This window comes from Pseudoalteromonas sp. SG45-3 (genome assembly GCF_014164075.1).
GTDB lineage: Bacteria > Pseudomonadota > Gammaproteobacteria > Enterobacterales > Alteromonadaceae > Pseudoalteromonas > Pseudoalteromonas distincta.
This window is the reverse complement of the sequence record NZ_JACJEN010000006.1, coordinates 1-57,671: the sequence shown is the minus strand read 5'-3', so window position 1 is coordinate 57,671 and position 57,671 is coordinate 1. Positions and strand designations below refer to the sequence as shown.

51 protein-coding genes, 2 tRNA genes and 1 pseudogene (1 of these 54 running past the window's edge) are annotated in these 57,671 nt (G+C 38.2%); 22 read left to right on the top strand and 32 right to left on the bottom strand.

Features of this window, described 5'->3' with window-relative positions; all coding sequences use genetic code 11:
• The 18 genes from H5126_RS09170 to H5126_RS09085 form a co-directional block, all read right to left on the bottom strand.
• Nucleotides 1–3,245: the 5' portion of an NAD-glutamate dehydrogenase gene (locus H5126_RS09170; RefSeq protein ID WP_182719813.1), read on the bottom strand. Its footprint begins 1,597 nt before the window's first position; 3,245 of the gene's 4,842 nt are visible here — the first part of the coding sequence; it begins with the start codon at nt 3,243–3,245; its stop codon lies beyond the left edge, outside the window.
• 208 nt (nt 3,246–3,453) lie between these two features.
• Nucleotides 3,454–5,775, bottom strand: a complete 2,322-nt coding sequence (locus H5126_RS09165) for an RND family transporter (protein WP_182719812.1) — start codon at nt 5,773–5,775, stop codon at nt 3,454–3,456.
• A complete protein-coding gene (locus H5126_RS09160; RefSeq protein WP_182695649.1) occupies nt 5,775–6,770 on the bottom strand; it encodes a YCF48-related protein in 996 nt (331 codons plus the stop codon). The genes H5126_RS09165 and H5126_RS09160 overlap by 1 nt, the downstream gene beginning before the upstream one ends.
• Before the next feature lie 126 nt (nt 6,771–6,896).
• On the bottom strand, nt 6,897–8,261 hold the full coding sequence (locus H5126_RS09155) for a DUF1329 domain-containing protein (protein WP_165721954.1): 1,365 nt from the start codon (nt 8,259–8,261) through the stop codon (nt 6,897–6,899).
• A gap of 13 nt (nt 8,262–8,274) precedes the next feature.
• On the bottom strand, nt 8,275–10,374 hold the full coding sequence (locus H5126_RS09150; RefSeq protein WP_154903039.1) for a DUF1302 domain-containing protein: 2,100 nt from the start codon (nt 10,372–10,374) through the stop codon (nt 8,275–8,277).
• Nucleotides 10,375–10,626: 252 nt separating this feature from the next.
• Nucleotides 10,627–10,848: a DUF2835 family protein gene (locus H5126_RS09145; RefSeq protein ID WP_010552655.1), complete on the bottom strand. Its 222-nt coding sequence runs from the start codon at nt 10,846–10,848 to the stop codon at nt 10,627–10,629.
• Nucleotides 10,849–13,443, bottom strand: a complete 2,595-nt coding sequence (gene pepN / locus H5126_RS09140) for an aminopeptidase N (protein ID WP_182719811.1) — start codon at nt 13,441–13,443, stop codon at nt 10,849–10,851. It lies immediately after the preceding gene.
• A gap of 47 nt (nt 13,444–13,490) precedes the next feature.
• Nucleotides 13,491–14,954 carry a Na+/H+ antiporter NhaC gene (nhaC, locus tag H5126_RS09135; RefSeq protein WP_002961908.1) on the bottom strand — a complete coding sequence of 488 codons (1,464 nt, stop codon included), beginning with the start codon at nt 14,952–14,954 and terminating at the stop codon, nt 13,491–13,493.
• 181 nt (nt 14,955–15,135) lie between these two features.
• Nucleotides 15,136–17,160: a carboxy terminal-processing peptidase gene (prc, locus tag H5126_RS09130; RefSeq protein WP_165723491.1), complete on the bottom strand. Its 2,025-nt coding sequence runs from the start codon at nt 17,158–17,160 to the stop codon at nt 15,136–15,138.
• 26 nt (nt 17,161–17,186) lie between these two features.
• Nucleotides 17,187–17,837, bottom strand: a complete 651-nt coding sequence (gene proQ / locus H5126_RS09125) for an RNA chaperone ProQ (RefSeq protein ID WP_002961909.1) — start codon at nt 17,835–17,837, stop codon at nt 17,187–17,189.
• Nucleotides 17,838–17,852: 15 nt separating this feature from the next.
• A complete protein-coding gene (locus H5126_RS09120; protein ID WP_002961910.1) occupies nt 17,853–18,131 on the bottom strand; it encodes a hypothetical protein in 279 nt (92 codons plus the stop codon).
• The gene (locus tag H5126_RS09115; RefSeq protein WP_002961911.1) at nt 18,131–18,589 is read right to left on the bottom strand and encodes a GAF domain-containing protein; all 459 of its coding nucleotides are present in this window, start codon (nt 18,587–18,589) and stop codon (nt 18,131–18,133) included. Before H5126_RS09115 ends, H5126_RS09120 begins: the two co-directional genes overlap by 1 nt.
• Nucleotides 18,590–18,717: 128 nt before the next feature.
• Nucleotides 18,718–19,098: a hypothetical protein gene (locus tag H5126_RS09110; protein WP_002961912.1), complete on the bottom strand. Its 381-nt coding sequence runs from the start codon at nt 19,096–19,098 to the stop codon at nt 18,718–18,720.
• Nucleotides 19,099–19,271: 173 nt separating this feature from the next.
• Nucleotides 19,272–19,520 (bottom strand): hypothetical protein, encoded by a 249-nt coding sequence (locus H5126_RS09105; RefSeq protein WP_182719810.1) that lies wholly within the window; start codon nt 19,518–19,520, stop codon nt 19,272–19,274.
• A gap of 13 nt (nt 19,521–19,533) precedes the next feature.
• A complete protein-coding gene (locus tag H5126_RS09100) occupies nt 19,534–20,346 on the bottom strand; it encodes a CPBP family intramembrane glutamic endopeptidase (RefSeq protein WP_154903035.1) in 813 nt (270 codons plus the stop codon).
• A gap of 119 nt (nt 20,347–20,465) precedes the next feature.
• Nucleotides 20,466–21,362 carry a LytTR family DNA-binding domain-containing protein gene (locus tag H5126_RS09095; protein WP_259395140.1) on the bottom strand — a complete coding sequence of 299 codons (897 nt, stop codon included), beginning with the start codon at nt 21,360–21,362 and terminating at the stop codon, nt 20,466–20,468.
• 378 nt (nt 21,363–21,740) lie between these two features.
• A tRNA-Ser gene (locus H5126_RS09090) sits at nt 21,741–21,831 on the bottom strand.
• A gap of 83 nt (nt 21,832–21,914) precedes the next feature.
• A tRNA-Ser gene (locus H5126_RS09085) sits at nt 21,915–22,005 on the bottom strand.
• A 251-nt stretch (nt 22,006–22,256) separates the two neighbouring features.
• Between H5126_RS09085 and H5126_RS09080 the strand changes: the two genes are divergently transcribed.
• The 7 genes from H5126_RS09080 to H5126_RS09050 are packed head-to-tail and all read left to right on the top strand — an operon-like array spanning nt 22,257 to nt 25,396.
• Nucleotides 22,257–22,922, top strand: a complete 666-nt coding sequence (locus H5126_RS09080) for a Bax inhibitor-1/YccA family protein (protein ID WP_008133668.1) — start codon at nt 22,257–22,259, stop codon at nt 22,920–22,922.
• A 55-nt stretch (nt 22,923–22,977) separates the two neighbouring features.
• Complete coding sequence (tusD, locus tag H5126_RS09075) at nt 22,978–23,331, top strand: sulfurtransferase complex subunit TusD (protein WP_024596911.1); 354 nt, start codon at nt 22,978–22,980, stop codon at nt 23,329–23,331.
• Nucleotides 23,328–23,684 (top strand): sulfurtransferase complex subunit TusC, encoded by a 357-nt coding sequence (tusC, locus tag H5126_RS09070; RefSeq protein WP_182696472.1) that lies wholly within the window; start codon nt 23,328–23,330, stop codon nt 23,682–23,684. Before tusD ends, tusC begins: the two co-directional genes overlap by 4 nt.
• Complete coding sequence (locus tag H5126_RS09065; RefSeq protein ID WP_008133664.1) at nt 23,681–23,947, top strand: DsrH/TusB family sulfur metabolism protein; 267 nt, start codon at nt 23,681–23,683, stop codon at nt 23,945–23,947. The genes tusC and H5126_RS09065 overlap by 4 nt, the downstream gene beginning before the upstream one ends.
• 3 nt (nt 23,948–23,950) lie before the next feature.
• A complete protein-coding gene (locus H5126_RS09060; protein ID WP_007375712.1) occupies nt 23,951–24,280 on the top strand; it encodes a TusE/DsrC/DsvC family sulfur relay protein in 330 nt (109 codons plus the stop codon).
• Entirely contained in the window at nt 24,280–24,966 is a 687-nt protein-coding gene (locus H5126_RS09055; RefSeq protein ID WP_182719809.1) for a pseudouridine synthase, read from the top strand. The genes H5126_RS09060 and H5126_RS09055 overlap by 1 nt, the downstream gene beginning before the upstream one ends.
• Nucleotides 24,959–25,396 carry an NUDIX hydrolase gene (locus tag H5126_RS09050; protein ID WP_182719808.1) on the top strand — a complete coding sequence of 146 codons (438 nt, stop codon included), beginning with the start codon at nt 24,959–24,961 and terminating at the stop codon, nt 25,394–25,396. Before H5126_RS09055 ends, H5126_RS09050 begins: the two co-directional genes overlap by 8 nt.
• Nucleotide 25,397: 1 nt before the next feature.
• On the opposite strand, the gene H5126_RS09045 is transcribed toward H5126_RS09050, so the two are convergent.
• Nucleotides 25,398–26,669: a sensor domain-containing diguanylate cyclase gene (locus tag H5126_RS09045; RefSeq protein ID WP_182719807.1), complete on the bottom strand. Its 1,272-nt coding sequence runs from the start codon at nt 26,667–26,669 to the stop codon at nt 25,398–25,400.
• A 361-nt stretch (nt 26,670–27,030) separates the two neighbouring features.
• Here H5126_RS09045 and mnmA point away from each other — a divergent pair, with 361 nt between their 5' ends.
• The 5 genes from mnmA (at nt 27,031) to H5126_RS09020 (ending at nt 31,994) form a co-directional block, all read left to right on the top strand.
• Nucleotides 27,031–28,131 carry a tRNA 2-thiouridine(34) synthase MnmA gene (mnmA, locus tag H5126_RS09040; protein WP_002962705.1) on the top strand — a complete coding sequence of 367 codons (1,101 nt, stop codon included), beginning with the start codon at nt 27,031–27,033 and terminating at the stop codon, nt 28,129–28,131.
• Nucleotides 28,131–28,733, top strand: coding sequence for a high frequency lysogenization protein HflD (gene hflD, locus H5126_RS09035; RefSeq protein WP_007375707.1), 603 nt, complete (start codon nt 28,131–28,133; stop codon nt 28,731–28,733). Before mnmA ends, hflD begins: the two co-directional genes overlap by 1 nt.
• A 31-nt stretch (nt 28,734–28,764) precedes the next feature.
• Nucleotides 28,765–30,135 carry an adenylosuccinate lyase gene (gene purB / locus H5126_RS09030; protein ID WP_182719806.1) on the top strand — a complete coding sequence of 457 codons (1,371 nt, stop codon included), beginning with the start codon at nt 28,765–28,767 and terminating at the stop codon, nt 30,133–30,135.
• A gap of 88 nt (nt 30,136–30,223) precedes the next feature.
• The gene (locus H5126_RS09025) at nt 30,224–31,381 is read left to right on the top strand and encodes a cupin domain-containing protein (RefSeq protein ID WP_182719805.1); all 1,158 of its coding nucleotides are present in this window, start codon (nt 30,224–30,226) and stop codon (nt 31,379–31,381) included.
• A 154-nt stretch (nt 31,382–31,535) separates the two neighbouring features.
• Nucleotides 31,536–31,994 (top strand): GNAT family N-acetyltransferase, encoded by a 459-nt coding sequence (locus H5126_RS09020; RefSeq protein ID WP_182719804.1) that lies wholly within the window; start codon nt 31,536–31,538, stop codon nt 31,992–31,994.
• A gap of 62 nt (nt 31,995–32,056) precedes the next feature.
• Here the strand turns inward: H5126_RS09020 and H5126_RS09015 are convergent, their stop codons facing one another.
• The 3 genes from H5126_RS09015 to H5126_RS09005 all read right to left on the bottom strand — a co-directional run bounded on the left by H5126_RS09015 (nt 32,057) and on the right by H5126_RS09005 (nt 34,612).
• The gene (locus H5126_RS09015) at nt 32,057–32,503 is read right to left on the bottom strand and encodes a DUF4826 family protein (protein ID WP_024594685.1); all 447 of its coding nucleotides are present in this window, start codon (nt 32,501–32,503) and stop codon (nt 32,057–32,059) included.
• 114 nt (nt 32,504–32,617) lie between these two features.
• Nucleotides 32,618–34,024: a M28 family peptidase gene (locus H5126_RS09010; RefSeq protein WP_182719803.1), complete on the bottom strand. Its 1,407-nt coding sequence runs from the start codon at nt 34,022–34,024 to the stop codon at nt 32,618–32,620.
• A 174-nt stretch (nt 34,025–34,198) separates the two neighbouring features.
• The gene (locus tag H5126_RS09005; protein WP_002962719.1) at nt 34,199–34,612 is read right to left on the bottom strand and encodes a hypothetical protein; all 414 of its coding nucleotides are present in this window, start codon (nt 34,610–34,612) and stop codon (nt 34,199–34,201) included.
• Between the two features lie 149 nt (nt 34,613–34,761).
• Here H5126_RS09005 and H5126_RS09000 point away from each other — a divergent pair, with 149 nt between their 5' ends.
• Nucleotides 34,762–35,559, top strand: a complete 798-nt coding sequence (locus H5126_RS09000) for a hypothetical protein (protein WP_182719802.1) — start codon at nt 34,762–34,764, stop codon at nt 35,557–35,559.
• Nucleotides 35,560–35,565: 6 nt separating this feature from the next.
• Here the strand turns inward: H5126_RS09000 and H5126_RS08995 are convergent, their stop codons facing one another.
• Entirely contained in the window at nt 35,566–35,970 is a 405-nt protein-coding gene (locus H5126_RS08995; protein ID WP_182719801.1) for a GFA family protein, read from the bottom strand.
• Nucleotides 35,971–36,195: 225 nt separating this feature from the next.
• Between H5126_RS08995 and H5126_RS08990 the strand changes: the two genes are divergently transcribed.
• Together H5126_RS08990 and H5126_RS08985 are read left to right on the top strand one after the other, a co-directional pair.
• Nucleotides 36,196–37,038 carry a hypothetical protein gene (locus H5126_RS08990; RefSeq protein ID WP_182719800.1) on the top strand — a complete coding sequence of 281 codons (843 nt, stop codon included), beginning with the start codon at nt 36,196–36,198 and terminating at the stop codon, nt 37,036–37,038.
• Nucleotides 37,039–37,135: 97 nt separating this feature from the next.
• Nucleotides 37,136–38,983: an ABC transporter ATP-binding protein gene (locus H5126_RS08985; RefSeq protein ID WP_182719799.1), complete on the top strand. Its 1,848-nt coding sequence runs from the start codon at nt 37,136–37,138 to the stop codon at nt 38,981–38,983.
• Between the two features lie 126 nt (nt 38,984–39,109).
• Here H5126_RS08985 and H5126_RS08980 read toward each other — a convergent pair whose 3' ends face one another.
• The 4 genes from H5126_RS08980 to H5126_RS08970 all read right to left on the bottom strand — a co-directional run bounded on the left by H5126_RS08980 (nt 39,110) and on the right by H5126_RS08970 (nt 43,385).
• Nucleotides 39,110–39,529 carry an MAPEG family protein gene (locus tag H5126_RS08980; RefSeq protein ID WP_182719798.1) on the bottom strand — a complete coding sequence of 140 codons (420 nt, stop codon included), beginning with the start codon at nt 39,527–39,529 and terminating at the stop codon, nt 39,110–39,112.
• Between the two features lie 189 nt (nt 39,530–39,718).
• Nucleotides 39,719–41,356, bottom strand: coding sequence for a tetratricopeptide repeat-containing diguanylate cyclase (locus H5126_RS21710; protein ID WP_259412717.1), 1,638 nt, complete (start codon nt 41,354–41,356; stop codon nt 39,719–39,721).
• A 379-nt stretch (nt 41,357–41,735) separates the two neighbouring features.
• The gene (locus tag H5126_RS21495; protein WP_259412715.1) at nt 41,736–42,104 is read right to left on the bottom strand and encodes a hypothetical protein; all 369 of its coding nucleotides are present in this window, start codon (nt 42,102–42,104) and stop codon (nt 41,736–41,738) included.
• 177 nt (nt 42,105–42,281) lie between these two features.
• Nucleotides 42,282–43,385: an endonuclease/exonuclease/phosphatase family protein gene (locus H5126_RS08970; protein ID WP_182719864.1), complete on the bottom strand. Its 1,104-nt coding sequence runs from the start codon at nt 43,383–43,385 to the stop codon at nt 42,282–42,284.
• Between the two features lie 505 nt (nt 43,386–43,890).
• Here H5126_RS08970 and H5126_RS08965 point away from each other — a divergent pair.
• The 4 genes from H5126_RS08965 to H5126_RS08950 all read left to right on the top strand — a co-directional run bounded on the left by H5126_RS08965 (nt 43,891) and on the right by H5126_RS08950 (nt 50,016).
• A complete protein-coding gene (locus H5126_RS08965) occupies nt 43,891–46,182 on the top strand; it encodes a peptidase U32 family protein (RefSeq protein WP_182719797.1) in 2,292 nt (763 codons plus the stop codon).
• A gap of 11 nt (nt 46,183–46,193) precedes the next feature.
• Nucleotides 46,194–46,853 carry a glutathione S-transferase gene (locus tag H5126_RS08960; protein WP_182719796.1) on the top strand — a complete coding sequence of 220 codons (660 nt, stop codon included), beginning with the start codon at nt 46,194–46,196 and terminating at the stop codon, nt 46,851–46,853.
• A gap of 136 nt (nt 46,854–46,989) precedes the next feature.
• Nucleotides 46,990–48,252: a valine--pyruvate transaminase gene (locus H5126_RS08955; protein ID WP_182719795.1), complete on the top strand. Its 1,263-nt coding sequence runs from the start codon at nt 46,990–46,992 to the stop codon at nt 48,250–48,252.
• A 564-nt stretch (nt 48,253–48,816) separates the two neighbouring features.
• On the top strand, nt 48,817–50,016 hold the full coding sequence (locus H5126_RS08950; RefSeq protein WP_182719794.1) for an Nramp family divalent metal transporter: 1,200 nt from the start codon (nt 48,817–48,819) through the stop codon (nt 50,014–50,016).
• Nucleotides 50,017–50,119: 103 nt separating this feature from the next.
• Here the strand turns inward: H5126_RS08950 and H5126_RS08945 are convergent, their stop codons facing one another.
• On the bottom strand, nt 50,120–50,572 hold the full coding sequence (locus tag H5126_RS08945; RefSeq protein WP_182711184.1) for a hypothetical protein: 453 nt from the start codon (nt 50,570–50,572) through the stop codon (nt 50,120–50,122).
• Between H5126_RS08945 and H5126_RS08940 the strand changes: the two genes are divergently transcribed.
• Entirely contained in the window at nt 50,557–51,747 is a 1,191-nt protein-coding gene (locus tag H5126_RS08940) for a PQQ-dependent sugar dehydrogenase (RefSeq protein ID WP_182719793.1), read from the top strand. The genes H5126_RS08945 and H5126_RS08940 overlap by 16 nt on opposite strands.
• 375 nt (nt 51,748–52,122) lie before the next feature.
• Nucleotides 52,123–53,175, top strand: coding sequence for a hypothetical protein (locus H5126_RS08935; RefSeq protein ID WP_182719792.1), 1,053 nt, complete (start codon nt 52,123–52,125; stop codon nt 53,173–53,175).
• A gap of 131 nt (nt 53,176–53,306) precedes the next feature.
• Here the strand turns inward: H5126_RS08935 and H5126_RS08930 are convergent.
• Nucleotides 53,307–53,444: pseudogene (locus H5126_RS08930) on the bottom strand (serine--tRNA ligase); the annotation flags it as partial.
• 294 nt (nt 53,445–53,738) lie between these two features.
• Nucleotides 53,739–54,713, bottom strand: a complete 975-nt coding sequence (locus H5126_RS08925; RefSeq protein ID WP_182719791.1) for a transposase — start codon at nt 54,711–54,713, stop codon at nt 53,739–53,741.
• A gap of 68 nt (nt 54,714–54,781) precedes the next feature.
• On the opposite strand from H5126_RS08925, the gene H5126_RS08920 reads away from it, so the two are divergent.
• On the top strand, nt 54,782–55,897 hold the full coding sequence (locus H5126_RS08920; RefSeq protein ID WP_259412710.1) for a PQQ-dependent sugar dehydrogenase: 1,116 nt from the start codon (nt 54,782–54,784) through the stop codon (nt 55,895–55,897).
• Between the two features lie 405 nt (nt 55,898–56,302).
• On the opposite strand, the gene H5126_RS08915 is transcribed toward H5126_RS08920, so the two are convergent.
• Nucleotides 56,303–56,695 carry a hypothetical protein gene (locus H5126_RS08915; RefSeq protein ID WP_154903017.1) on the bottom strand — a complete coding sequence of 131 codons (393 nt, stop codon included), beginning with the start codon at nt 56,693–56,695 and terminating at the stop codon, nt 56,303–56,305.
• 150 nt (nt 56,696–56,845) lie between these two features.
• Complete coding sequence (locus H5126_RS08910; protein ID WP_182719790.1) at nt 56,846–57,553, bottom strand: hypothetical protein; 708 nt, start codon at nt 57,551–57,553, stop codon at nt 56,846–56,848.
• Nucleotides 57,554–57,671 lie beyond the last annotated feature (118 nt).

Genomic DNA, 57,671 nt, shown 5'->3' with positions numbered 1-57,671 from the left:
GCTTTCATTAACTCATTTGGTGTCATACTAGCTTTTTTAGTGCCCAACATTTTTTTCATTTCTGGGCTAAGCGTAATTGATTTAGCTGCACGAGAGAACACACCGCCACCGGCAGAAATTAGCTCTTTATTGTAATCTTCCCAAGAAGAACGCGGCATATTAAATAAACGTTCGCGCTCAGGGTAAGATGTAGCAGCATCTGGATTAGGGTCAACAAAAATGTGCATATGGTTAAAGGCAACTTGTAGACGAATATGCTTAGATAACAGCATACCATTACCAAATACATCGCCTGCCATATCGCCAATTGCTACTACTGTAAAGTCGGTAGTTTGACAATCAATATCCATTTCACGGAAATGTCGTTTAACTGACTCCCATGCGCCTTTTGCTGTGATACCCATTTTCTTATGGTCATAACCAACCGAGCCACCAGATGCAAATGCATCACCTAGCCAGAAATTGTATTCGTTAGCAATGCCATTTGCGATATCAGAGAAAGTAGCAGTTCCTTTATCCGCTGCAACTACTAGGTAAGCATCATCTTCATCGTGACGAACAACATCGCGCGCTGGTACTATTTCACCACGCTCAATATTATCAGTAATATCTAAAAGACCACGGATAAAGATTTTATAACACTCTTGGCCTTCTTTAATAAACGCTTCACGCTCAGTCGGTAGTTGTTTACATACAAAGCCACCTTTAGAACCTACAGGTACGATTACAGTATTTTTAACTTGTTGTGCTTTAACTAAGCCAAGTACTTCAGTACGGAAGTCTTCACGACGATCTGACCAACGCAGACCACCACGTGCTACTTTGCCGTAACGTAAATGCACACCTTCTACGCGCGGAGAATAAACAAAAATTTCAAACGCAGGTAAAGGAAGTGGTACATCAGGAATTAAGCTAGGTTGTATTTTAAACGACACATAAGACTTAAACTGTCCGGCATCGTCTTTTTGGAAATAGTTAGTACGCAGCGTCGCAACAATCATATCAACGTATAAACGTATAATACGGTCATCATCAAGGTTTGCTACATTTTCAAGCTCTAAATAAATTTGCGTGCTTAGCTTTTCAAGTGTTTTAGCACTTGCAGGGCTTTTAACTGAGAACTTTTTAGCAAACAAGTTAACAATTTGCGCTGCGATATTTGGATAATTTGCAAATGTACTTTCTATGTAACTTTGTGAGAACGTTACACCAATTTGACGCATGTATTTAGCATACGCACGTAAAATAGAGGCTTCGCGGCCTGTTAGACCACCCATTAACACTAAACGGTTAAAACCATCGTTTTCAAGGCGGTTGCCCCAAACATTTGTTAATGCAGCACGAAAACGTGCTGAAATTTTATCAAAATCCGCCATCCCTTTGCTGTCAATAAGCATCGAGAAGTCCATGATCCAGTTGATACGATCATCGCTAGTTTTAACTGAGTATGGTGTTTCACCAACAACGCGAAGGCCAAAGTTTTCAAGCATTGGCATAACATCAGATAAGTGAATCGGCTCATCTTTATGGAATAAGCTTAATCGTACAATATTGCTGTTTGCTTCTTCTTGAGGACGGTAAAACAACATTTCTAGTTTGTTTTCATCGCTAAGTAGTTCTAACTTTTCAATATCAACAACCGCAGCACTTGGAAGCACTTCATCTTTGTATGAGCGTGCAAACGCATTACAGTATTTACGATTTAAATCGTTACCACGAGCTTCACCCGCAGACTCTAAAAGTGCAGATTGAAGTTTATCTTCCCACGTACGTGCAGCTTCTACTAAATTGTTTTCGATGTCTTTCACGTTATATTCGATCTTGTTGTCGGTCACACGAACGGTGTAATGAGTACGCGCCAGTGTTGACTCAGAGAAATAAGTAGTAAATTCGACTTTATCGTCAGAATTAAATGCATTAGCTAATATATCTTGCGTTTCACGACGAAGAGCCGTGTTATAACGCTCGCGAGGTACATAAACCATACAAGATAAAAAACGACCATACGCATCTTTACGTACAAACAAGCGACACATATCGCGCTCTTGTACTTGTAACACACCCATAGCAACTTCAAGTAGCTCACCTTCGCGCGCTTGAACTAGCTCATCACGTGGGTAGGTTTCTAAAATATTTAAAACAGCTTTGTAAGCGTGAGTACCTTTAGCAAAATCACACATTTCCATAATGCGATTAATTTTACTTTTTAACACAGGCACATCAGTAGCACTGTTATTGTAAAAGCTTGATGAGAATAAACCGATAAAGCGGTCTTCACCAATTACATTGCCTTCATCGTCAAAACGCTTAATGCCAACATAATCAATGTAAGCTGGACGATGAACACGAGAAACAGAGTTAGTTTTTGTTAAAATCAGTAGGTTGCTGCTACGAGCTTCTTGACGTGCAACTTCAGGTAATTCTGATAATAAGCGAGTGTGTTCTTCAGTAGAGTTTTTCATCAAGCCTAGGCTTGTATCCATTTTACCTTTTAGTTGGTAATCACCTTGAACTGGGCTTAACTCATATTCACGGTAACCCATTAGGGTAAAATTATCTTTAGCTAACCAATCTAAAAACTCAGTTGTTTCTGAAACTTCATCTTTACTTTTATTATGATGACGTTTAGGTAACTCTTTAGTCACTGCAATTAATTTTTTACGGATTGGTTGCCAATCATCAACAGCAACTGATACATCAACTAGCACAGACTCTAATTCTTTTTTGAAAGACTCAATCACAGAAGAATCTGTTTGACGGTCAATTTCAATAAAAAATACTGTTTTAGTAGATGAAGATTCTTGCTCTGCTTTTAAATTTGATAATCCAGAAATTTTAGCGTTTTCATCACGCTTAATTTTTAATGGGCAGTGAAGTAATAAGTGAGAGGCGATATTTTCACGAGTCATGGCCATACGAACAGAATCAACTAAGAACGGCATATCTTTAGTGATAATTTCAACGATTGTATGTGATGACTGCCAGCCATCTTTTGCCACTTCTGGATTGAAAACGCGGATAACTGCGTCGTCAGTAGTATTTTTTTCTAGCGAGTTCCAAAGGCTTAATGCTGCGCCATATAGGTCACTATCGTTGCGGTTTGCCAAATCCTCTTTAGACATATTGCTGTACAAGGCTTTGGCGAATTTCTCAACGAGTAACACATTATCAGCGCGAACTTTTTTCTGGATCAGCTTACAGACATTATCTAGGATAACCGAGGCTTGGCCTTCATTTCGTGTCATTGTATGTTCCTTAATCTATTACTGCTAAAAGCAGAATATTTGTACAGCGTATTATTAGCGTGGAGTCAGTTAAATTCTAACCCTTTTACAGCTAATAAACAGCCTTTTCGATGAAAACATTTTAAGCATTTCAGCTATTTGGTCATCTATTCACAAAATATAGATATAAATGGCCATTACTGGCCATTTAGGAGCAAAAGTATTCACATTATTTTTTCTGGTCAGTCCAGAGAAGGCTACCAATTGCGGGTAATAACAACACTGCACCTAACATATTCACTAAAAACATGAAGGTTAATAGTATACCCATATCAACTTGGAATTTAAGATCTGAGAATATCCAAGTGCTCACACCAATAGCTAATGTAATACCAGTAAATAGAACCGCGCTGCCACGCTCAACAAGCGCATTACTATAAGCAACACTAAGCGGTACGTTTTGCTTAAGCTGCCCCATCATCGACGACAGTATATAAATACCGTAATCAACACCAATGCCTACACCTAATGCAATTACAGGTAAAGTAGAAACTGTTAAGCCTATTTCCAGCTGTACCATAAGTGCTTGGGCAAGGGTTGATACAATATAAAGCGGTAATACTACGGCTACTGTTGCTTTTACGCTTCTAAAGCTCATTAAACATAAAATAATAACGGCACCATAAACGTAAAGCATCATGGGTATTTGTGCTTCTGATACAGACTCATTAGTAGCCGCCATTACGCCCACAGGTCCTGACGCTAATTTAAATGCTAGTTTTTCAGTGCCCTCTTCTTGTGCAAATTGCTTAACACTCTTAATTACGGTATCGATAGTTTGTGCTTTATGATCATCTAAGAATATAATCACTGGCATAACTGAACAATCACCGTTAAGTAAGCCTGTACTAGTTTCAACTCGAGACGTTGACTGTACTAAGCTTGCTGAATTTCGTGGCAAACTCTGCCATTTTAAATTGCCTTCGTTGTAGCCCGCGTTAACCGATTGAGCTACAGAGCTCAAACTTACAGCAGACTGCACACCGGCCACATTCTCAACTTTGTATTGAAAACGGCTTATACGCTCCATCACATCATGCTCAGTACATGCTGCAGGATACGCCTCTACAATTACTTTTAAAATATCAGACGAGATAGTGTACTTATCCGAAATTAAAAACGTGTCTTGGTTATAACGGGCATCTTGATGCAGAGATGGCGCGCCTGCGTGTAAGTCACCTATACGCATTTTATCTGCTTGCCAGTAGCCTAGAGCAAATAAAACAAGGGTAAAACCGATAATCATTTTAGCGATTTTAGGATCGGTTGCTTTTACTAAAATGTCTCTGATCATATCAAGTATATTAGGCTTCTCAGCATCACCAGATTGAATATGTACACTGTTTTCAAAGTTCATGTACGACGCCCAAACTGGCAGCAAAATTAAATTTGTAAATATAATTACTGCCACACCTAAACTCGCTGTAATAGCAAGTTCGCGGATAATACCAATATCAATAGTAAGTAATGTTAAAAAGCCTACGGTATCTGAAAGCAGTGCAATACCACCAGGTATTAATAAAGCCCTGAAACTTGACTGACAACAAGTTCGCGTACTTTTTCCTTCACCTACTTTTTTGCCAATCGCATTGATCATCTGCACACCATGGCTTACACCAATAGCAAACACTAAAAACGGCACCAAAATAGACATAGGGTCTAGTCCAAACCCTAAACTTGAAAGCAGGCCTAATTGCCAAATAACAGCAATAATAGAACACGCGATTGGCAAAATAGTTAGCTTTAAACTGCCACAAAATAGCCAAACCATAATAAAGGTAAAGGCGATAGCAATGGCAAAAAATACGACTACCCCTTTTGCGCCTTCAGCTATATCACCAGCCATTTTTGCAAAGCCAATAATATGAATACTTACTTTGTCTGTACTTAAAGGCTCTCTTAAATCACTTTCTAGCTTTTGTGCAAAAGCTAATGTGTCTAATTTTTGTTGTGTTTGAGGATCTGTTTCTAAAAGTTGAGCCGTTACCATTGCACAAGAGTAATCGCTGGCAATCATACGCCCTACAACTTTTGCTTTTTCAATGTTTTCCTTTACTACACCTAATCCACGCGTATCTGCTTTAAAGTTTGCAGGAATAATTGGACCACCGGCAAAGCCATCCTCTACTACTTCTACAAAGCGAGCACTAGGTGAAAATATAGAATTCACTAAAGGACGATTTACACCAGGAATAAAATAAAGCTGATCGTGAACCGCTTTTAATTGAGTAAAAAATTCTGGATTAAATATATCTCCGCTGTCGTCACATACTGAAATTAAAATACTGTTTGCACCACCAAACTGTTTTTCATGTTTAGTGTATACCTTCATGTAATCGTGATTTAACGGGATATTTTTATTAAACGATGCATCAAGTTGAATTTGAGTCGCTTTAAATACAAGTAAACAGGTTATAAGTGCAAAACTTATAAGCATAATTAAGCGATGTCTAAAAATCGCCTTTTCAATAAAATCGAGTAACTTATGCATTAAGGGGTTAACTCCTTCACTTTAATGCCATCTTCTGTAGCCATGATCAATCTGTTATCTAAAATTACACCATCAAGAATCGCTTTACCGTCAGCAAGCTGCTCATGGGTGAGTAACCCATCTTGAAGATGAAAAATAACGCCACTATTAGCGAGCATGAGCCATTGTTTGTTATTATAATTAATGATGTTGTTAATCGTCGCTGTTTTAACATTTTCAAAATGCTGCCACTGCTTTTCGCCACTTTGCTTTGCAAAAACATTACCTCGTAGCCCCGCCACAATTTCTTGAGTGCTATCAGAGGCAACTGCAAAGAATGAACCGGGATAAACTTCTTCTATTCTTTGCCAAGTTTGACCATCGTCAACGCTTCTGGCCATTAAACCCATTTCACCAACGAGCATTAATCCATTGTCTGTTTTTTCTATACGATTAAAGTGCGGTAAGATAGAAGCAGTTTCCGCTTCGTATCCTTGTGGGTCATTTTCTTTTAAATCGTTTAAGTAATCACGATCATCACTAAAAAGTAGCGAATCTAAAAAGCGCTTTTGCCAATGTTGACCACCGTCTGTAGTTTGATAAAACATGCCATATGCGCCCACTGCAAAACCTTTTAAGTCATCTTCAAATAAAATATCTAAACATGGTTTGTCTAATTCAGGTAATGCTTGTTGTAGCTGCCAATTAACGCCACCGTCAGTAGTATTTATGATTGTTGCATCGTGGCCACACGCCCATCCATTATTTTCGTTACTAAAATCAACGGCAGTTAAGAGCACTTGAGTTGGAACTAGCTCAGCTTGTTGCCATGAATCACCCGATGTACTTTTAATAACAGTACCGTGTTTACCAACAGCAATTAAGCCATTACCCGTGTTAGTTATATCAGTGAGTAAGGTTTTAGCTGCATTTGTTGCACTGATTGCATAGTTAGGGGCTTCTTGTGCAACACTCGCACCGCTTATTATCAGGCTGGCATATACCAAATACTTCATAAATTTTAATCGCCTTGTACGAGAGAGTTGTTTGTCTTTTTACTAGGGAGTGCGTTGCGCGCTGTAAGACAAACGCGATGAGAAAGGAAAAGGCACTTAACATATTGTTAAGTGCCTAGTTTAATACTATCTACCTGCGCGACGTAAAGCGCTTGAAGTAAATTCGTTATCGTTAAACGACTGTGAAAAATCGTACATTTTTTCTTGGTTATCTAAACCAATTGCTAAATAACGACGAGAATTCAAATCATGATAAACCTCAAGGGTACTCCACTGTGTAGGAACTTCGTAATAGTTAAGGCCATAAGCCATGGCTACACGGTAAAGTTGGTCGCGGTTATCATAAATATCAGTTACCTGTACTTGCCAGCTATCTTCATCAATGTAAAACACACGCTTTTTATAGATATGGCGTGTATCATCTTTTAAGTTAGCTTCAACAACCCAAACACGATGTTTTTCGTAACGTGTATGTTCTGGGTTAATATGGCCAGGCATTAAAATATCATCGTACTCTAGCTTGTCGCTATGAAGTTTATAGCTGTTGTAAGGTATGTATAACTCTTGCTTACCTTTTAGCGTCCAGTTGTAACGATTTGGTGAGCCATTAAACATATCAAAATCATCGGTAGTGCGCAGGCTATCTGCAGCTGTGCCTGGTGCATCATATGCAACATTAGGTGCACGACGAACACGACGTTGCCCCGAGTTATAAGTCCATGCTTGGCGCGGCGTTAATATTTGGTCCATTGTTTCATGAACTAATAATGCAGTACCCGCTAAACGTGCAGGCTCTGTAACGCTTTGTTTAAACTTAAACAAAATGTTTGAGTCTTGTAGCTCTGCAGGTGTTGCGCTTGGGTCTGAGTATTTAACTAATAGCTGCTCATCAAAACCAACATAGTTGTAAGAGCCAGATGCAGTCGGTGCAGCTTGACCACCAAAGCGCTCAATAGACTGGCCACGGTAACGTAATAAGTGATTCCAAATTGCCTCTAAACCTGTTTTAGGAATAGGGAAAGGAATACCTATCGCGGTATTTTTAATACCGTTACCGCCTTCGATTAATTCAGCAGTCGGTGCAAACTTTTTAGTCGCGTCATAAACAAACTGAGGGTACGAAGCTGAGCGGCGTGTTTCATACACTGGCATTTTAAATGTGTCTGGGTATGCTTCAAATAAAGCAATTTGACCCGGACTTAAATTGGCTTTGTACTTTTCAATATTACTTTTATCGATAGTGAAAAGCACTTTATCAGCTGTAAATGGGTCAAGATGATGCATACCAGCTTCATAACCTGCAGGCGCTGTTGTAATTCCATTATTCCACGCTGGAATAGAACCATCAGCATTCGCAGCTTTTTCTGCACCCATTGGCGTTAAGTTTTGACCTAATTGAGCAACTTCATCAGCGTTTAATTTAGCCAAGGCTGCGCTGCTTGCAAACAAACTACAAAATGCTGTAGCGATGAGGGTAGGTTTTTTAATCATAGTAATGTTACCCCTAAATAGAATATTTTAAGTTAAAAGAAACGTAATCGCGGTCTGAGAATGTATTAACACCGCCACCGCCCCAAAACGAGTTATAGCTCACATCAAGTGACCACGCATTTTGGTAGTTAAAGTTCATCGTAGCACCTAAAGATTTACGATCTTCGATAAATAAGAACATAGGATCTGGTGTATTACCGTTTACGTCATGAGAAAATACAAAACGTGGTGAAAAGTTAATACCTTTGTAAAAGTTGAAGTAGTCGCCTTTCGCAATTAGGCGGTAACCCCAAGACGATGCTGTAGCGAATGATTTCTCTTCAGCGCCATTTGATAGACCAAGTTGCAATGTTGAATAATCAGTAGTACCTGGGCCTGTTATTGTGCCACTACGGCCAGTGCCTGATACATTTAAACGCATTTCGTCATAGCCAGGCATATCGTGAATTTTAACTACACCCACTTCACCAACTACAGCCCAGCTATCAGCACCTAATGAAGGACCAAATAAATGTGTTGCTGTAAATTGAATTTGTGATGTATCACGTTCAATGTAGCCTTTGGCAACTTCACCTGCACCAACTGAGCTTACCGCATCGCCTATACTCATTTGCGAAATACCCGCAAAATCAGGACGAATACCAGCAACCGCCAATTGCTCAGGCATAGCTGTGTAAAGTAACTCTACGTCATCAATTTGTAGCGGTTCATCTTGGCGAAAAGCAAATTCACCCGCGAAGGCTGTTTCGCCAATAGTCGTATTAAAACTTAAACCATATAACTTAATATCTTCAGGGTACTCGTTTTCAGCTTTAGAAAAAGCAGTTAAATCAGCAACATTATCTGACGTGATTTCTGTTGTCATGATCATCGCTAAATCTTGGGCAATTGCAGCTTGTGAAAAGTTTGATACGCGACCAGATATAAGCGGACGACGGCTATGATAATTCACGTGATAGAGTGCAATTTCAGTATCATTAAATTCAGGTAAAAATACACCTAAACGTAAACCATACTGACCGCCATCTTCAGGCTCTGTTTTACCATTATCCCCTTTACCTTTTAAAGCAACTTTAGTTGGGTATGCAAGATACATTTGAGCTAATAAAGCACTTCCTTCTGCACTTGAAGGATCAATACCTTGTGCTGCTGCGGCTAATGCAAAATCAGATGTTAAGTTATTCAAGCTATCTGTTAAAAAAGCAACATCAATATCAGGATTAGACGTAAAACCTAATTGAACATTCTGCTGATAACCATTTTCTGCTGCAAAGTCATTAGTCGAAAAATACGTACCAGCTGCGGGTAAACGCGTTTCTTGCCATTGGTATTGGTAGAAACCTTCAAGGGTAATGTTGTCAGTAATGCCAAGCGATGCCCAAAGCATGCCTACAGGTATGAATGCTTCTTTAAGCTCAGCACCTGGCGCTTTCAATCGGTCAATATCAACTGGGTTTACGTTAATACCATGAGATATAAGTGTACTCTCACCCCAGTTAACTACTTGTTGACCTAAACGGACAGATAAAGGGTTATTACCATCATTTAAATCAAAATCAGCCCACACAAACGCATCTAATAAACGAATATCTGCACAGCTTTGCGCTTTAGTGTCTTTATCATCACACGGATCAACCCCCTGCCCTGATGTAGGATTTGAATATGCATGATAGCCATCCATCAACGCAAAGTCATAAAAATACATGAAGCGAGTGAACAAACCGTAGTTATCTTTATTTATTGAAAGGTCGTGTGTTCCCTTCAAAAGTTTTGAAAATGAGTCACCACTGTCAAAATTTAAATTACCAGCATCACCATTATTTGAATAAGAGCCAGGTTGAGCCCATACATCTTGAGATGAGTAAATAGTGTTGTTTAGCGCAGGGTTGTAACCTGTCCAATCAAATGCCGGATTGTTACTTTTACCAATTAGGCTAAAGTCTCTGTCTTCTACGCGAACACTTTGCCCATATGAAAAGGTTGAATCGAAGGTAATGTCAAAACCTCCAGCTTCAAATGTTACAGCTTGTGTACTTGCTGCAGATAAACCTAAGCTAGCGGCTGCTATACCTATAGCGATTCTATTTTTAACAAAAAGCGATCTTCTTATCATTTTGGTTCCCCCCTGTCGCGGGTCATTTTGTGTGATCAAGTTATTGTTTTTAGTGTAATCATAACGATAGAAGCGAATCAGTGAAATTACAAATACTCGCTCTAATCTTCCGTATACTTTATATTTTGGTTGACGCTTACGTATTGGTAAGACGTCGTACCAGATAATTTATACACGTAATTTAACAATAGGACAAATTGAAATTAACAAAAATACAATATTTTTATGTATATATAACATAAAAACCGAGTGTCAGGCCACTCGCTCTAGGCGGATAAACTTGTTTTCGGGGGTTAATAAGAGTCTAAAACGGCCACGTACACCTAAACTTGAAATGAAGGGCCTCAAATGTGTAGCAGCAAAACGAATCGTTTTACCGCCATCTTCTACAACTTGTAAAGAGCTAAAACGGCCATGGTAGTAATCCATGCACTCGTTATAGCTCAATCTTAAGGTAAAATAATACTCAATCATTTATGCGAGCGCTTTTTCAACCTTTTCATACAAATCAGCACTTAGTCCATCTAGATTAGCTAAGCGTTGTAATTGCAGTTTCATTGCTTGAGAGCGAACATCATCGTAACGCTTCCATGACATGAACGGTGTTAGCATACGAGACGCATTTTGTGGATTAATTGCATTAAGTTTTATTAACAAGTCACCTAATAACGTATAGCCTTGGGCATCTGAGCGATGAAATTGTGCTGTATTAAAGTGACTAAAGCTTCCTACAAGTGCACGGACACGGTTCGGGTTTGAAAAATCAAAACACGGATGTTCGTAAAGTGCCTTAATATTATCTATAGCTTTATTGCCTGACTGCATAGCTTGCAGTGCAAACCACTTATCCATCACTAAAACATCATGGCGCCATTGACTATCAAAATGACTCAAAAGCTCATCTTGTATAGGGTGGGATGCTTTTACCACTGCGCTTAGTGCACCAAGTACATTGGTCATATTAGTCGAACTTGCGGCTTCTTTAATAAAGCCTACAGCCTCTGGCTTTTGAGTTTTAGCCAAATAATGCAAGCATGTTTGTTTTAAAGCGCGCTTAGCAACGGAGCTTGCACTTATACTGCCATCATCTTCAAGAGATTCGTAACAAGCAAGCAGTTCATCAGCAAGTTCGTCAGCAATTTGTTGCTCAAACTTTTCTGTTATTTCAATAATCTCATCTACAGGTATTACTTCAAATTCAGCGGCTAATGTATCAAAACTTGGCAGTTTAAACAGCTCTGCAATTAAGGCTAAATCGCCCTCTTTGGTGTTTATAAGTACACGTAGCGCATTTATAGTTTCACTGCTTAACACGCTATTAGTTGTGTCGGTAATCTGAGATTTAATAGCTTTAATAAATAGCTGCTGTTGTGCATCCCAACGTGAAAAATCACTGCGTGCAAAACGCATAATATGTAATAGTTCGGGCTCTGTTGTTTGCTGATTTAAAATACAAGGTGCAGAAAAATCTTCGAGTAAAACCGCAACGGGCTTTTCTAAGATATTATCAAAGCTAAATGTTTGAGTCGTACTTGTTACATCAAGCACATGATCTAGTTTTTTACCTTTGTATTGCAGAGCAATACTTTCCCCATTCGCATCAAGTAGTTCAATAGCAAAAGGTATATGAAGTGGTTTATTGTCTGGCTGATTGTCCGGTGCTGCTTGTTCTATTGTTAATGTATACGTATTTGAACTGCTATCAAAATGTTGTATTGCATTTAAGCGCGGGGTACCCGATTGGCTATACCACAGCTTAAACTGCTCTAAATTAACACCTGATGCATCGCTCATTGCACTGACAAAGTCATCACATGTTACTGCTTGCCCATCGTGGCGCTCAAAGTAAAGTGTCATCCCTTTTTGAAAATTAGTTTCACCCAGTAACGTGTGCATCATACGGATAACTTCAGCACCTTTATCGTATACTGTTACAGTATAAAAGTTATTCATTTCAATAACTTTTTCAGGACGAATTGGATGCGCCATAGGGCCTGCATCTTCGCTAAACTGATGCGTACGCATTACTTTAACTGCATCAATTCGGTTAAGTGCACGAGAACCTAAATCACTACTAAACTCTTGGTCTCTAAATACAGTTAATCCTTCTTTTAGCGATAATTGAAACCAATCTCTACAAGTAACTCGGTTACCTGTCCAGTTATGAAAATATTCGTGCCCTACAATGGATTCAATCGTATGGTAGTCTTTGTCTGTCGCTGTTTCTTGATTGGCTAATACACATTTACTATTAAAAACGTTTAGCCCTTTATTTTCCATCGCGCCCATGTTGAAAAAATCGACGGCTACAACCATATAAATATCAAGGTCATACTCTAAATTAAAGCGTTCTTCATCCCATTGCATTGCTTTTTTAAGTGAAGCAATAGCATGAGGTGTTTTAGATAAATTACCCTTATCAACAAATAATGCTAACTCTACGTCTTTGCCGCTTTTAGTCGTGTACGTATCTTTCAAAACATCAAAATCGCCCGCTACAAGTGCAAATAAATAGCTCGGCTTTTTAAATGGGTCTTGCCATTTCACAAAATGACGACCATCTGATGTTTCACCGCTATCTACTTGATTACCATTAGAAAGAAGTTGTAGATACTTTTTATCGGCAATAATAGTTACATCAAACGTGGCAAGTACGTCAGGGCGATCCATGTAATAGGTGATTTTTCTAAACCCCTGCGCTTCGCACTGTGTGCAATACGCACCGCCCGATAAATATAAACCTTCTAAAGAAGTATTCGTCTCAGGTGATATCTCGGTCACAATACTTAATTGGCAACTATCCGGTAGGTTATTGATTATTAGCTGCTCACCAACAATTTCATAATCCGTTATATCAACTGTATCAACAGATAAAGACAGTAAACGCAAATCAACACCATCAAGCACTAAAGGTGCTTTTTTATCACCAACTCGGATAAGTGTTAATAAAGAGCTTACTTTGGTTGATAAAGGTTGTAGGTCAAATGTTAGCTCTGTGTGGTCAATTAGAAAGTCAGGAGCTTTATAGTCTTTAAGATATTGTGCTTGAGGTTTACTTGATTCAGTCATAGATACTCCAAAGCAGCTCCTTTTAAGTTAAAAGGAGCTGCTTAAAATTAGGCAGATTGTTTTGGCTTAATACGTAAAATTTTAATGCCTAAGTAGGCATAAACAACCGCTAAAACAGGGTTAATTAAGTTAAAGAAAGCGTAGAGTGCATAATCAAAAGGGTTTATAAGTAAAACGCTTTGCATGTATGCGCCACACGTATTCCATGGAATTAGTGGGCTAGTAATTGTACCGCCATCTTCCAATGTACGAGATAAGTTAACAGGCTTCAAACCACGTTTTTCGTATTCATCTTTAAACATACGTCCCGGTACAACAATCGCTATATATTGGTCGGCCGCTATTACGTTAGTTCCTATACACGTAGCTATTGTCGCCGCAATTAACGAACCTGTGCTTTTAGCTATTTTAAGTATGCTTTTTACGAAAATATCCAAAAGACCTGTTTTTTCCATAATGGCACCAAACATCAGTGCAGTCATAATCAGCCATGTAGTTGTAAGCATACCGGCCATACCGCCACCGCTGAGTAACGAATCCATCTTATCATCGCCGGTACTTATGCTAAAACCATCAAAGAAAGTAGTCCAAACAAGTTTAAAGTAGCCAACTAGCTGTCCTTGAGAAACATCAATTTGGCTAGCAATTAGATCAGACTGAAACAACATAGCCCAAACAGCGCCCACAACAGCACCAATTGAGATAGCAGGAAATGCTGGCATTTTTTTAATAGCTAAAACTAAAAGTACGATTAACGGGATCAGCATTTCAAAACCAATATTAAAGTTTTGCTGTAAAATAGCCGTTATTTCATCAATGCGCCCTGCTTCGCTTGAAGCTGTTGCATTAAACCCCATGAATATAAATATAATCAGTGCAATTACAAAACTTGGTACTGTCGTCCACAGCATATGTTGAATATGCTCAAACAAATCAGCGCCAACAACTGCTGGTGCCAGATTGGTTGTTTCTGACAGCGGGCTTAGCTTATCACCAAAGTATGCACCAGATATAACTGCACCTGCGGTTACTGTTTGCTCAAGTCCAAGACCCGTAGCAACACCTAATAAAGCAACACCTATCGTAGCAGCCGTGGTCCAAGAACTACCAATACTCATTGCTACAATGCCACAAATTAAACAACTCGCTGCATAAAACCAACTTGGATTGATAACTTGTAAGCCATAATAAATTAGAGTTGGTACAGTCCCAGAAAGTAGCCAAGTACCAATTAATGCACCTACCATAAGTAAAATTAAAATAGCACCAAGTGAAAGCGTTATGCCTTCGATCATAGCTTGTTCTAATTTTTTCCATGTGTAACCGTTTTTAAGACCAATTAAAGCCGCTGCAAAAGTGGCAAATAAAAGTGCTATTTGGTTAGGACCGGATGAAGAGTTGTCACCGAATAAGTATACAGCCGCGCCAAGTAAACAGATTAATACAGAGATAGGAATTAATGCATCAAAAAACGAGGCGGGTTTGATTGGTTTATCTTCCAATGGCTTCAAAATAGAGACTCCTACACACACTTGCTGTGTGTTTAATTATTATTTTTAGCACGTAAAGCGCATTAATTGAGCGTCATTAATTCAGCTCAACTTTATGTAATCGAAGATTATAACAATTTAGTAAATTTTAGGTAGTAAAAAAGGCGCCAATGCGCCTTTTTTACAGAGGTAAAACCAGTTATTACTTCTTAGCTATACGACCATAATTTATATAATCTTGAGTAATTAATGCAGCCTCTTCCAAAAATGGGTCAAGCTCTTCAATTACTTCTGGTATATCGTCTAAGTTTTCTACCGGATCTTTACCTAAACGCTTAAGACGTTCGTTAGTACGTACAAGTGCACGTGCTTCACCTTCGTCTTTTTCTTTAATACGGTCTGCTTCAACTAAAGAGATAGTTTTACGGTCTTTCTCTTCGTTGTATAAGGTAATGTCATTAAATACATAACCAAATTCTGGCTCTGATTTAATTCGTACTTCGTGTTGTTTTTCAAGGTACGTAATAATAGGGGTTAAATTACCTAGTTTTTTATATTTCGCTTTAACAATGCTGTCCCAAGGAAGTGCATTATCTTGCTTACTTTCGCCCCACTGTGCAGGATCAATTGCTGATGGAAACGAAATATCAGGGATAACACCTTTATGTTGCGTGCTACCACCGTTAATACGATAAAACTTAGCAATAGTATACTGTACACTACCTAACGCATTATCGTATAGGTCATAAGCACGGCCTAAGCCTTTGTGCTGCTGTACAGTACCCTTACCAAATGTTTGCTCACCAATAATTACAGCGCGACCGTAATCTTGCATTGCTGCTGCGAATATTTCAGAAGCAGATGCACTGTAACGATCAACTAACACAGTTAAAGGGCCGTCATAGTAAGTTATACCATCACGATCTTTTTGCTCTTCTATACGGTTATTTAAGGTATGAATTTGAACAACTGGGCCCTGGTCAAAAAACAAACCTGACAATTGTGTTGCTTCATATAATGAACCACCACCATTTTGGCGCAAGTCGATAATAATACCATCAACCTTTTCTTCTTTAAGCTTAGCAAGTTCTACTTTTACATCTTTCGAAAGATTATTGTAAAAGCCAGGAATTTCAATCACCCCAATTTTACTTGTTAAATCAGAATATTTTGCTTCAAATACTTCTGATTTAGCCGCTCTATCTTCAAGTCTGATTTTATCGCGAGTGATTTCTACAACTTTCGGAGCGCCGTGAGCATCAACACCTTTTAAATACTGTAGACGTACTTTAGTCCCTTTAGGACCTTTAATTAAATCAACTACATCATCTAAACGCCAGCCAATTACATCTACAAACTCTTCGCCATCTTGAGCAACACCAATAATGCGATCATCAGCTTTAATTTGATCTGTTTTATCTGCAGGGCCTCCCGGCACTAAGCTGCGAATAACGGTGTAATCTTCATCAGGGCTTAATACGGCACCAATGCCCTCAAGCTCTAAGTCCATATCCATTTTGAATTGCTCTGCACGACGTGGCGATAAATAAGACGTATGCGCCTCAATACTGCGTGCTAGCGAATTCATAACAATTTGAAAAGCATCTTCTGAATTTGATTGTACTAAACGTTTTTCTGCATTTTTGTAGCGTTTGGTCAGCACCTCTTTAATGCCTTCCCAATCTTTACCCGTCATTTTTAAACGCAGTGCGTCGTACTTTACACGCTCACGCCAAATTTCATCAAGCTCAGCTTGTGACGCAGGCCATGCTGAATCTTCACGGTCAAAAAAGTATTCATCTTCTTTATCAAACGTCATCTCTTTTTCAAGCAGAGTAAGTGAATACTCGTAACGTTCAAAACGGCGTTTAAGACTTAAGTTAAAAATATCAAACGTAAAGTCTAATTTACCGGTAGTAATAGCGTTATCAAAGTCATCACGATATTGCTCAAATGAGGCTATATCGCTGGCTAAGAAAACGCTTTTATTAAAATCAAGGGATTCGATATAACGATCGTACACTTTACTAGAAAGCTCATCGTTAAATTGAACCGGTGTATAGTGTGAACGAGCAAATAAGCTAGCCACTCGTTTGCTAGCAGTACCATGTTGACTCTCTTGCTTGAGCTGGGGTAAATCGTCAATAGTGACGGCTTCTACAGCAGCAAATAATGAACCTGAAAACAGGGCAGCAACTAACGGAATGAGCGTAAACTTTTTACTCATACACAACTCCTTAATTTATTTACAACTTAAACAATGTATAAGCTGTCAGCTTTGGTTTTAACTTGCATACCTGTTACTAACTCAACATGAACATCATCTTTGTTCACTTCAGTTATTACTGCATTTACAAGTGCTTGGCCAAGTTTAACCTTAACCTTATTATTAACCTTGACCTCAGTTGCTGGCAAAGGTTCAATTTTTCCTGAACGCTTAGCCGGCGCTGCTTTAGCAGGTTTGTTAGCTGCAGGAGCGTTTTTATCGCCTGGTTTGCTAGCATGAGCTGGTTTTTTCTTGAAAGATTTAGAATCAGAATCTTGGCGAGGACGCTGTTGTTTTTTGCGTTTAGCCATTTTAGCGCGGCTTTCTTCCAATGCTTTTTGTGCATGGTCGATATGCTCTTGCTCAACTTTTTCACCTTGATTACCATCAAGATCAATACGAAACTCTGACTTGGTCACAGCTTCTAAATAACGCCAGTTAGACGTGTATTTTCTAAGCGCTTGACGAACTTGAGTCTTACTTACTTTTTCAGACCCTTCAATACGCTCAGCAATATCTTTAAAAATACCTACTTTAAGCGGCTTGATGCCATCTTTTTGTTTAAAACATTGTGGGAATTCTTGATATAAAAATTCCAACACTTCATTAATATCTTTTAGCTTGTTTGTGGTTTCCATTTTAGAACCTATTTTTCACATCTTTTCATCAAGGGACGAATCGACGTAGTGTGTTACCCAGTCGACCAACTCTTCGAAATCGGCTTCTATAACAGCCATATCACCTCGAAGGTGTTCCCAAATACCATTTATTGTTTCATCAATAAATTCACATTCTGAATCATCTGGAAGACGATCCCATGCAATATGAATCAAATCATTGAGCGTTTCCGCTACATGTTCTTCTTCGCCTTCCCAATCGCCGACATCTTGTACAGCAAATAGGTAGTCTTGAACATTTAGCAAATCTTTCATTACAAGCTCGCCTCTAAGCATTTTACTAATGCTTCTAGACCGGCTTTATCGTCAGCATCAAATCGACCAATACTCGGACTATCAATGTCTAGTACAGCAAATACTTTACCATGTTTCATGATAGGTACAACTACTTCAGAATTAGACGCTGCATCACAGGCTATGTGGCCGTCAAAAGCGTGAACATCTTCAATTAATTGTGTTTCTACGGTTGCCGCAGCAGTTCCGCATACACCTTTTCCTACTGGAATACGAATGCATGCAGGGTTACCTTGAAACGGACCAAGTACTAATTCAGTAGGAGAATCCATAAAGTAAAAGCCCGCCCAATTTACATCCTCTAAAGAGGTAAATAACAGCGCGCTTATGTTTGCCATATTGGCAATTACATTGGATTCACCAGCTATCAGCGATTCAGTTTGCTTAACTAATGACTGGTAAAAATCGTGCTTTTGCATACCAAACTACTTCTTATTAAACATACAGTAGCTAAAGGTACTCTTTGTCGTGAAAAATTGGAACCTTTTGGAGGTAAAAAAAAGGAAATCACACCGTTTATCAGTGCGCTTGGTTAATAATGCTGCGATTATTTTTTTGCCGTTTTACGAAGACCAAACAAAAACAGCCCAGCAGCGAACGCTGACATTACACTATTGATCAAAAATATCTCCCCTGTTGTGGCACTTAATAAGTAACTAAATATCGCTCCGCCTAGTAGTCCAAGAGTTAATACCCCTGAATAATTAACTTTAGAATACTTAAACATGAGTAAATACCCAGGCACAACAAAAGCAGCCATTGTTAAGCCTACTATGTGTGCATTTGATATAGCAGTCATTAATAAGGTAAGAAATATTGATACAAACTCGCCTTCAAGCGTAAGTGAGTAATAAACACCAAGTAAACTGCCTACAATAACAGGCGATAATAACGAAAGCCCTACGCTTTTTGCTAGCTGATGTTTCATTTAAAATCCTTAATACACAAATCTAAATTCTATGTATAAAGCATGCACCAAGATCTAAAGGTTAGAAACAGAGACTATGGTCGTAATTTATGATTAAAAATAAACCTTATTGCAGTTTGAGCCTATTACTTTATTAATAGGCTCATAAGTTTGGGTCACACTTATCAAAATGCTTATAACTTAGCTATTTTATTTGATAACTCAAAATGGCTAGATGTTACTATTTCCTCAAGCACTGCCACCCTTTTGCTCAACATCGCTGTTTGTTCCTCTAATTTTGTTATCTTGTTATTATTATTTAGTCCTTTAAATTTTGCGTGCGCTGCCATTATTGTAGTTTTATAGGTGAAATAACGTTTAGTAATAGTAAGAATCAAAAAGGGTGAGCTAAATATAATTATTACAATAAATAATTCTAGCATGGTCGTTTCCCACTCAGTTTAAGTTAGCTTGTTGCGTGTAAAGGCCATTTTTAGTGCATTGAAATAATTTTGATAATGTAACTTCGCGCTGCTTTCCTCGTCGAATTAGCATCTCAACATACACAATACTTAACACAATGGCTGTTGCTTTAAATAAGTTACCTTGTAGATCACCTACTGCGCCACCCGACATACCAAATATTCCGTAAGCTGCATTCATAAAAATATGCATCCACATAGGAAACCAAATACGATAACCACATTCACAATATAGCCACGCAAACCATGTACCTGCTACAGTAGTGATTGCAACCGCCATCAATGCAGAAATCGCATCATTGCCTTGATAAATATGGCCCAGACCAAATATTACTGAACTAATTAATGCCGCAGGCACAAAGCCCCATCTACAATATTTAAATAAAACACCAAACAATGCAGCCCTAAAAATTAGCTCTTCAAAAAACCCCGCATAAACTGAGCCAGTTATTATTGCTGGTATTGATAGGTTAAGTTCATCACTCAAAAATCCATAACCTATTGCCATAGGAGTACAACAAATAATTGCTGCAAGTGCATAGTTAATAAAACCAGAGGAATTGAGCCCTATAGTTTCAAAAGGCTCACTTTGTTTAAACAAAATAATAGCCGCAATAACTAACGGTCCATATAAAAAAGTATATTTAGCGGGGGTAAATAAAATGCCAGTTAGATTATCAAGTTCAGACAACCAGCTAGACCAACCTTCTCCCCAAAACTGCCTCATTACATAGTGGCAAAATACAAATATAGAAATTATTACAAATGCCTTGATAGCGTATTTCATATCTACTTTTCTCGTTAAGTTGTAAATTTCAACTTAATCTTGGCAATAGTAAAAATACAAAGCGACCTATTAGGTCTCAATTACAAGACGAGGTATAAAGCCCATGTTTTAGGGGGGGATTAACATGTTTTTGGGATTAATGACAAAGCATCTTTTATTACTTTTACATAAGAACGAGACACAGGAATTTTAATATCAATTGTATGTAGCGATAATTGCAACCCTCCAGCATTACCACTGTAGTGTTGAATGTTTTGCAGGTTGACCGCATAAGAACGGTGGCATCGTAATATAATTGTTTTTTCTGGAAGCTGCTTTAATAAACCGCTAAGAGATACACGTAATAGTTTACGTGAAGTTGAAGCTCCTTCTTGTATTGTTATTTCACAATAGTTGTCTGAAGATTTAATAAATAAAATATGGTGAGGAGCCGTATTAATTTCGTCGTTTTTGTTATCGCCTTTGAGAGTAATTGTCTTTAACTCAACTTCTCTCAACTGCTCTTGAGCAACGCTAACTGTACTTGGCTTAGTTAAATCTATTACATGCCTATTTACCACAAGTAAAAAAATAAGAGGAAATACACCAATACAAAAAATATACCCTACAAAAAGTAATTGATTCTGCCAATGCCAAGATCCAAGTACAGCAACCACAAAATACCCATGATTGAATATCGCAGTAATTAAAATATATGTGATAGGAATAATAATTAAACGGTTTAATTTACTTAGCTTAAACTTAAGTAACACTATTTCTATGAAACCTGACAATAGCAAAGCACAAAAGGTTACTAACCCATAGCCAAAAAGTCGCAGAAACTTGTAAGACTCGGTATCGCTTGAAGTGCCAAAAGGTTGAAATACAAAAAGTACAAAAAGCGTTATAAACGAAAACATGACGGCACGATATACAACTAACTTTCTCGAATCTAGATCATCTTTGAGCCACAACATCCTATTTTGCATACCTTTAATCCACCAATATTTAAAAATAACACACATTAATATGTGCATTCCAACTCATTTAAAGTTTTTTGTGATGGTCGTTTTATTAAAAACAAAAATAGGAAGAGAACATCAACGTTTTTTAACATCAGAAGATGATTTGTGAGCAATTCTATCTGCTTTTAAGGTTTTACTAATAAGAGATAAGAGATAAGAGATGTAATACCAATTCGCTTAATTAAGTGATCTATTTAGAGGGCGGATAAACGTGTTTACAGCTAGCCAATAAATTCGCTATTTAGTTGTTCAAAATGAGAATTTTTTAACGCAGGGAGCGACACGTTTAGCCCCGCAAAATGATTAAGTATTATTGCGGATTGGTATAAGTGTACTGATTTTGTTCCAAACACAAAAAAGCCCGCTAAATTAGCGGGCTATTCTGTTATGTGGTGGAGAGATAGGGATTTGAACCCTAGATGGGCTATAAACCCATGCCGGTTTTCAAGACCGGTGCATTCGACCACTCTGCCATCTCTCCGATACTGCTAAGTTAAAAGTAAGAGTGTACTAATAACTATTTAAATGAATGATATTTTAATTACCACACACTTATTAAATAAGTGGTGGAGAGATAGGGATTTGAACCCTAGATGGGCTATAAACCCATGCCGGTTTTCAAGACCGGTGCATTCGACCACTCTGCCATCTCTCCGCACGGCCTGCATAATAGGGAAACCCATCCCTTTTGTGAAGCTTTTTTTTAAATTAATTGTTTAAGTGCCTAAAAAACAATTAATTTGTTTAAAGTTAAAACAAAATGTTTTTAATTTAGCCGTCAATATACTTTTATTTAAATATTTAACTCTATTGATCTACAAAGGTTTGCCCAAACATATAAGAGTTGGTAATCTAATTTTAGTTAAATTATCGAAACACACACGTTTCATTTAAAGGAGCTCTACAATGGCGTTTAATCAATCGTACAATACCGCGAAACCGGTAATGTCTACCATTGAAACAAACAAGGTACTTAAAAACACCTACTTTTTACTAGCTATGACACTTGCATTTAGTGCAGTTACAGCCGGTATTTCAATGGCACTACAATTACCTTACTTTATGGGAATTGTGTTTACACTCGTTTCGTTCGGTTTATTATTTGTTGTAAATAAAAAAGCAGATACAGCATCTGGTGTATTTTGGGTGTTTGCTTTCACAGGTTTAATGGGGGCAGGCTTAGGTCCATTGCTTAACCATTATGCTGCATTACCTAATGGCCCAATGCTTATTATGCAAGCCTTAGGTTCTACAGCGCTTATCTTTTTTGGTTTATCTGCTTATGCACTAAATACTAAAAAAGACTTCTCATTCATGGGTGGCTTTTTAACTGTTGGCTTAATCGTTGTGATTGTAGCAAGCATCGTTAATATTTTTATTGGCAGTTCATTGATGTTTATGGTGCTTAATGCAGCAGTTGTACTGATTATGTCTGGTTTGATTTTATTTGATACAAGCCGAATCATAAACGGTGGTGAAACTAACTACATTCGCGCAACAGTGTCTTTATACCTAAGCGTATATAACTTATTTACTTCTTTGCTTGCTCTACTTGGCGCAAGTGATGACTAATTAAATAGTTCTGTTAAAATAGCCCCTTTATTGGGGCTTTTTTATTGGAATTGTTTTGGCACGCTTTGTTCTTTCATTACATACACCACCATCCGATCACGATACCACGCAACGCATAGTTAAATTTGCGAATGCATGTTTAGCCCAAGGGCACACCATTGATGCTATTTTTTTATACCAGCAAGGTATTTATCATGCATCTACCCACTTTGATTTATCCTCAGACGAACTTCAAATTTCAGCACTTTGGCAGCAACTCGCTGATCAAAAACTAAATTTAATGCTGTGTGTTACCGCCGCGCAAAAGCGCGGGTTAGATATTAAAAACACAGGTGTATTTAAAGTCGCAGGGTTAGCTGAATTTGCAATGCTTGCAAGCGACGCAGATAAATGGGTGCAATTTAAATGATAAACGTATTAGTAATGAGTCAGTGCAGCCCATTTGACGATTTAAATATTCGTGATGCACTAGATATGACATTGATTTTTGCTGCTGTTGACCAAAATGTAAGTTGGTTGTTTAGCGGCCCCGCCGTTTTAGCTTTAAAAAAGCATCAGCAACCAAACAATATTGGCTTAAAAGACCTTTTTAAAAATATTAAAACACTCGAAATTTATGATGTTGAAAACATTTTCGTGTGTGAAAAATCATTGCTTGATTATGGTTTAAATAAACATGATTTACTCATAGAGGCAAAAGCTCTTAACTTTAGTCAACAACAAACACTAATTAAAGCGCAGCAACATGTGGTGAACCTATGAGTACGTTACATATTTTTTCAAAGCCGCTTAACTATTACTCGGCAAATCAGCTTGAGAATTTAATTTTATCAGGCGATAAGGTACTACTTGTTGGTGATGCCTGCTTTGCAAAAAAACAATTTAGGCAATTTGCAGATACACTGTTAATACTTGAACAAGACGCGCAAGTACGTGCAATAAAATTAGCAGATAACGATAAAGCAATTAGCTATGAAGACTTTGTGGCACTCACTTTATCAACTAATCAATCAATTACGTGGTAACTCATGCTTGAATTTAACAACCAACAGATTGAAACCGACAAACAAGGCTACTTGCTCGACCATACTTTATGGTCAAAGGAGCTGGCGCCTGTAATTGCTACTCAAGAAAACATAACACTTAGTGAGCAACACTGGGAAGTCATTAATTTTGTTCGTGATTTTTACATTGAATATAACACCAGCCCAGCAATTAGAATGCTTGTAAAAGCAATGGCTAAAGCACTCGGTGAAGATAAAGGAAATAGCCTTTATTTATATAAATTATTTCCTAAAGGCCCAGCCAAGCAAGCAACAAAAATTGCCGGATTACCAAAACCAGCTAGGTGCATATAATGAGAGCTAAATCAGGCAATAATCAAGCAACACAAGCCAAGCCAAAAAGAAGTACTGGGCGTACTTATTCACGCAGTGCACTTAGCAAAACGCCATCTGGTAAAAGAGAAATAAAGCCGCAGATAGCATCTAAAGACAGAAAAATTGTGTTATTCAACAAGCCGTTTGATGTGCTATGTCAATTTACGGATGACGCAGACAGAAAAACGCTTGCAGAGTTTATACCTATTAAAGAAGTTTACGCAGCAGGAAGGTTAGACAGAGACAGTGAGGGTTTATTGCTTTTAACAAACTGTGGGAAACTACAAAACACCTTAACTGCTCCTGATAAAAAAACGAATAAAACCTACTGGGCACAAGTTGAGGGTGAACCAACGAGTGAATCAATTAATGATTTATGTAATGGCGTAGAACTTAAAGACGGGCTTACACTCCCCGCTAACGTTAAAATAATTGATGAGCCAACAATTTGGGCGCGTAATCCCCCTGTACGCGAGCGGAAAGCAATCCCTACCACTTGGCTAAGTATTACCATTAATGAAGGTAGAAACAGACAAGTTCGTCGAATGACCGCGCATATTGGACACCCTACACTTCGCCTCATCCGCTATAGCATTGGCAACTATACGTTGGATGATATTAATTGTGGTGAATACAAAGTAATTAAGGGCGTAGTTGATGCATAAACCGCATGTCACGGTTGCAGCAATAGTAAAAAAGCAAAATGAGTTTTTACTTGTAAAAGAGCGCGATAAATTTACAAAGCAAATTTGTTACAATCAACCTGCGGGTCATTTAGAGCAAAATGAGACACTTGCGCAAGCTGCAAGCAGAGAGCTACTAGAAGAAACAGGCTTAGCGCTTGCGCCTATTGGTTTTTTAGGTGTTTATAATTTGCATGCCGATAACGCAGTGCACTATTTGCGATTCTGCTTTTTATTTGAAGCACCTAATGATATAGAAGCACCAACACCAATAGATTCTGACATTATCAGCGCTAACTGGCATACATTAGAGCAAATAAAATCATTACCGCTTAGGAGCCCTTTAGTGCTCAAGTGTATTAACGACAGCCTGAATCGACCAGCGTTAAGCTTAGAAACTATTTATAATTGATTTACTCAGAGCTTAGCGCTATACAATTACGCCCTTGTTTTTTAGCATAATACAGGGCGTTATCAGCGGCTCTAACAAAGCTGATTTCATTGCTATTTGTATAGTTGCTGATGGTATTAATACCCATACTTATAGATAAAAATCCGGTAAAGCTATCCTGGTGAGCAATAGCTAAGCTTTCTACAGCTTTTTGTATTTGCTCAGCTATAAACAACGCTCCTTGCCTATCCGTTTGTGGAAGTAAAACAACAAATTCTTCTCCACCATAGCGAGCCACAAAATCTTCTGGGCGACTAACCGTTGAAGCAATTTTTTGAGCCACGTCATATAAGCACGTATCGCCCGCTACATGCCCATACCGGTCATTAAATTGCTTAAAATGGTCAATATCAATAATAATCATCGATAGCATGCCTTCGCATTCTTTTGCTCGTTCAAACTCATGCGTTAGCTTTTCATCAAACCGACGCCTATTCGCAATTTTGGTTAATGCATCCAAAAAGGCCATATCCCTGAGTATATCTTCTGCTTCTAAGCGCTCTGTTGCATCATTAAAAACAGCTAAAAACTCTTCACCTATATCAATCCCTGAAATTTCCATCATCACTTGTGAGCCATCACGACAAGAAACTCGATAGTTATTTGCGGGTATGTCGTTATTGTTACTTAGTGCCTTTTCAAGTGAGTCTTGCCACAGCTCTTTTGCAAGTGCTCTGTATTGGGGATCTGGATACGCTTTTTCCCACCATGATTTAAGATTTGGCACATCTTCTACTGTATAACCAAAAACATCTACAAAACGTTGATTAACTTTCAAAATATCACCCGTCTTGGCACATACATTACATACAGGCATTGGCAAAACGGTAAATAACCTAGCGTAGTGACTTATCTCATGTTTGCGCATAGGGTTGAGTGTACTTTGAGGTAAGTAACTCATTGGCATATCACTTTTTTCTATACTAAGCTTTTCGTCCATTTCTAAAGCGAAATACCATTCAAGCCACCAGTGCTCTACATGATCAAGCACCTTTAACTCAACGTTTTTTTTAACTGTTGAACCTTTTATTAAGCTAAATAACTCATGTACATGGTTTGGCTCTTGGTAAATATGAGGGTTTTTGAGTTTTTTTAACTCATAAAAAAGATGATAGGCTGATTTTTTAAACTCTGTCGTTTTGCTAGAAAGTAATTCGCTATCCACAAAATCAGGTTTTCGTGTGTAATGCTCAACTAAAGAATTTATCTTGTTTATTTGATAGGCATAATTCATATATTCATTCCATTGACTATATTTCAAGCGGCTTTAAAGTGGTTTACATTCATATACTCACCACTATTTTATTTTTATTAAGTGTATATTTACTCTAGTAGTTTTAAAAGAAAATACTATTAATAAAACTCAATAACTACATGAATTATTCTATAGTCTTAATTTATTAGTAAAGATCACTTTAATATTACTAAAGTTACAGCCTGATAATGCGTTTAAGTCTAGTTTGCTATTTGTTATACAAATAAAATAGTGACAAATTATGTCCTTTGCCGCCCTACGCTCTTTAAGCACAAACAAAATACATGCTATAATCGCGGCCTTTCCAAGTTAACAGCAATCTGTATAAGCGAAATTATTCATGAGCGAAAATAGTCACATTAAAGTCATTGTTGGCATGTCCGGCGGTGTTGATTCTTCTGTATCTGCATATTTATTACAACAACAGGGCTACCAAGTAGAAGGCCTGTTTATGAAGAACTGGGAAGAAGACGACAATGATGAATACTGTGCCGCCGCTGATGACTTAAAAGATGCACAAGCCGTGTGCGACAAATTAGGCATTGAGCTTCACACAGTAAACTTTGCTGCTGAATACTGGGATAATGTATTTGAGTACTTTTTAGCAGAGTACAAAGCAGGTCGTACGCCAAACCCCGATATAATGTGTAATAAAGAAATTAAATTTAAAGCCTTTTTAGAATTTGCGGCTCAAGCACTCGGTGCTGACTTTATTGCAACCGGACACTACGTTCGCCGTGAACTTCGCGATGACAAATACGTAATGTGTCGCGGACTTGATAACAATAAAGATCAAAGCTACTTCTTATATACCCTAAGCCATGAACATATTGGCCAAACGTTATTCCCTGTAGGCGATATCGAAAAACCAGAAGTGCGCCGCATAGCAGAAGAACAAGACCTAATCACTCACGATAAAAAAGACAGCACCGGAATTTGCTTTATCGGTGAGCGTAAATTTAAAGACTTTTTACAAAAGTTCTTACCAGCGCAACCTGGCGTTATCGAAGACACTGACGGTAATAACGTAGGCGAGCACGAAGGCTTAATGTACCACACACTTGGACAACGCAAAGGCTTGTTAATTGGTGGTATGAAGGAAGGTTCTGGCGAACCATGGTACGTAGTTGATAAAGATTTAGAACGTAACGTACTTGTTGTTGGCCAAGGCAAAGATCACCCTCGCCTATACAGTAATGGTCTTAATGCAAACCAATTACATTGGGTAGACCGCGTTGGCCCTAAAGGTACCACTCGCTGCACAGTTAAAACACGTTACCGCCAAGAAGACTTAAGCTGTACCCTACTTGTAGGTGAAGACGGCATGGCTCGTGTATTATTTGATGAACCACAAAAAGCAGTTACGCCAGGTCAATCTGCTGTATTTTATGCAGAAGATGTGTGTTTAGGTGGTGGTATTATTGACTCGGTGATTAAGTAATGAATGAACACCAAGTCATGGCGCTTGCCGCCATGTGCCAGGTTGCTAAGCAAGTTCAAAAAATTGCCCAGTACGGCAGTAATAATGAGCACGACTTAGAAGTATTACTTTCAAGCATTATTCAAACATCACCGGCATCGCCAGAAGATGTTTACCAAGGTACTGACAACTTACGTGATGGCTATAAAACATTAATGGCGCAGCTAACTGCTGGCGCTCAAAAAGATGTTGAAATAGTAAAATACGTAGGTGGTTTGATGCAGCTTGAGCGAGCACTAAGTGCAAACGACAAAAGCTTAAACGAATTAGGCAAACGAATTGATGATATTCATCGTCGTTTAGATCATTTTGCTATTACCGACGAGAGCGTTGTTGCCGGTTTAGCAGATATATACTCGTCGGTGCTGAGCCCCCTTGGGCACCGAATACAGGTTTATGGTAAACCCGAGTTATTAAAACAGCAGCTCACTCAAAATAAAATCCGTGCGTTATTATTAGCCGGCATTAGAAGTGCAGTATTATGGCGACAAATGGGCGGTAAACGCCGTCACTTTTTCTTTGCAAAAAGAAAAATACTCGCCATTGCTAAAACAAAAATTTAACTATCGTTCAAACTAAAATTTAGGAGTTATTATGGAGCTTTCAGCGTTAACGGCTATCTCTCCAGTGGATGGTCGCTACGGCAGCAAAACCACTGAACTACGCAGTATTTTCAGCGAATTTGGCTTAATTAAATACCGCGTAATTGTTGAAGTGCGTTGGTTGCAAGCGTTAGCTGCAGCAAGCGATATAAAAGAAGTACCTGCATTTAGCGAAGAAGCTAATGCACTTCTAAACGCCATTGTAGATAACTTCAGCGAAGCTGATGCACAGCGCGTTAAAGATATTGAACGCACTACAAACCACGATGTTAAAGCGGTTGAATACTTATTAAAAGAAAAAGTAGCCGATAACAGTGAGCTTCATGCAGTCAATGAATTTATTCACTTCGCTTGTACTTCAGAAGATATTAACAATCTATCTCATGGTTTAATGCTTAGCGAAGCACGTAACAAGGTTTTGCTTCCTTATTGCGATGAGCTTTTAAGCGCAATTAAAGAAAAAGCGATTGAGTACAAAGCAATCCCAATGATGACTCGTACGCACGGGCAACCAGCTACACCATCAACGATGGGTAAAGAGTTTGCTAACGTATACATGCGTTTAAAGCGTCAACGAGACCAAATTGCTCAAGTAGAAATGCTAGGTAAAGTTAACGGTGCTGTTGGTAACTACAACGCTCACCTTAGTGCATACCCAGATTACGACTGGCATACTCACGCAGATAAATTTGTATCAAGCTTAGGTTTAACACTTAACCCATTTACTACACAAATTGAACCGCATGACTATATTGCAGAGTTGTTTGACGCAATTGCACGTTTTAACACTATTTTGCTCGATTTTGACCGTGACATGTGGGGTTACATCGCACTTAATCACTTTAAGCAAAAAACAATTGCGGGCGAAATTGGCTCATCTACAATGCCGCATAAAGTTAACCCAATTGATTTTGAAAACTCAGAAGGTAACTTAGGTTTAGCAAACGCTATTTTTGCTCATCTTGCACAAAAATTACCAGTTTCTCGCTGGCAGCGTGACCTTACCGATTCAACAGTATTACGTAACTTAGGTGTAGGTATGGGTTATGCGATTATTGCATACCAATCAACACTTAAAGGTGTGAGCAAGCTTGAAGTAAACGAGCAACGTTTAGCTGACGAGCTTGATCAAAACTGGGAATTGCTAGCCGAGCCGATTCAAACAGTTATGCGTAAATATGGTATTGAAAAGCCATACGAAAAACTTAAAGATTTAACACGCGGCAAACGTGTAAATCAAGAAATAATGGCTGACTTTATCGATGGTCTAGACCTTCCTGAGCACGCTAAAGTAGAAATGAAAAAACTAACACCTGCTAATTACATTGGTCGTGCTGTTGAGTTTATTGATGATTTAGTTTAAAAACTAAATTACTCTTTTAAAAAGCGAAAGGATCATCCTTTCGCTTTTTTTGTTTTAACCCCATTGCACTAACTAGTAGGCATAATGTATGTATCAATTAAAAATAAATAATTTGTCTGAGCAAGAGTTTTTAAGCCATTTTTGGCAAAAAAAACCGCTTTTAATCAAACAAGGTTTTGCTAATTTTCAAGACCCACTTGATGCTAATGAACTTGCCGGTCTCGCAATGGAAGAAAGCATAGAGTCACGTATTATCACCAATCATAAAAATGATTGGCAAACGCACCAAGGTCCATTTGAAGACTTTGAGCAATTAACAGACGATCATTCTACATTGCTCGTGCAAGCAGTTGATCACTGGCATAGCGAAGCTGCACAACTACTAGAGCCATTTAGGTTTATTCCAAACTGGCGCATAGATGATTTAATGATTAGCTATTCAACGCCTAATGGTGGTGTTGGCCCACATTTAGACCAATATGACGTATTTATTATTCAAGGCGAAGGTAAACGTCATTGGCGTGTAGGTCTGCCCGATCCAACACTTAAGCAGTTTGCTCAAAACAAAAAATTACTGCAAGTAGAAGCATTTGAAGCCGTAATCGATTGCATATTAGAGCCTGGCGATATTTTGTATATTCCACCAGGGTGCCCTCACGAAGGTTACGCTGTAGAAAACGCACTAAATTATTCAGTTGGTTTTAGAGCGCCAAATCAACAAGATTTACTATCGAGCTTTGCCGATCATATTATTGATACCGAAAGCGGCCAAAAACGTTATACCGATCACAACATCACATTAAGAAAATCAAAGGGTGAACTTACAAACCTTGAAGTTGATAAAGTTAAAACATTGATGGCGGCACTTTTAGAAAATGACGATTTATTTAAACAATGGCTAGGCTCAACGCTTAGTCAGCCCAAACATGAAATGGATTTAGCGCCAGTAGAGCCTCCATTTACGTCAGAGCAAATAAGCGATGATTTAAGTAATGAAGAAACAGTGTTTGAACGCTTAGGTGGCACACGCGCTATTTATCAGCAACTCGATACAGAAGTTTTACTAAGTGTAAATGGCGAAAATTACGCTATGCCGTTAACCGACTTAGCGGCGGTTAAACTACTTACCGATAATACTGAGTTTGAAAGTTCAGCATTAAATTTAACAAAGCCAAGCTTAGTTTTTACTCAAACTTTTACTACACTTGTTAATGAGGGGATCTGGTTTAATATAGACCACGAGTAATAATACCAATTATATTAATAATGATGAGCACGTTACAGCGTAAAATATTATGTATACAGGTCAGTTAAAATTTTTAATTTTCATCTGATATTGGCTTAAATAATTTTGCTGTGATTGCTTACTCATTCTAATTTGGTATCAATAGGAGTTTGCAATGGGCTATCTGGTTGATAAGGTTGAATGGGATATAAAAAAAGATATGCTACAAAAAATTCGAGAGCGAGTTTTTGTTTACGAGTTACATATCCCCAAGCATATCGAGTTTGATAGCCTAGATAAAATTGCATTACATGTACTTGTTACAGACGATGCAAACTGCCCAATAGCAACAGGTAGATTATGTAAAGATGGCTTAATCGGCAGAATAGCTGTATTACCTGAGCACCGTAATCGCAAAGTATATACATCGCTTCTAAACTTTATTGTAGAATTAGCGTCAAACCAAGGTATTGAAGAAGTAAGCATTAATTGTATTTTAAATGAAGTAGAGCGTTTTAAGCGCAATGGTTTTATTCAGCAAGGGAATGTATTTATGGAGGCGGGAATTCCTAGGCAACGTATGCAATGCCCTGTTTCAGCGTTTAATACTACTCCCTTTACACTTGTCCATTAGATAAAGAAAAGGGCGATAAATAAGCTATCACCCTCTACTTTTTTACTTAACCCAAACCGTCGTTACTTTGCCTCATTTGCCCACAGCGGCTCATTATCATACATTTCGTACAAGCCATGGGCTCTATTGATAAGTAAGTTAGCAAAGTCTACCTGTGTTTTATCACGCGCGCCTGTACTCATAATCTGATCCGCTTTTAATTGCCACTGCAAAGAAAAGTAACGCATTGCATCACGAGCATCTGTAGCTGCACTTACTTCAGCATGATCTGTAGGTAACCGCCCTGTTACTACCCAATATGTTTTACCGTTCTGTGCTTTAAATTTCCACATTGCACAAAGTGGTGCTAAAAATCGACTGTCTTTATCAACTACTGATTTTGGCATAATGCCCTTTTCGGCTAAATGCTTTTGCGCTGTTTGAAAACATTCGCGTTGCCACTGCATTCTTTGCTCATCAGTTATAACTTGTTCTTTTGCTGTTAACGGCTTTTTTTCTTGTTGCTGCATTTTTATTAACCTTTTACTTCTTTTTTAACACTCTAAGGGCTTAGTAAATAAGGTGCAAGTATAAAACGGTCATTTGCACCTTAAAGCGCTCTGTTTGCTGTGTTTTTAGCCAAACTATTGTTTTATATTGTGATCAAACGAACCCACATCACCCGGAAATACTACTGGCGACTCAACACCGTCTTTACTGACAGAGGCTACACCAAAGTAATAATTATCAATCACTACGTTTTTAAGTGTGTACTGTGAAACCTTACCAACGTATTTACTAAACTGCCATTGCGGCTCGCTCGTGTAACGCCAATAAATTTTATAGCCAGCAATATTTTCATCACTGCTTTGTTGCCATGAAAACGACGTATCAGCTGTAACAGCTCCCTTTATTTTAACTTCTTTTGGTGGTGCGGGCGCCCACGCCATAGATGCCATCGTTACCGCATTAAGTGAAGTTAACTTAGCTGTATAATCAAAATCAACGCCTTCAATAGTATCGCCATACTCAACGCCATTTTCAGTGCGTAAATCTTGATGCTGACGATCGTAGTGCTCGTTAGTTTCCATAATACGCACTGCTGCAAAACCTGCATCATTAAATGGACGATGATGCCCACCACGGCCAAATCTATCTAATCGATATACAAGCATTGTATCTAGGTTAGGAATGTATCTGTCAGCAATAGTATCTATGTAGCGCGCTAAATTTCGACTCGCCGAATCAACTTCACCACCCGTAAAGCGGCGAGTATTAGCTTGCTCTTTTGTTTCTACAACACGGGTACCTTCTGAAAATATACGCGCAGTTGTATTATCAGTTACCCCATTAATACCGGTAATATTGCCAATCATATCGTTGTTTAAAACGCCATGAACTTGCCAGTCATGCTTTTGCGCATAAGCCGTTAATATTTTTCCACCAAACAAACCCTGCTCTTCGCCCGAAAGCGCCGCGTAAACTACCGAACCATTAAATTTGTATTTACTTAAAACACGAGCAGCTTCAATTACTCCCGCTACACCTGATGCGTTATCATTTGCCCCAGGTGAATCACTCGTAAAGTCCATAACATCACTTACACGAGAATCTATATCACCCGACATAATCACCATGCGATTAGGTTCGCTTGACCCTCGTTGAATAGCCACAATGTTAACCACTTCAACAGGATTAGGAATGCGTTTTTCGCCCGATATAGTGTCCTTTACTTCAATGATTTCCAAACAACCGCCACACTGCGCGGATATTTTTTCAAATTCATTTTTTATCCAGCGCCTAGCCGCACCAATGCCTCGAGTATCCGATTTAGTATCTGAAAGCGTATGGCGAGTACCGAAATCCACCAGCGTTTGAATGTCACTACCAATACGTTCGGCTGATACTTGAGCTGCTATATCATGTAATTTTTGCTGTTCTGTGTATTGAAGTTGTGTTTTCCCATGTGCTGATAATGCAAGTGTGCAGGCGCCTGCAATTACAGTAAATTTAAGTAACGTTGTTGTGATTTTCAAAGGTGTTTTAAGCATCTATTAGCTCCTAATTATTATAGTGTAACCATTACTTAACTAAGATTTTATGGCAATACATTTGAGGTAGATGTAGAAAGGATCACGCTAAAGCGCATTTACAAGAGGTTATTAGGATAGTAAAAAGCCCACTACCTTTTATAGGTACTGGGCCAAAATTTATTATGCATACTTTTAATGAGTGGTTTTAATATCAAATTCTTTCAAAAAGGCCTCATGTCCTCCTAAGCTTGCAAGCACACCAGCAGAAAACATAAATATTAATACAAATGCTAAACAGCTCAAAAACTCCGAACTATTTTCAGGCTTAATATAGTAGTTAAGTAAAAAACCACTCAACACACCTATAAAAGCTATTTTGCTAAATAAAAAGTAACTCGGGATCTCAAATGCCCAAACTGAGGTATTGTTTACAAACTGCCTATATCCATACGTCATAAAAGCCAACATACCAACAATACTAATTGCAAAAGTAGACACTGTGGTTAATACGCTCATATTTTTATAAATAAGCACATACCCTAATCGTAAAGAATAGATAAATACCGCAAACCACGCTAAAACAGCAGGCCCTAGAATCAATCCCATTTCCAATCCTTGAATAACGTCTAAGTAATTAATTGCTAATACAATATTATATTTAGAGGTTAAATTACAAACCTTGTTACACAATAATCTATAAAAAAATGCGATTTTCGTGGCACACTGTAATTGTGTATACATTAATAGTTTAAGTTATGCGTCAACTAAAAGAAGATACAATTAAAAGTAACCTTATTGAGTCGCAGCAAAGCGCGTACGGCCCCGTATGCGTGTATCAAAATAAAGAATATCGGTGGTTAACGCTTGCACAAAAAACCAATGAAGACATAACAATTCAAGGCGTTATGAACCTTACGCACCCAGAGCAAGTAATAGTACCTGTAAACCAATGTATGATGTTATTTTTACTTAAACCGGTAGATACATTAAATATATTAAATTTAGGTTTAGGCACGGCAGGGTTTGAGCGAATTATGTATCACTTGCAAAGTAGTACGCCTTACATAAACACCATCAATACATTTAACACGGTAGAAATAAACCCAAACATTGCCTTAATTGCCGCCCAGCACTTTAAGTTACCAATTAAGCACAGCAGCTATTTACAATGCGCCGAACAATATATTACCCAATGCTCTGATCACTTTAACGTAATCACTATCGATATTTTTAGTGGTGAATATCATCAGCCTTTTTTAACCAGCGATAGCTTTTGGCAAAATATAAATCGCTGCAGTGAGCAAAATACGCAAGTAATCATTAATTTAAACCCACAAACAGGCCAAGAGCTGCAAATGCTTTTAGTACTTTTAAGGCAACATTTTAAGTGCTTAGCGATAATAGAGTTTAACGAATACAAAAATATAGTGATCATACTAAGCCAGCAAACATTAATGCATATAAACGTTGATGAAATACAAAACTCACCGGTGTTTATAAACTTTGCACCAAACCTTTATAAAAGTATTAACAGCATTTACCACATTGAATAAAACGCTTTATCGACCAGGTTCATGTTTTTCATAGCACGGTAAGCTTGTTTCTAACTGCTCCCAGTTAGCTTTAGACGTAACAAAATTATGCGATAATACCTGCTCAGTAATATCGGTATCGAATATTCCTAAACGAATTCGTATTCTGCTTTTGTCATCACTGTTGCTACTGTAAACAGGCGAGCCACAACATCTACAAAAATAACGTGTGCGCCCTGCTTTAAAACTATACTCGCTTAGTAGTGCCTGCCCTTTGGTTATTGTAAAGTCATCTGTATTTACAAAGCCATTGGTTGCAAATGCAGTCCCGCTGTTTTTTCTACATAGTGAACAATGACAATGAATAATGCTAGTTATACTGCCCGACACTTCAACGTTTACTTCACCACACAAACACGAACCCGTATACATATAACATCCTAACTATTAAATTATTTTTATACTCAGTTAAAATTTGCTGAGTTGATTTTATAAATACAATAACAACATTATATTTCTCAAGCTCTATTAAACCATAACTTTTATTTTAGTGATTGACATAAAAACATTAAATTGGTTACATAACCTTTGCTTTAAAGTTATAGCCAAAAAGATAATTGGTTAACCAAAAACACCTAAACTTACTGAGATCCAATTATGCATTTTAAACACACGTTACTTTTATGTTTGTTAAGCACGCTAGCGGCGTGTTCAACCATTTCTAAAAACACGTCAAGCGATTGGCTACTTATTGATGATTTTGAAAATTCACTTAGCAAGTGGCAGAGTGTCGATACGCAAAATGAAACTAAACCACAGGTTAAAAATCCACAAATAACAGTTATACAACCAGAACAAGCAACTACATCTATATCTACAAATCATTATTTACTAAAAAAGCCTGCACGCGATGGTATTGTTGGCAATCGCAAAGCGCTTTCTTATACAAAGCTTCCACAAGCGGTTGAAGTTGGTCAAACCTACACATTTTATATACGTATAAACGTGGCTGCTTTTCCTAATAACCATGCTTTTGGATTGAGTAACCTTACTCCAGCGCTAATAAATAAACATGCGTACGATGCGTTTGAGCCAACACTTCGCGTAACCGATAAAACAGAATCAAACGGGTTTGTAAACGATGGCGCTTTAATGGTTAAAACCGACAGCGGATATAGCAACATTCAAAACTACACTACAAACCAGTCAGCTAAACCTCTGCAAACAAATACTTGGTACGACATATGGTACGTTGTGAATAACGCAGCAGCCTCAGAGCAAGGTCAGCAATATGATGTTTACGTAAAAGGTGGTGAGTTTAACAGTCAAACCCTGGTATATAAAAATGCACAATTTAGAATGAAGCGCGAACAACCTCTTATATACTTTTTAGCAAACTGTAATACAGGCCCAATTAAAAAGCCTTACGGAAATGGAGGTCTCAGATATGACGATTTATACATGAGCGAAGGAATAAACCTAAGTAACCCAACGCAATAAATAAGAATAATACTCATAATTAGTGCCCTACAAACCTGCATTTAAAAATACTTAAATGGTATGATACTCGTCATTATTTGCCATTTAAGTTTTTAAAATGTATCGATTATTTGAAAAAATGACAAAAGCATTTCCTGAGGACCAACCCACTCAGCCGCCTTCTACTTTATTTGCTTTTTGTCGCCACTACACCAAAGGAATGGAACTGTCGTTGCTGCTTATGTCAATCAGTGCCGCCATGCTCGCTATTTTAGAGGTTTCTTTATTTAGCTACATGGGCCAACTTGTCGATTGGTTAACCGCCTACACGCCCGAAACTTTGTTTATAGAGCAAAAGTCTGAACTTATTAAAATGGCTGTCATGCTGTTATTAGTATTGCCCATTGTTGTCTTTTTCCATTCTGCTATTTTGCACCAAGCATTGCTTGGCAATTATCCTATGTCAATTCGTTGGTTAGCACATCGTTATTTACTGCGCCAAAGTGTTAGCTTTTATCAAAATGAATTTGCAGGAAGAATAGCCACTAAAGTACTGCAAACTTCTTTAGCCGTTCGCGAAACAGTGACCAAACTACTCGATGTATTAATGTATATCGTGGTTTATTTTGGCTCAATGGTATTTTTAGTTGCCGAAGCTGATTGGCGCTTAATGATCCCTTTATTAGTTTGGTTGGTTTTATACATTTGCGTGCAACTTTACTTTGTACCGCGCCTTAAAAAAATTGGCAGCTCACAAGCCGATGCGCGCTCAGAAATGACTGGTCGTATTGTTGATAGTTACACTAACATTTCAACTATTAAATTGTTTTCGTATACCCAGCGTGAAGAGCAATACGCAAAACAAAGCATGGATGTATTTTTACAGCCTGTGTACAAGCAAATGCGCTTAGTAACCAGTTTAAACTTTGTTATTCAAAGCTTAAATTACCTATTAGTATTTTCGGTTGCCGCTGTATCACTTTATTTATGGTCGCTTAGCGTAATTAGCGCCGGAGCTATTGCTGTTGCTGTTAGCTTAGCGCTTAGATTAAACGGTATGGCGCAGTGGATCATGTGGGAAATAAGCAGCTTGTTCGAAAACATTGGCACCGTAGCCGATGGTATGAAAACACTGTCGAACCCTATCGAAGTTGCCGATAAACCAAATGCTGATACGCTTAACGTAAGCCAAGGTGCTATTGAGTTTAACAACGTACACTTTAACTACGGCAAAGCTGCAAAAGAGACTAATCGCAGCCCTGTAATGAACGGTTTAAACTTAAATATTAAACCTGGCGAAAAAATTGGTTTAGTCGGTCGCTCTGGCGCGGGTAAATCAACACTTGTTAACTTATTACTGCGCTTTTACGATACCGACTCTGGAACAATAAAAATTGATGGGCAAAACATCACAGACGTTAGCCAAGAAAGCCTACGCCGCTACATAGCAATGGTAACGCAAGATACCTCCTTGCTTCATCGCTCAGTAAAAGACAATATTTTGTACGGTCGCCCCGATGCAACCCACGATGAGATGATCAACGCGACCAAACAAGCTAAGGCGCTTGAGTTTATAAACGACTTGGTCGACAGCAAAGGCAATAAAGGCTTTGATGCACAAGTGGGCGAACGCGGTGTTACGCTTTCAGGCGGTCAACGCCAACGTATTGCTATTGCACGTGTACTACTTAAAAATGCACCCATACTTATACTCGACGAAGCCACCAGCGCACTCGACTCAGAAGTAGAAGCCGCAATTCAGGCAAGTCTTGATGATTTAATGACAGGCAAAACAGTAATCGCGATAGCGCATAGGCTCTCAACCATTGCACAAATGGATAGATTAATTGTACTTGATGACGGCGGCGTAGTTGAGCAAGGCACTCATGAACAATTAATCGCTAAGGGTGGAATATACGCAGCCCTATGGACACACCAAACAGGCGGGTTTATAGGCGTCGATTAGCCATTAATATTACCTTACGGTAAAGGTAGTTTTATTCTGCTTCTACTTTAAACAAAAAAGCGAAGATGCCTTAAAGGCTCTTCGCTTTTTTATCGTTATAAATAAATTTTATAACTTTTTTATAAATTAAGAGATTAGCCTTAACCCTATCATTATCAGCATAACCACATTAGCAAGTACGCCGATTATAAAAAAGTAACTACGTGGGCTTGGGTTTTTCTCCGTTGCTATAGCGTAGTACAGCGCCATGTGAATTAAACGCGCAATTAAATACACCCAAATACACATTGCAAAAATCGGGCTTTGATAATTAATTACAAACGCAAATAACACCGTACCTATAAATAATGCACTGTTTTCAAGCGTATTATGAAACGTACGATGTGCTCTAAATATAAAGCTGTCGTGCGATAAATCCTCGTCAATTTTACCTGGTACAGCATTTGGTTCTTTAGCTTTGCTAAACGTAGCCACAGCCCACTGTACAAGCAACATAATTAAATAGAGGTAAAATGCCAAATAGGCCGAAAGTGCAACTTCAGTCATTATTAAATCCCTTGTTTTGTTTTTAACTTAGTATTGATTGCAATTTTAAAGCCTAAGTTAATACACTGATATTCAAAGGGTTAATCTAATAAGCCTAATTACATATGTAAGTAACACACAGCATTGTATAAAATTTACTTTTTATAATTTTAAAAAATAACATCAAAACTAAACTGTAGACTGCTGGATTTACTCCGATCTATAAAGTTTAAACTCTTCAAGCGAAGCATCCCATAACGCTACCTGATTACGCCCCAAGGACTTAGCCTCATAAAGAGCTAAATCAGCCTGTTCAATCAACTCAGAAGGTGTTCTGGCTTTAAATTTAATAGACGTAACCCCAAAGCTACACGTAACAGGAATATCTTCAAATGTCGCTTTTTCAACTTTAATACGAATAGCCTCAGCAATCCGAATTGCTTGCTCTTGAGTTGTGTTGGGCAAAATAATACAAAATTCTTCGCCACCAAAACGGGCCACGCTATCACTTTTACGTATATTAGCTTGTAAAAGTTCGGCTACGCCACAAAGTACTGTGTCGCCAATGCTATGCCCATAGGTGTCGTTAACGCTTATAAAATGATCAATATCGACCATTAAAATACAGTACTCTTCAATCTGAGGTAAATCCAAAAAGTCGCGATTCATAACCTCAAATAAAATACGGCGGTTATAACAATTGGTCAAAGGGTCTCTTGCTGCCAAATAGTCTAACTCTTCATTACGTTTTTTAGATGCAATAAAACTTCTATAAACCAGTAATACAATAGCTAAACAAGCGGCTAATAAAAATGCGAGCGCAATACTGGCGTATTTATTCTTTGAAAGCTCTAGCTCTGATATAACTCTAGCTTGGGCGGCGATTTCAATTTGATTATTTTTCTTTTCAAGCTCAAGCTGATGGCGTTTTTCTTTTTCTCTTAACGTCTCAAGCTCTATTTCCATTTTGTGCGAATGTAAATGTGCTTTTTCAAGCGCCAATTTATCTTCATTTCTTTCATTTTGAATAATATCGGTTAGGGCTATTTCTTCTTCTGCATAACGAAGTGACTCTTCTATACGACCACGCAATTTTTCTGCTATTCGAATTTCACGATAGGCATATAGCATATGTAACTTATCATCTATTTCGGTTGATAAAGCGAGTGACCTTTTTAGTAAAGAAATCGCCTCATTTGTATCAATACCAATTAAAATGCCCGCAAGCGCAGTAAGCGACTTTATCTCATAAAGTTTACCACCTGCTTCTCTGGCAAACGACAATGACTCTTTGTAATACTCTATAGCTTTGTAGTTATTTCCTTGGGCACGATAAATATTACCAATAATACGTGCTGTTGTAGAAATGTACGATGTAAGGTTTTTGTTTTTATAAGTGATATAAGCTTTTTTAGCATATTGCATTGCTGATGCTAAGTCGCCAGATTCGAGGTTAATAACAGCCATTTCTCTTAAAGCTGAAGCGAGCGTTTTTTCCTCGACCATACCTTTTGGCAAATCGATAGTTATTTGATAGAAAAATTCGGCCTGATCAAACTGCCTTAATCGTGTATATACCAGTCCCATTTGATTTGATGTTTTAGCAATCCCAAGCATGTTATTTACTTTTTTATAATATAAATGTGCCTCATTTATATGTTCAAGTGATTTTTCATAAAGATTAATATGACGATAAATAATACCCGCCCCTAGTAATGCCTTAGCAAAGCCAACAGGGTCGTCAATGTCTTTATGTATTTCTAATGCGCGAGTGGAGTAATCAAGGGCTAAAACTAAGTTATCTAAATAACGATGTGCTTCTGCTAGTGTATTTAAAGTACGCGCCATTAGCTTTAAATCACCTAAATTAGAATATACCTCTAAAGCTTTTGTGTAAAAGTGAGCCGTTTGCTCTCTATTTTTGAGGCGTTTATACGACTGAGCTAATTTTTATACGTTTCACCTAACTGTCTTTGTATTAATTCGTCTTCGTCAACAAGGTATTTTAAAGCAGATGTATATTGCGCGTTCGCGTTATTGTACTTTTTTTGTTCATAAAACGAATCCCCCTTAGTAAGGAGCACTTGCGCTATAAAAAAGTCATCGCCATACACAAGGGTTGTTGGTAATAAAGTTTCAATGCGGGTAGTAAGTTCGTCATAACGTTTTTCTTCTAATAATATATTTATATAATTAATAGACGCCTTTATTTGGTTTCGTGAATCATTTAATTTGCTGTAGTAAACAGAGGATTGTAAAAAGTGCTCGAGCGATGCATTAATATTGTTATTTTTTTATTCGCCCTACCTAGCAAGTTATGTAGCTTTGCGCTGAGTAACATGTCATCAGCACTTTGCGCTTGTGACAACAACGACTTACTTAGTTCAATACTTGTTATAACGTCAGTATCTATAAGTAATTCAGCTCTTTTAAGCAGCCCTGCATTAGATTCATTAGTTAAACTGTATGAGGTGGTTTCTTGTGCGTAAGCGCTGTTTAAGCTAACAAACAAAGCAAAAAGCAAAGCTTTCACTAAAAATGTAAAATTATAAATTCGCTTTACAATGAAACTATGTATTTGCGAAGGTAAATCCATATTTCGCTTATGATTCAAGTAGGTATAAAATTCCATATTTACCATTTTAGTAATTTATTATTAATACAATTCAAAAGGCTGGTGATAAAATATACAAACCGGCGCAATACATCAAGTATTGCTGCTATATGAATACTTTTAATTTATAATTTTAGCATAATTATGCATAGAGCAAGCCTAGCTTCTTAGTTTTAGTGTAACTAACACAATACCATGATCGGTACTTAAATCATCACGCTCAAATTCGGGGTTAATTAAGTGACGATCATAAGTATTATACTCAATCACCTCAAAAAAGCTGCCAAGGTAGCTAGCATCAAACTCACAAGATAATAAAATATAATCAAGCACGGAGTTACTTGCGCCATAATAATGTGTTGGCGCTCTTAAAGGCATAAGCTTAGTTGTATTAACATTTTTTGCTTCGTTTTCATCAGCTAAATCAAAAATGCTAATGCTTTCACTATCGCTTATTTCATCGCTAGTCATTGCCTCACCATTAGACAGTTCATCTTCGCTTAGCTGCGACTTAACAAATAAATCCCATGAATCATTTAAACAATATTTAGCGAGGTAGGTTTTAGCATCAAATGCAGGCGCAAAGCGTAGCGTACTCGTCAGTAAATGGCTTAATACGCCATCCGCAAGTTCATTATTAAAGTCCCCCATTAATAGCATGGGTTGTTGCGTAGCTTCGCGACGAGCAATCATTTGTATCATTAGTAATGTAGCTTCACTGCCACGCTGAATAGTTGAGCCCCACCCACCCGCTACATTCGCTTTTAAAATTTCAATTATGTTTTGCTCGGGTGTAAGCTCTTTATTATGCTCATCAACATTAATAATTGGGCGCTTAGATTTAAAATGCACCACGTAACAATCGGTATTACCTATATGCGGCAGCGTTATAGTTGCTCTTAGTACTTTACGACTAAAAGTAAACTCACTATTAAGGCCAAGCGCATTTGCAAGCTCACTATCGTGCTCAACCGCTGCTACTTCAACTATGGGGTATTTAGAGGCGATTGCCACTACAGGGCGTTTATAAATAAAGTCATCAATCACCTCTGGCGTATCAACTACAGCAAAGTAATTATAACCTTGCTCGCCTACTAGCTCTTTTAACGAGTCAATACTAAACACTTCCTGAAAACCAATCACATCAGGGGCATGTTCTGTTAAATAATCAACAATCCAACGCTGCTTTTTAGCCCACTGCTGCGCGGTATAAATTTTCTCAAACTCATAGTATGCATTGGGCGGCTCAAGATAGTTAAACAGGTTAAATGTGGCTATTTTTAGGTGGGTGTTAATAATTCCAGATTCATCACTGTTTAAATCTGTATCTAACTGTTTAAGATCTTGATTGCTGATGGGTATCGCCTAAGTAAAGTTGAAAGCGTTGCTGGCTTATAAACTATCATTTTATTACATGTTACGTAAGAAATCAGCCAGCTTAATTGTAATTTTATACACTCTTTTACTTTATACCAATCCGCAATAATACTTAATCATTTTGCGGGGCTAAACGTGTCGCTACCTGTGTTAAAAAATTCTCATTTACGACTGCATGGATTCAGAAGGTAGAGCAATGCAGGAGCAATTGCCGAGAACAACTAAATAGCGAATTTTTTGCCTAGCTATCAACACGTTTTTCCAGCCTCAAAATAGATCACTTAATTAAGCGAATTGGTATTAGTCTTTATTATATCCCTCAATAAATAGCATTAACGTGCTTAACCATATAAAATTCGCGGCAATTAAATATGAGCGAAGCGACATTGTAATGAGTAGAAAGATTGAACTATTAGCCCCAGGCGGTGATGTTAACGCGGTAAAAGCCGCCATTGTAGCCGGTGCTAATGCGGTTTATTGTGGGTTAGATACCTTTAATGCACGTAACCGAGCGTCTAATCTTTCGTTTGATGAGCTTAACGGCGCACTTCGCCTAGCCCATGAATACGGCTGTGAAATATTTTTAACGCTAAATGTAGTTATATTAGAGCACGAAATGGGCGCGCTATTTAAGCTACTTAACCAACTCATGAATACCACGCTCGATGGCATTATTGTGCAAGATTTAGGGTTGTTCAATATAGTTAAAAAGCACTTTCCTACTTTGCATATTCACGCATCAACTCAGTTAACCACCCATAACGAATCACAGGTTGAGTTTTTAGCGCGCATTGGCGCTACACGTGTAAATTTATCGCGCGAGCTTAACTTAACTGAAATTAAAATATTGACCGACGTAGCGCACAAATGCGATGTATTAACCGAGGTGTTTGTACATGGTGCATTGTGTATTGCGTTTTCGGGGCAATGTTATTCAAGCTCAGTAAGTGTGGGTAACTCAGGTAACCGTGGTCGTTGCTCACAAGCATGTCGTGATGAATACGAGCCAACCGCCATGGGTAACAAACATCCGTTAAACTTAAAAGATAATTCAGCCTATTTTGATTTACCGGAGTTGGTAGCCGCTGGTGTTGACTCGTTAAAAGTAGAAGGCCGCATTAAAGGTGCTAACTACGTACATACCGTTATTGATAGCTGGCGCAAACAAATAGATACCTTTGTACAAACAGGTAATTTAATTGAAGATGATTCAAGCTTATACAAAGTATTTAACCGTAATTTTACTAATAAGTTTTTGCAAGGTGACATGACAAAAAACATGTTTACCGACAACCCGCGCGACCATAGCTTTGATCACGCTAACGAAAAGAGTAACGCGATTTCGGTTGTGCAAATTTACGATGCACAACAAGAACTCGCCGCAGAAAAAAATGACATTGATACGTTAGTTAAAAAGAAGATTGAGTTTTTAGATATTTCAAAACGAGAACTACGCTTTGAGTTTAGCGGCCAATTAAACCAGCCATTTACAGTAACACTGACAATAAACGATAAACACGACAACACCCTAGCAGAGCAAAGCGCCCTTCAACCTCTACGCTTTGAAGTTCAATCGCAAATGCCTATGCAAACCGCCGATAAATCGGTTGTTGATATTGCAGCTATTGATAAACGCTTTAAAACCTTTAGTAATGCCAATTTTGAAATTAAAAATATGGATTACTCAAACTTAGGCAACAACTTAAGCATTCCCTTTAAAGAGCTTGCCCGTATTAAGAAGCAAGTCGCGTTTTTATTAAACGAAGGAAAAGACGTACTCGCCCCTGTTGAACTGCCAAAACTAGTAAACCACCCTAAAGCCGATAACAAAACAACACTCTCTATTTTAATATCGGACATAAAAGATGTTCATCTATGTGATTTAACAGGTGGCGATGTTTACTTTAAATTACCAGAGAGCTTTAGAACCGATAACGATAAATACATTAATGTATTTTTAGAGCACCCACAGTTAATTCCGTGGTTTCCGGCGGTGTTAATTGGTAAAGATTTTGAAGAAGCTGTACGTTTACTCGAGGTTGTAAAACCTAAACTTATTATTAGTAATAACACAGGCGTAGCATACAAAGCAGTGCAAATGGGTATTGACTGGATTGCAGGCCCGTTATTAAACACCACAAACTCTTATGCGTTACTTACACTACAAGAAGATTTAAACGCAAAAGGCGCGTTTATTTCAAACGAAATAAACAAACCACAAATGCGTAATATTAAACGCCCTAACAACTTTAAAATGATGTACAGCATTTATCATCCAATATTAATGATGACCAGCCGACAATGTTTTTTCCAGCAAACCGTAGGCTGTAAAAAACCACGTATTGACGCAAGCTGTATGCTGAGCTGTAAAAAAGAAACAACCGTTACCAATGTTAAAGGCATTAGCTTTGCCATTGATAAACAAAAAGGCGGCTACCCGAGCATTTATAACCATGAGCAATTTTTAAATATGGATATTGTGACCGATTACGCTGACAAGTTTGACGAGTTTATGATTGATTTAACCGACATTGGCTCAGGCGATAAAGAAAAGCTAGATAAAACCGTGTTACTTGCACACTTCCAAGATTTAATTAGTGGGCAAACACACGCGGCCGATCAGTTAAATCACATGGTAAAAGTAAAAACACGTCAGCAATATGTTGAAGGCTTAAATAGCTAAGGTAAGTAAACATGACATTGCCATTATTATATTCATTACAACACTGCCCATACGCAATGCGTGCACGAATGGGTATTTTAATGGCAGAGCAACACGTGCTCCTACGCGCTATAAAAACTAAAAATAAGCCACCGCATCTTTTGGAAATATCACCAAAAGGCACGGTGCCTGTTTTATTACTGCCGGATAATCAAGTTATAGATGAAAGCCTAGACATTATGCTCTGGGCTTTAAAGCAAAACGATCCGTATAATTTACTGCATACTCAAAACCCATTAGCACTTGAGCGCATGCTTGGATTAATTAAGTTAAACGACACACAATTTAAACCAGTGCTCGAAAAGTACAAATTTTATGCGCGCACAAAAGACATGGCACAAATTTATTACCAAAAAGCCTGCGAAGAGTTTATTAAGCAATTTGAAGCAAAATTAACCTCGCATAAATACTTAATGGGCAATGAAAAAAGCCTAGCCGACTATGCCCTGCTACCATTTATTAGACAGTTTGCCCGTGTAGATAAACACTGGTACTTGCAAAGTGAATACACGCATGTGCGCGCATGGTTAAACGAATTTTTGCACGCCCCCATGTTTACCAAAGTTATGACCAAATTTGATTTGTATATGGACTGTGGCGAAGAGTTTTTATACGGCGTTAAAAAGCCTTAACTTAGCCTTTGTTTTATAAGAAATTACATTGTCATAGCCAACTACAAAACCAAGCATTGAATTATTCTCATCATCGAATTTAAGCCCTTTATTTACGCTATACTGCCCTCCCCATTACTAACAAACGCTATGCATTATGAACTACTCAAACTTTGGCACTAAATTCACACAACCCAACGGCATTACTCAGTTAATGGAAGATTTAGGTGGTGCTAAAAACAGCAACAATCCTAATATTGTTATGCTGGGTGGCGGTAATCCCGCACTAGTACCACAAGTAAATGAGGTTTTTTTAAGTGAATTACAAAAACTCGTTGCCAGTAACAAGGTATCGCAGGTATTTGGCCTTTACGACGGCCCAACCGGTAACGACGAGTTTAGAGCGGCATTAGCAGGCCAGCTAAGTAAAGAGTATGCATGGGATATTAGCGCCGATAACATAGCACTTGGTAATGGCAGCCAAGCTAACTTTTTTGTGCTGTTTAATATGTTGGCAGGCGAAATGCCGGACGGCAGCCATAAAAAGATTTTATTCCCCCTTGCGCCAGAGTACATAGGTTATGCCGATCAAGGTTTATCGGCTGATATGTTTGTTGCCATAAAGCCTGATATCGAAATTTTAAATACAGGTAGTGCATCAAAACAGTTTAAATACGTCATTGATTTTAAAGCAGTTGAAAAAGTACTAGCAAATGACAGCAGCATAAGCGCACTGTGCGTATCACGCCCTACCAATCCAACGGGTAATGTAATTACTGACGATGAAGTAAAACACCTTGATTTGCTCGCTAAGCAATATGGCATTCCACTCATTATTGATAACGCGTACGGCGATCCGTTCCCAGGTTGTATTTACACCGATGCAAACCTAACGTGGAACTCAAACATTATTTTATGTATGTCACTTTCAAAACTTGGCCTACCGGGTTTACGCAGCGGTATTGTAGTTGCAAACAATGAGATTATTAAAGCAATTGGCCGCGTAAATGGCAGCATGGTTTTATCGCCAAACAGTATTGGCCCAAGCTTAGTGACACGCTTAATTAACGACAACGAACTACTCCCACTGTGCCGTAATGTTGTCCTGCCTTTTTATCGTAATAAAGCACACATAGCGATTGAGTTGTTTGATGAAGTATTTGCCGAACTGCCTGTTTATTTGCACAAAGTTGAAGGGGCATTTTTTATGTGGCTGTGGTTTAAAGACGCAAAAATGACAAGCGAGGTGTTATATCAAAAGCTGAAAGGACAAGACGTGTATGTGATCCCTGGTCACAACTTTTTTATCGGCATTGACGACAGCTGGGCACACAAGCACGAGTGTATTCGTATTAACTATGCTACCGATGCAACTACACTAAAAAAAGGCTTAGAAGCAATCAAAGCACTAATAAAGTAAATGCATTGATATTGTTATTAATAGCAATATCGGCGTTCGTCATTTAACTGGCGTCGCTTATACATTCTCTTGTAATTTACTGCATAAAATATTGTGCTTTTTTATGCGGTAAACATTAACTAAATTTTGAGACTTCGCGTGTAACCTCTACTCGCACCACTTATTCGTTTGAAATTTATGCAAACGCATTGTATCCCCTTTAAATTTATATATAAATTGGTATCCTACGCGACCTTTTTAATAGCAATTCGCTTAATTAATTGTTCTATTCTGAGGTGAGAAAATCGTGTCGATAACCAGGCAAAAATTTCGTTATTTAGTTGTTCTATATCAGAAATTTTTAACGCAGTTAGCGTCAGATTTAATCCCTTAAATTGATTAAGTATTATTGCGGATTGGTATAACATGTACTGGTAAAAAAGAACCAGCCAAGAGGCGACATCGCTGCAGGGCACTTACTCTAAGTGGCAGCAATAACACAACAGGCATCGCGTATAAATATCGGTTTTAAACGTTAGATGTAACTTTAAATAGCAACATGCAATAGCACTATTAAGGTCAATTATGCGATTAGGACCAGGACTACTCGTCACCGCTGCCTTCATTGGACCAGGGACCATTACTACCGCCAGCGTGGCAGGTGCAAACTTTGGTTTTGCACTTATATGGACGTTACTGTTTTCAGTAATTGCCACTATATTATTACAATCTATGGCGGCGCGCCTTGGCGTTGCCACCGGGCAAGATTTAGCTCAAGCGCTCAGAGCACATATTCAAACGCCTTTATTTAAATCTTTAGCTATATTTTTAGTCATCAGCGCCATTGGTTTGGGCAGTGCAGCTTATGAAGCGGGTAACTTAAGTGGCGCTAGCATGGGATTAATTGAAATATTCCCTCAAATTAACTCCCAACTATGGACACCACTTATTGCTTTTTTAAGTGCTGCTTTACTGTATAGCGGCAAACATAAAGTGGTTGAAAACGCGCTAATTTTACTCGTTATTTTAATGAGTTTAGTGTTTATCTCAACACTTGTAATGGCTGCCCCTTCACTGGGTGATGTATTTGCTGGTTTTATTCCTAGTATGCCTGAAGGCTCTATTACAACCATACTAGCTTTAGTTGGCACTACCATTGTGCCGTATAACTTATTTTTGCACTCCGGCGTACTCGCTGCTAGACACGACAGTAACAGCGACATACAAAAAATGATTAAACAAACAAATGTTGATACAGGCCTATCAATCACTTTGGGCGGTGTGATCACTTTAGCTATTTTATCTACAGCTTCAGTTGCATTTTATGGCACCGATGCGGGGCAAATTAGTGCGGCTAACATGGCCGTGCAACTAGAGCCATTGCTTGGCGACGCCGCTCATTACTTTTTTGCTATTGGCTTATTTGCTGCAGGTTTAACAAGTGCTATTACAGCGCCGCTTGCCGGTGCTTATGCTGTGTGTGGCATGTTAGGCTGGTCTAACGATATGAGCAACACGCGCTTTAAAGGCGTCGCTATTGTTATTTTATTGTTTGGTGCTGCGGTGGCGTCACTCGGTTTAGACCCTGTCGCGGTAATTATATTCGCGCAAGCGGCTAACGGGTTATTACTCCCTATTGTTAGCACCTACCTTGTATGGCTGGTTAATCAAAAAGGGGTTATGGGAAACTACACTAACTCTTTGTTATTAAACCTGGTAACCCTACCCGTTTTAATCCTAATTTTTGGGTTAAGTAGCTACAAACTGATTAGTTTAATTTTTTAATTAATTTCTAAAGGCCATATTTAAAGCCCGCTGTTTATAATAAGCAGCGGGCTTTATTTATTAATCACTATATAACGTATAAACCGTACTTATATTCACACATCTAACACGCTTTTTGGTTTTTAGTTACTTTAAATAATTGCGAAAATGTAAAACCACCTACCGCGCCTGCAAGCAGTTGAGCATAAAAACCCCAGCCTCTTGCGCCCGCTATAATATGAATATTCATAATTGATTCAATGGCAATTAACACAATAGCAAATGCCACAATGCCAGCAATAACAAATAACTGAGTAGTGTATTTTTGAACCTTTTTATTAAGCTTTGCGGTAACAAAAAAAGCGATGGCAAGTGCTACGGCAATAATAGCGCCGTAGGTAGGTAATAGGCCTAACCAATCATCAAGCGTTAAACTAGCACGATCACTAAAGCCCACCACTACACCTACATTAACTAATTGATTGACAACGTATTGGCTATGAAACAAGCTAGCTAGTGTGAATGTAAGTAACCAAGAAACTAAAAATGAAGGCAATACACGTGTTAAAAACGACATGGTTATCTCAACTTAAAATAAAGCTTTTATCTTATGCTAGCCATGCTAGCAAAGGCTTGCCCCGTAAACAATGTATCTCTTTTTTTACTCTGCTTTCGCTTTGTGCGTTTTCTGTTAATGCAGATGTTGCGCTCCCAAAGGAGCAGTACAGTACAAAAACACTGGCTACGCAATTACAGTCTCCATGGAGCATGGTTGAACTACCAAACGGCACATGGTTAATTACAGAGCGTGATGGTCATGTAGTTATAGTTAAAAACAACGCGCAATCAAGAGTAAAATTAAACCTAACAGGTTTATACGTTGCAGGCCAAGGTGGTTTACTCGACATTGTATTATCACCAGATTATAACGACTCAAAAGAAATTATTTTTACTTATGCCCAAGGTGATGCAAGCGCAAATAGGCTGGTTGTTGCCAAAGCCACGTTTAATGGCACTGACTTTTCAAAGCCTAACGTTATTTATAAAGTAGCGACTGATAAAAACACACCGCAACATTACGCAGGACGCGCCCTTATCCTACCCGACAATACATTATTAGTTTCAACGGGCGATGGGTTTGACTTTAGAGAGCAAGCACAAGTTATCACCAGCCAACTTGGTAAAATATTACGTATAAACCTAGATGGCACCATCCCAAAAGATAATCCATTTATTAATCACAAAAAGCCAAATGCACATGCTGTTTACTCACTTGGTCACCGTAACCCTCAAGGCTTAGTTTATGATTACGATACGCAGCAAATTGTTAGCAACGAACACGGCCCTGCAGGCGGTGACGAGCTAAACTACTTAACCGCTGGCACTAATTACGGATGGCCGGTAATCACCTATGGCAAAGATTACTCGCAAGCGCGTATTTCACCATTTACCGAATATAATGGCATGCAAAAACCAAGTGTTAATTGGACGCCATCAATAGCGCCATCAGGCATGGCGTATTACGGCTCTAAACATGCAGCTTTTCCTTCATTGCAACAATATGTGCTTATCACTACTCTTGTTGATAAAAAGCTCTACAGCGTTAATCTGGTAAGTGGTCAATTTACGCAGTCTCACGTATTTCCAGAAGCCGCAGGCAGGTTAAGAGATGTGTTTATAACTGATAAAGGTAACGTCGCGGTATTAACAGACGGTAAAGAGGCAAAGCTAATGTTGTTTAAAGCAAATTAATTCACAGAGGGATAAGAGCCGCTGCGCTTTTAAAGTAAGTAGCGGCTTTAGTGCATCTAAGTTCTTATGTATGAAGTCTATATTAACCTTTAAGCTATAAAAAATAATTCTCATAAATTTTAACGATTTTTAATAACTTTAATTTATCTACTAAGATTAATACTTTAAATTAGGTACATGCCTGTTGTCTGTACAGTAGTGCGAATGCGCACTTCTTAAGTCCATCATTATCTGTTCCTTTTATTATAAAGAAGCAGTTCGTAATTAAGCTCAAGTAATCGTTCCCAAAATAATCACAATTTTAACGCGCCATTTATTTACAAATAAATCAATTGGTTTACAATTCGTACAAATTTAATTAAGAAGGAACTGAAGATGAAACAATCATTTACACTCATCGTAGTGGCTTTAGCTGTTGCCGGATGTGCTAGTACCAAAGTAGAAGATACAACTCCACTAAATCCAACTTCTGTACTGAAGGCTGAGTATGCAATTAATGGTTTATATGTACCTGACTACACAGGAAAGCAAACTGTACTAACTCGTGAATCGAAGCGAGTTATCCATGAAATAAATACATTTGATAGCTGGCTAATGCGCTGGGCAAATTCTGATAAGTCTCGTGTTTTTGATTCCCCTAAAAATAAAAGCTATTACATTGACTATGATGACGAGACATATAGCGAATGCCCTATGGCAGGTTGTGATGAAGTAAGCTTTACTGATAGCATTTTTGAGAAAGATGAAGATGCTGAAGAATATCAAACATACGAAGAAGTTGGTTGTAGTGTTGACTTGAAAGAGAATTCATTTACTGTAGAAAAAACGGGAAAAAGCCGAATAATTAATGGGTTCGATACAGAGCAGTACGTTGTTAACTGGACTACCCGCTACCACGATACCACTGGCGCAGAAGATAAAAACATAGTGACTTTTGATTTTTGGACCACAGCACAAAATGCAAAAACTAAACGTGCATTACAAGTTCATGAGAAGTTTCAAGACAGCTACCTTAAAGCTATTGGCGATGACAATGCATTAATGAACTTATTAGGTGCGCAGGCCTATAAAGCTATTGCAGGATTTACAGGTGATATAAGTAACGAAGATAATCAGTTCGTTGGTGAGATTGGCCAAAAATTAGCAACTATTAAAGGCTACCCAATTTCAGTTAAACTTGAATGGAAACAACAATTGAAAGCCTGTAAAACCGCACGTAAACCTGTTGATTACAGCGCCGGATTAGATGAAGTTGGTTCACAACTGCTTGGTGGGCTAATGGATAAAGGTAAAGAAATGGTAATGGATCACTGGCGTAAAGATCCTGTAGTGCGCTATGTTTACGAAATAAAGTCTGTTGAAATGAAAGACGTTCGCGATAGTAAATTTGTGGTACCTAAAGATTTTAAATTAATAAATCGCTCGTAACCTCTTAGCCATTAAAAGTACCGGCACTTAAGTGTCGATAAAAATTAGTACCGATATAAATTTTTACTCAATAAAAAAGCCGCTGTTTTTTAAACAGCGGCTTTTCTTTTAAAGCTTAACTAAACTGATTTTTATTGTTTACCAATCACTTCAAGTCCACCCATGTATGGGCGTAATACTTCTGGTACTACTACTGAACCATCGGCTTGTTGGTAGTTTTCTAGTATAGCTACTAGTGTACGGCCAACAGCTAAGCCTGAACCATTTAGTAGATTATTAGATTAGACAGCCACTCCAATTGTAAACTAATCTAGCGCCACTAAATTTACTTTTTTGAACCATTTAGAGATTATTAGATTAGACAGCCACTCCAATTGTAAACTAATCTAGCGCCACTAAATTTACTTTTTTGGGCTAAGAGTTCACCTCTTTTTATATCTTTACCCGCGCGTTACACATTAAATAAGCAATTATCACTGTTAAACCTAAATTACACGCATGAAAATGACTGCATAATGCAGTTGTGATTTATTACTGAATAGCTTTACTGAGTAGTTTAAGTTTTATGCCAGTAGCTTTTCGCAGTTACTGATATTCGCTCGCCGCTTTCGCTTTAAGTTTTCACAATAACCTTCTTGTGAGGCTGACCTGCCGACTGCACCATGAAATACACGCGTAAATTGTGTGGTGAGTTTTAACCAGTTTTCTGGGGAGATATTAACTCTTTCGAGTAAGGGTAAGTGTGTACTTTCTATATAACCACGTTTGTCTTCTCGTATACAGCGCCCTGTTAGCTCAACAAGTTCAAGGTACGATTTAAGCTCAAACGGCAGCCATTTTGGCATAATTTGACGTGGGATACCTGCAAAGCGCAGTAGTTGTTTTGATTGCTTGCCATCCTTTGCATACGTTAAACGCTGTTTGATGCTGGTATGGTCTGACTCTTCTGGGGTGTTAGCCATTTTGGCTCTAATGGGGTTTAAATCAACATACGCCATGCAAGCCGCAAGGGCTGCTTCATCTAATAATGCTTGAGACGTAAATCGTCCCTCCCAAAAACGGCCAGTGCAGTTATCTTCTTTATTTGCTCTGCGAGCAATGTTTTCATTTAACAACCGCATAAACCAGCTAATACTTGATAGGCGCTCGCGGTATTGTTTTACTGTTTGATTAAAAAAGATAAGTTCAGCTTTACTTAGCTTTTCACCCTGTATGTATTTTTGCGTAAGTACAGTGCCTTTACAAAGCTTGTGCCAGCGAATAACAATCGCTTTATCATTTAGCCTACTCGCTTTTTTATCATCAACATACAGCACTAAATGGGTATGATTACTCATAACAGCATAAGCACATACATCAATACAAAACACTTTGGCTAACTCAAGCAGTTTATCTTCAACCCAGCCTCTACGATGCTCGTAGGATTGACCTGTAAAGTGGTCTTCCCCACATAAAAATGCACGGCGTACGCAACGTGATATGCAATGGTAGTACTTTGTATCAACTAAACTTACTTGGCGCTTTCTTGCGATTGCCATAAGACACCCTGCTTATTTTTCACACTAATAAAGCCTAGTACTTAGTTCACTAAACTCCAAAAAATAGGTTGGGTGTCACTTTTATTTTTCATTTTACTCTGCTTTCGCTTTGTGCGTTTTCTGTTAATGCAAGCGCTGCGCTACCAAAGGAGCAATACAGTACACAAACACTGGCTACGCAATTACAGTCTCCGTGGAGCATGGTTGAACTACCAAGCGGCACATGGTTAATTACAGAGCGTGATGGTCATGTAGTTATAGTTAAGAACAACGTGCAATCAAGAGTAAAACTAAACCTTGAAGGTTTATACGTTGCAGGCCAAGGCGGCTTACTTGATATAGTGCTATCGCCTAATTTTAACTCGACTAAAGAAGTTATATTTACCTACGCACAAGGCACAGCTGAGGCTAATCGCCTAGTTATTGCAAAAGCTACGTTTAATGGTATCGGCTTTTCAATGCCTGTTATTATTTACACAGTGGCGACTGATAAAAATACCCCACAACACTACGCTGGCCGCGCCCTTATTTTACCTGACAACACCCTACTGTTTTCAACTGGTGATGGCTTTGATTTTAGAGAGCAAGCGCAAGTTATCACCAGCCAACTTGGCAAACTATTACGTATAAACCTAGATGGCACTATCCCAAAAGATAACCCATTTATTAATCACAAAAATCCCAATGCACACGCTGTTTACTCGCTCGGTCACCGAAACCCACAGGGCTTAGTGTATGATTACGATACCAAGCAAATTGTCAGCCACGAGCACGGCCCCGCCGGTGGCGATGAGCTAAACTACTTAACCGCTAGCACTAATTACGGCTGGCCGGTAATCACCTATGGCAAAGATTACTCGCAAGCGCGTATTTCACCCTTTACCGAATATAAAGGCATGCAAAAACCAAGTGTTAATTGGACTCCATCAATAGCGCCATCAGGCATGGCGTATTACGGCTCTAAACATGCAGCTTTTCCTTCGTTACAGCAACATGTGCTTATCACTACCCTTGTTGATAAAAAGCTCTACAGCGTTAATCTGCTAAGTGGTGAATTTACACAGTCTCACGTATTTCCTAATGCCGCAGGCAGGTTAAGAGATGTGTTTATAACTGATAAGGGTAACGTCGCGGTATTAATGGATGGAAAAAATGCAGAGCTGATGTTAGTGAAGCCAAATTAGTTCACAAAGAGAGTTAAGGCGCTTCGCTTTTAGAGGATAATAGCGGCTTTAGGGAACCGCTTTAATCACTCACAATCAGACAATGGCTCACTAATTGTGAGTGTATGAGTACCAAAATTTAATATAGCTTGGTATTTTCTAAAAAATGGAGAGCCTAATAATCCATATATTGTATTGCCACCACCAGCAGCCTGTACATGGTCTCGGTTTAGTGATAAAAACTGTTTACTTTCATACAACTGGCATGCCAATTCAAATTTTAAAACGTCTAGTGAAAGCTAGGAAGTCCAACGAAAGCTGGTAGTGATCATAAATTCAATGGTGCGAGATAGTGTCATGCGGGATCCTAAAATCGTTTGAAATTAGGAATTGACACCATAGTCACTTGTTATGTGTATATTGCACTCAAGGCCAAGTTCTACAACTTAAAGAGTTACCACCTTTATCAAAACCCCAAGCAATTATGATTTCCGTTTTAGGATCAACATCGTAATAAATAAGACATTTACCGACAAAGTCTTTAATACTGTAATTCGGTAATACTTCTTGCCTGCTAAAATGGTATCTCAAAAAACCAGTATCTAATGTTGTAATATTGGTTAACCCTTCGCCTGCGATTAAATAATCCGATCTTATCAACTCACCAGCATCGGGTGATTTAGAAAGCTTTTGATTATTTATATTCTCACCAATATTCATATTCAGATATCTCTGATAGTCCTTATGACCGACAGTGCAACCCGAAAGGAAAAATAAAAGGAAAATACTAGCAATTATTTTCTTAAATTGTTCAAACACTGGAATATTGCACCATATAGATTTATACACATTACGCCCGCCTAAGCGGCAATTTAATAATGGGCCAAAATATTGAGCGCAGCGACAATAGCCCATTGTTAATTGTCCGAGCGAACTTAAGAGCGAATTGAGGCGCTGGTTATGTGTATTTTAAACTGAACCAAATATTTCTAGTTTATTGGTATCAAGAACAAAAATTGATAAAACCTCAGATTTAACTGAATAAATAAGTTTGCCTCCCTCTTTGAGCACGACTTTACCCAGTAACTGATTGAACAACCACTCCCTAGGCATAGATTCAGCAATAATTGAGGAATGAACCAATGCGTCACATTTATAAAGTTTTTGAACTAGTTGGAAAGTATTCAATTTATGATGACACTCAATTATGCAAGTGACTCCTTTTCGCTTCCAAGTTTTTTCAATATGAACCCATTCGTTTTTGAAGCCAGTGGATTTAAACTGTTCTATGGCATCAAACACTTCTGATTTCGGCAACTCAGCATATTTTTCAGCAACCTCAAAACCATGTTTTAGAATTTTCTCGAAAGCTAAATACTTTTCATCATCTGAGTGAATGAAACACCCTAAATCTTGTGAGATATTAACATGGGCAATTGCAGGATCTTTTCCCAGGCTAAACTCAGTTTCTACTGGTAACTTAGAGCAACTTATAACTAGTCTTGAAAATTTGCTACGAAAGTTAAGTGGGTATAAATGCCTTTCAATGAAATGAACCATAGATCTAGAATTCACAATCACAGTTTTTTGTTCTTCTTCGGTGTACGTGCTATCTAATACTAATTGAATATCCCAAAATCGAGTCATACTCACAACTTTCCCAATACACATAGACATAATGACTCCCACACGGTGTTAGCCTCCGCTTTTCGTGGGTTAGCTTAATTCAAAGCCAGAGCCATAATTAGTTTGTCAATTAACTAAACAGCAGAGGCTAACATGAATAAACATAGCA

Bases quoted from the DNA above. Each gene is read 5' to 3' on its own strand.
- H5126_RS09165 (WP_182719812.1), bottom strand. From the start codon at position 5,775: ATGCATAAGTTACTCGATTTTATTGAAAAGGCGATTTTTAGACATCGC.
- H5126_RS09160 (WP_182695649.1), bottom strand. From the start codon at position 6,770: ATGAAGTATTTGGTATATGCCAGCCTGATAATAAGCGGTGCGAGTGTT.
- H5126_RS09155 (WP_165721954.1), bottom strand. From the start codon at position 8,261: ATGATTAAAAAACCTACCCTCATCGCTACAGCATTTTGTAGTTTGTTT.
- H5126_RS09150 (WP_154903039.1), bottom strand. From the start codon at position 10,374: ATGATAAGAAGATCGCTTTTTGTTAAAAATAGAATCGCTATAGGTATA.
- H5126_RS09145 (WP_010552655.1), bottom strand. From the start codon at position 10,848: ATGATTGAGTATTATTTTACCTTAAGATTGAGCTATAACGAGTGCATG.
- pepN (WP_182719811.1), bottom strand. From the start codon at position 13,443: ATGACTGAATCAAGTAAACCTCAAGCACAATATCTTAAAGACTATAAA.
- prc (WP_165723491.1), bottom strand. From the start codon at position 17,160: ATGAGTAAAAAGTTTACGCTCATTCCGTTAGTTGCTGCCCTGTTTTCA.
- proQ (WP_002961909.1), bottom strand. From the start codon at position 17,837: ATGGAAACCACAAACAAGCTAAAAGATATTAATGAAGTGTTGGAATTT.
- H5126_RS09120 (WP_002961910.1), bottom strand. From the start codon at position 18,131: ATGAAAGATTTGCTAAATGTTCAAGACTACCTATTTGCTGTACAAGAT.
- H5126_RS09115 (WP_002961911.1), bottom strand. From the start codon at position 18,589: ATGCAAAAGCACGATTTTTACCAGTCATTAGTTAAGCAAACTGAATCG.
- H5126_RS09110 (WP_002961912.1), bottom strand. From the start codon at position 19,098: ATGAAACATCAGCTAGCAAAAAGCGTAGGGCTTTCGTTATTATCGCCT.
- H5126_RS09105 (WP_182719810.1), bottom strand. From the start codon at position 19,520: ATGCTAGAATTATTTATTGTAATAATTATATTTAGCTCACCCTTTTTG.
- H5126_RS09100 (WP_154903035.1), bottom strand. From the start codon at position 20,346: ATGAAATACGCTATCAAGGCATTTGTAATAATTTCTATATTTGTATTT.
- H5126_RS09095 (WP_259395140.1), bottom strand. From the start codon at position 21,362: ATGCACATATTAATGTGTGTTATTTTTAAATATTGGTGGATTAAAGGT.
- H5126_RS09080 (WP_008133668.1), top strand. From the start codon at position 22,257: ATGGCGTTTAATCAATCGTACAATACCGCGAAACCGGTAATGTCTACC.
- tusC (WP_182696472.1), top strand. From the start codon at position 23,328: ATGATAAACGTATTAGTAATGAGTCAGTGCAGCCCATTTGACGATTTA.
- H5126_RS09065 (WP_008133664.1), top strand. From the start codon at position 23,681: ATGAGTACGTTACATATTTTTTCAAAGCCGCTTAACTATTACTCGGCA.
- H5126_RS09060 (WP_007375712.1), top strand. From the start codon at position 23,951: ATGCTTGAATTTAACAACCAACAGATTGAAACCGACAAACAAGGCTAC.
- H5126_RS09055 (WP_182719809.1), top strand. From the start codon at position 24,280: ATGAGAGCTAAATCAGGCAATAATCAAGCAACACAAGCCAAGCCAAAA.
- H5126_RS09050 (WP_182719808.1), top strand. From the start codon at position 24,959: ATGCATAAACCGCATGTCACGGTTGCAGCAATAGTAAAAAAGCAAAAT.
- H5126_RS09045 (WP_182719807.1), bottom strand. From the start codon at position 26,669: ATGAATTATGCCTATCAAATAAACAAGATAAATTCTTTAGTTGAGCAT.
- mnmA (WP_002962705.1), top strand. From the start codon at position 27,031: ATGAGCGAAAATAGTCACATTAAAGTCATTGTTGGCATGTCCGGCGGT.
- hflD (WP_007375707.1), top strand. From the start codon at position 28,131: ATGAATGAACACCAAGTCATGGCGCTTGCCGCCATGTGCCAGGTTGCT.
- purB (WP_182719806.1), top strand. From the start codon at position 28,765: ATGGAGCTTTCAGCGTTAACGGCTATCTCTCCAGTGGATGGTCGCTAC.
- H5126_RS09025 (WP_182719805.1), top strand. From the start codon at position 30,224: ATGTATCAATTAAAAATAAATAATTTGTCTGAGCAAGAGTTTTTAAGC.
- H5126_RS09020 (WP_182719804.1), top strand. From the start codon at position 31,536: ATGGGCTATCTGGTTGATAAGGTTGAATGGGATATAAAAAAAGATATG.
- H5126_RS09015 (WP_024594685.1), bottom strand. From the start codon at position 32,503: ATGCAGCAACAAGAAAAAAAGCCGTTAACAGCAAAAGAACAAGTTATA.
- H5126_RS09010 (WP_182719803.1), bottom strand. From the start codon at position 34,024: ATGCTTAAAACACCTTTGAAAATCACAACAACGTTACTTAAATTTACT.
- H5126_RS09005 (WP_002962719.1), bottom strand. From the start codon at position 34,612: ATGGGATTGATTCTAGGGCCTGCTGTTTTAGCGTGGTTTGCGGTATTT.
- H5126_RS09000 (WP_182719802.1), top strand. From the start codon at position 34,762: ATGCGTCAACTAAAAGAAGATACAATTAAAAGTAACCTTATTGAGTCG.
- H5126_RS08995 (WP_182719801.1), bottom strand. From the start codon at position 35,970: ATGTATACGGGTTCGTGTTTGTGTGGTGAAGTAAACGTTGAAGTGTCG.
- H5126_RS08990 (WP_182719800.1), top strand. From the start codon at position 36,196: ATGCATTTTAAACACACGTTACTTTTATGTTTGTTAAGCACGCTAGCG.
- H5126_RS08985 (WP_182719799.1), top strand. From the start codon at position 37,136: ATGTATCGATTATTTGAAAAAATGACAAAAGCATTTCCTGAGGACCAA.
- H5126_RS08980 (WP_182719798.1), bottom strand. From the start codon at position 39,529: ATGACTGAAGTTGCACTTTCGGCCTATTTGGCATTTTACCTCTATTTA.
- H5126_RS21710 (WP_259412717.1), bottom strand. From the start codon at position 41,356: ATGGCGCGTACTTTAAATACACTAGCAGAAGCACATCGTTATTTAGAT.
- H5126_RS21495 (WP_259412715.1), bottom strand. From the start codon at position 42,104: ATGGATTTACCTTCGCAAATACATAGTTTCATTGTAAAGCGAATTTAT.
- H5126_RS08965 (WP_182719797.1), top strand. From the start codon at position 43,891: ATGAGTAGAAAGATTGAACTATTAGCCCCAGGCGGTGATGTTAACGCG.
- H5126_RS08960 (WP_182719796.1), top strand. From the start codon at position 46,194: ATGACATTGCCATTATTATATTCATTACAACACTGCCCATACGCAATG.
- H5126_RS08955 (WP_182719795.1), top strand. From the start codon at position 46,990: ATGAACTACTCAAACTTTGGCACTAAATTCACACAACCCAACGGCATT.
- H5126_RS08950 (WP_182719794.1), top strand. From the start codon at position 48,817: ATGCGATTAGGACCAGGACTACTCGTCACCGCTGCCTTCATTGGACCA.
- H5126_RS08945 (WP_182711184.1), bottom strand. From the start codon at position 50,572: ATGTCGTTTTTAACACGTGTATTGCCTTCATTTTTAGTTTCTTGGTTA.
- H5126_RS08935 (WP_182719792.1), top strand. From the start codon at position 52,123: ATGAAACAATCATTTACACTCATCGTAGTGGCTTTAGCTGTTGCCGGA.
- H5126_RS08925 (WP_182719791.1), bottom strand. From the start codon at position 54,713: ATGGCAATCGCAAGAAAGCGCCAAGTAAGTTTAGTTGATACAAAGTAC.
- H5126_RS08910 (WP_182719790.1), bottom strand. From the start codon at position 57,553: ATGTCTATGTGTATTGGGAAAGTTGTGAGTATGACTCGATTTTGGGAT.